This window comes from Kocuria atrinae (assembly GCF_039531425.1).
GTDB lineage: Bacteria > Actinomycetota > Actinomycetes > Actinomycetales > Micrococcaceae > Kocuria > Kocuria atrinae.
On record NZ_BAAAQA010000003.1, the window covers coordinates 180,893 to 238,563 of the forward strand.

Genomic DNA, 57,671 nt, shown 5'->3' on the forward strand with positions numbered 1-57,671 from the left:
ACTTCGGTACCGGGCGCCGTTGATTCAGCTGGTGCCCGAGATCTGAGTCATCCCCGAGCCATGTTCGCCCGCGCAAAGTGGCGTAGGGATGTCCAGAATGTCAGGTGGGAGAGCTACCGCCGGTCCTGCCCCGCCAGGCCCGCGCTGGAGATGATGTAGTCGACCAACGGGTTGTAAAGGTGCGGTGCCACGTTGTCATCCAGGGGAACGGTGACCTCCACGTCGCCCTGGGCCTCGGCCACGAAGATACCGGGGTCGTTGCAGTCGCCCATCGCGATGGTGCGCAGTTTGGCTTGAGACCCCGCGTAACCAGCCATACCGTGATCGGAAATCACCAGATCCGGCTGCTCTCGGCCCTCAGCCGCCAATTGCTCCAGCACCAACTTCATGGGCTCCGGGAAATGCGTGTGCCGCAGGCCGCCGTATTGTTCGACCATCACGACGTCTTCGATCTGGCGTACATCGCCGTCCTCGAACGGAATAGCACCGTCCACGCGGAGCACGCGCGCACCGGATTTGCGGGCGACGCGGGCGAGCCTGGCATAGACGGGGGCGAGTCCGGCGGGGTGACCGGTGGCGAACAGAAGGCGCTTGCGTCCCTTGACGGCCTCGCTGAAAATATCCGCGTACTTGTCCAGCGCGGCAATGCACAGCGCAGCGGAAATGGAGTCCTGGCCCTCTGTGTACTTGGGGTCCTCGTTGATGCCCACGCGGTCACGCATGAGCTTGAAGACGGACTTGTAGGTCCAGTCCTTGGTCTGTTCGACGCCCATGTGTTGGTGCTGGTCGCCGTCAAGGAATCCCTGGATATTGCGCAGGTTTGCTTCGCGGGGGGTTGCTACGGCTCCGGTGATCCGGGATCGATCCAGATACCTGGCCAACGATTCACGGCTGAGATACGCGGTGGTCACACTCTCGAGTCTAGGCGTTTACGCGCTCGCCCGCGCAGCGTGTGTAAGCCACCTCATGTTGGGCGGCCACGTGGTCCCACGTGAGCTTGCGTGCCCGCTCCGCCGCGGCTTGGGACATGGCCCGCCATTGTTCGGTATTCGACGCCGCTCGGTACAGTTCCTGGGCCCAGACCTCGGCAGTCCGCCCGGGCACCAGCCATCCGGTGTGATTGTCCTCTACGGCGTAGCGCAACCCATCCACATCCGTCGCGAGCACCGGGGTTCCGCAGGCCTGCGCTTCCAAAGCGACTAGCCCGAAGGTTTCCGATGAGGAAGGCATAGCCACGGCATCCACGGAGCGCATCAGATCCGCCAGGTCATGAGACGGCATGGACCCTTGGAAATCCACGGCATCAGCCACGTCGTACTCATCCACCAGCCGATGCAGCTCCGCCAGGAATTCGGGAGAACCCACTCCGGCCAGGATTAGTCGGATGGCGCAGTCCGGATGCTCTTGGCGCAGCAGCCGCATTGCGCCGACCAGAATTTGCGGGCCCTTGAGGGGCTGCATCCTGCCGGCGCAGAGCACCGTGAACGGAGGTGTCTCTGCATCTTCTGAGGATGAGGGGTCGGGAGTGGAATCTCTTGGAGACACCATTGAACCGCCGGGGGGTCGGTTCTTCAACGCCGGATAGAAGATCTCCGGATCCACCCCGGGAGGGATCACTCGGATCCGGTCCTGGGCCGCACCGTAGAGCTCCACCATGTGATCGGCCTCGGCCGGGGTGTTCACCACCAGAGTGCACGAGCTGGCTACGAGGTCCCGCTCGGCGCGTTCGCGGGACGCGGGTTCCGGGTTCTCGCCCGGACCGGCGCGGAGGTTTTTCGCTGCGGCGGAGGTGTGCAGAGTGAGCATCAGGGGGATCTTGAGCGCCTCACAAACTTCACGGGCCGCTACCCCGGACAGCCAGTAGTGGGCGTGTACCAGCAGGGGGGCGGCGTCGTCGTCATAAAAGGCGGCGAGCGCGCGGCCGAACTCGACCGCGAAGTCGGGAAGTTGTTCCTTGGGTGCGCTGGCCCCTGCCGGAACCGCGACGGACAGCAAGCGGAGACCCGGTGACAAGGAGGAAACGGTGACTCCTGCCGGCGACGAAAGGTCCCGGTCAAGGGTGGCCATGTCCACGGCCCAGCCACGCTGGGACAGTGATCGGGCCAGGTGCAGGACATACACATTCATGCCGCCGGCGTCGCCAGAGCCGGGCTGGTCCACTGGCGAGGTGTGCATGCTCACGAGCAGCACGCGCGGCGGGGTCTGTTGGGGCACGCGACCAGCCTAACGGGAAGCGGTGCGGCGCGGGGTGGTCGAGGATCGTCCAGAACGCCTCGGGCGCACGTAACAGGCACAATGGAGGGCGTGAGCGTAACAACGTCGTGGCAATCCGAAGAACCCAGCGAGCGCAGCGCGGTCATTGACCTCTCCGCGGTGTGGCACAACGTGGTCCGATTAACGCAGTTGGCGCGTGGACGAAAACTGATTGCCGTGGTCAAAGCGGATGGTTACGGTCATGGCGCGCCCGAGGTTGCTCGCACGGCGCTCTCCGCCGGTGCGGACATGCTGGGCACCGCGCACGTGAGCGAGGCACTCGCGCTGCGCTACGCGGGCATCACCGCCCCCGTGTTGTCGTGGCTGCACACGACGAGCACCGACTTCTTCGACGCGCTCGAACACCATGTTTCCTTGGGCATCAGTGGCTGGGAGCTCGACGCCGTTCTGAAGGCCGCCCAGGAGACCGGCAAGACTGCCACGTTGCACTTGAAGATCGACACCGGCCTGGGGCGCAACGGGTCCACCGCAGCCCAGTGGCCGGATCTCGTGGATCGCGTGGTCGCTGCTCAGAACGAAGGCCTGGTCCACGTGGAAGGCATCTTTACGCACCTTTCGGTGGCGGACGAACCCGCCCGCGGTGACGAGACCATGGAGCAACTCAACGCGTTGACGGACGCGGTGCGCATCGCACGCAAGGCCGGCCTGAAACCAACCATGATCCACGCGGCCAACACCCCGGCTCTGCTGTCCGCGGACCAGCTCGAGGACCCTGACTACATCCTGCGCGACGCCGTGCGTGTGGGCCTGGGCATCTACGGGCTGAGCCCCTTCGAGGACCGCACGCCCAAGGACTTCGGCCTGATCCCCGCCATGACTTTGCGCACCCGCGTGGCCAACGTCAAGGCCGTTCCCGCCGGTCAGGGCGTCTCCTACGGGCTGACCTACCACACGGAGAGCCCCACGCACCTAGCCCTCATTCCGTTGGGCTATGCCGACGGCGTTCCGCGCGTTGCGACCGGAGCTCCCGTGTACATCGGGGGCCGGGTTTACCCCGTGGTAGGCCGGATCGCCATGGACCAGTGCGTGATCGACCTGGCGCAAGGGAGGACCGTCACACCCGAGGGCGTCCCCGCCGGGACTCCCGTGGTGGATGAAGCGGTGGATCCCATGGTGCATATCGGGGACGAGGCAGTGCTCTTCGGCGCCGGTGACTACCCCTCCGCGACCGAATGGGCGGACGCCTCCGGCAGTATCAACTACGAGATCGTCACGCGAGTGTCTCCGCGTGTACCTCGTGAGTACACGAGCCACAGTCACCTGACCCTGGGGGACGTGACTGTCTCCCGCAGCGCGAGTGCGTTGGCCGCACACAGTCTGCCCCAGGACCCGCGGCCCACCCGCGATTCCTCGGGGGAGTCCTACACCCAGCCCAACTGGACACTGACCCGGTACCCCGCCTCCGCAGAAGAAACCCAGCTGATCGCGCAGAAACTTGCTTCGTATCTGAAGGCAGGGGATCTGCTCATGCTCAACGGCGAACTGGGCGCGGGCAAGACCACGTTCACCCAGGGTCTGGGTGCGGGCCTGGGTGTGCGCGAGGGGATCATCTCGCCCACGTTCGTGCTCTCCCGGCAGCACCCGAACCTGCCGGACGGGCCCAACCCCGGCGGGCCGGATCTGGTGCACGTGGATGCCTACCGTCTGGATACTGCCGCGGACATCGACAACATCGATCTGGAGGACACCGTGGAATCCAGCGTCACCGTGGTCGAGTGGGGCACGGGCAAGGTCGAGCACTTGAGTGAGTCCCGCCTGGTCATTGACATTGTGCGGCCGCGGGGGGCTGTGGGAGCACCGTCGGCGGCTTTCGCGCTGAACTACGAGATCAACCAGAGTGCGGGCGAAACCGAGCAGGCCGAGACGGCCGCCAAAGCATCGAGCGGGGACTCCGCGACTTCCGACGAACCCCAGTCCCTGTCGAGCGCGCTCGATGCCCTCAACGAGGAATGGGACGAGGACGAGCAGGAATCGGATGAACCGCGCACCATCATCATGCGCGGATACGGGCCCCGTTGGTTCGAGCGCCTGGACCTCTGAGCCGACGCGGAACACTGGCCGCCTCGACACTTGAGCGAAAACGCTCAGCTGGTCCGGGCAGTGCCACCCCCCACCGTGGCCGGTCGGCGACCAGCGGCGGGGCTTAGACTGTTCGGGTGCTTGTGCTGAGTCTGGATTCGTCGTCCATTGCGTCCGCGGCGCTGACCCGTAACGGGGAGGTGCTCGCGGAATTCGCCACCCAGGACACCCGTTCCCACGCGGAAGCTCTGGCTCCGGCCGTGTACAACCTGCTGGGTCAGGTGGACCTTGAACCGTCACAGTTGACGTCCATTCTGGTGGGCACGGGGCCCGGTCCGTTTACTGGTCTGCGCGCCGGTCTGGTGAGCGCGCGCACGTTCGGTTTCGTGTGGAACCTACCGGTGCATGGAATGTGCTCTTTGGACGCGCTGGCCCATCGCGCCGCCCAATCCACGGTGGACGGCACGGAGTTCCTGGTTGCCACCGATGCCCGCCGCAAAGAGCTGTACTGGGGCCGCTACGTGACGCACGAGGACGGCCACGGACGCTTCGCGGTATCCCTGAACGGACCGCAGGTCACCGCGCCCGAGGAACTACCCAAACTGCCGATCTACGGCTACGGGGCCGGGCTGTACTCCGATCATTTGCCCTATGCCGTGGCGGACTCTACCGACTGGCAGCCCACCGCCGCCGATCTCTCCCGCGCTGCTTGGGCGCTGCAGGAACGCGGCACGGAGCTGAGCACGGACACGTCTCCGCTCTACTTGCGCGAGTCGGACGCCAAGGTGCCCGTGCAACGTAAGAAGGCACTGCGGTGACCGGACACGAGGCGGCCGGGGCAGCGGCGTCGTCGTTGCAGGAGGGCTACGCCCTGCGACCCATGCAACCGGCGGACCTGGACGAGGTCTACGCGCTGGAGACCTCGCTGTTCCCTGAGGACGCGTGGCCACGCCGCATGTTCGACGAGGAACTGGCCCACCCCACCCGCCAGTATTGGGTGCTGGTCAGGGGCCGAGAGATCGTGGGTTACGCGGGAATGATGTGTATCCCTCCGGTCGCGGACGTCCAGACCATCGCCGTGGCCAGCGGGCACGAAGGCAAGGGCCTGGGCAGTGCCCTGCTACGCACCCTGCACGAGGCCGCGATCCACTCCCGCGGCACCGAAATCCTGCTGGAGGTGCGCTCGGACAATCACCGGGCGCAAGAGCTGTACAAGCGCTTCGGCTACGAACACATTCACACCCGCCCCGGCTACTACGGGGACGGACATGACGCGCTGATCATGCGCTGCGAACTGGTCCCGGCCGGGCCGCCGCAGCGCAGCGCGGACGGAAGGACCATTCATGGCAACCGCTGAACCGCTCGTGCTGGGCATCGAATCCTCGTGCGACGAAACGGGCGTGGGCATCGTGCGCGGCACCGACCTGCTGACCAACACCGTGTCCTCGTCCATGGACGAACACGTGCGTTTCGGCGGTGTGATCCCCGAAATCGCCTCCCGGGCGCACCTCGAGGCCTTCGTGCCCACGTTGCAGGCCGCCCTCGATGATGCCGGCGTGACACTCGACGAGATCGACGCGATCGCGGTGACCTCCGGGCCCGGCCTGGCCGGCGCGCTCATGGTGGGCGTGGCCGCAGCCAAGGCGCTCGCAGTCGCCACGGAAAAGCCGCTCTACGCGATCAACCACCTGGTCGCCCACGTGAGCGTGGGATTGCTCGACGACAACGACGAACTGCCCGACAACCTGGGTGCGCTGCTCGTCTCGGGCGGACACACCGAAATTCTCTCGGTTCCGGACATCACCGGCGACGTCCGCTTGCTGGGTGCGACGATCGACGACGCCGCCGGCGAGGCCTACGACAAGGTCGCCCGCTTGCTCGGGCTGGGCTACCCCGGGGGACCGGCTATCGACAAGGCCGCTCAGAACGGTGACCCCACCGCATTCCGCTTCCCGCGCGGGTTGACCGCGGGCAAGTACATGGGATCGGCCGAAAAGCCTGGATCGCACCGTTACGACATGTCCTTCTCCGGGCTCAAGACTGCGGTAGCCCGGGTGGTGGAGACCTACGAAGCGTCCGGCCAACCGGTTCCGGTCGCAGACGTCGCAGCGTCCTTCCAGGAATCCGTGGTGGACGTGATTTCCCGCAAGACCGTGCTCGCGTGCACCGAGAACTCGATCGACACGCTGCTCGTGGGAGGTGGCGTGGCCGCCAATTCACGGTTGCGTGCGCTCGTGACCGAACGCTGCAATGCGCAGGGGATCGAGGTGATTGTGCCGCCGCTGAGCTTATGCACCGACAACGGGGCCATGGTTGCTGCGTTGGGAGCGCGGTTGGTGGCCGAAGGCCGCTCGGCAACGGGCATCGTGTTCACCGCGGATCCGGGGTTGCCGGTGTCCACGGTGTCGATGGGCGCCGCGTAGGGCTTAGACCGTGCGGTTTTGAACGGCGGCTTGGTGGGCGAGCCCCGGGCATTGCCGGGACAGTGGCTCAGCCCACCGAGTCGCGGTTGCGCGCCACGATATCCAGGACGACGGCGCGCAGGTCACCGTTGTTCTCCGTGGCCACCCGCTGCTGGCGCTGGTACCCGGCACCGTGCTGGATGATGTCCTCCACGCGCGCCAGCTCGTCGCTGCAACTGAGGTCCGAGGCAATGGGCTCCAGCTTGTTGAGCAGTTCGGTGAGGTCCTCGGTGACCAGCCGCTCTTCACTCTGTGCGTTCTGAATGATGATGGCGTCCAGACCGTAACGGGCCGCGCGCCACTTGTTCTCCTGGTGGTGCCACGGCGGCATGGTGTGAATGGTTCCGCCATCGTTGAGGGTGCGGGAGAAGGACTCCACGAGGCACTGGGTCAGGGCGGTCAGCGCGCTCACATCGTGCAGGGTGGAGGGCCCATCGCACACGCGCATCTCCACGGTTCCGAAGCGGGGAACGGGTCGGATGTCCCAGCGGTTCTCGGAATCGTCCTCAATCACGCCGGTGGTCAGCAGATCTTGCACGTAGGACTCGTATTCGTCCCAGGTCTTGAATTGGAACGGCAGACCCGCGGTGGGCAGTTGCTGAAACACCTGGGAGCGGTGGGAGGCATAACCGGTGTCGTGACCGCACCAGTACGGAGAGTTGGCCGAAAGCGCCAGCAGATGCGGATAGTAATTCAAGAGGCCCTCGAGAATGGGCAGGGCCTTGTTCTTGTGATCCACCCCCACGTGCACGTGCAGACCGTAGATCACCATTTGGCGGCCCCAGTACTGCGCGCGGTCCACCACCTTGTAGTAGCGCTCCTTGTCCACCACGGCCTGATCCTGCCACTCCGAGAACGGGTGGGTTCCGGCAGCGAAGATTTCCAGGCCCTTGGGGTCGGCGACCTTGCGGATTTCGTCCGAGGTCAGCTTCAGTTGTGCGGTGGCCTCTTCCACGGAATGACAGACGCCCGTGACCATTTCCACGGTGTTCTGCAGGAACTCACCGGTGACGCGGGGGTGGTTGCCGTCCTCGCCCATTTCGGGATTTGAGGCCACGACCGCCTCGAGGACTTCCTGGCCGCGCGGTTCGAGCTCTCCGGTTTCACGGTCAACCAGGGCGATCTCCCATTCGACGCCCAACGAGGAGCGTTCGGAAGAGACGAAATCAATGTGCACGGCAGTGGTCCTCTCATGGGTGCACCGGGGATGTCCCGCGGTCCATGAGCGAGGCCGGGAATTCTTCACCGAATCTCGCACTGCTTAGCGGGTACTTCATTGTACGGGGTCAACCACTAAGGCCACGCGACGTTCTTTCCCATTTTCGTGTAAACGTGTCATCACCAGGGTGGCCTTTTCGGAACCGCGAGGGGCCAGCTGTTTCCTGAGTTGCTCCGGTGTCACGTCCGTGCCGCGCTTCTTGATGGTCAGCGTGCCCACGTTGTGATCCCGCACCCACTTCTTGAGCGTCTTCACATTGTGGGGGAGTACCTCGCGTACGCGGTACGCGGTGGCCAAGGCGCTTTCGTGGAGCTCATCGCCCGAAAGGTACGCAATAGTGGGATGGATCAGGCGCGCGTTCAAGTGTTGTGCCAGATCGGTGACCAGTCCGGCACGGATCACGGAGCCGTCGGGTTCGTAGAAGTACTCGCCGACCTCACCCAAGAGGTCGCCCTCGGGTGCCGGGGACTCCCAACTGTGGGAGGTCAGCTCCGCCGCGGTGGCCGTACCGTCAGCACGCGAACCCAGGACGAGAGCGGCCCGGGCCACATCCTGACGGCGAACCGCGTTGAACCACAGCACCACCTCCACCACATCACCGTGATCGGAGACCCACTGGGCCTCGGCTCCGGCGGGGACGTGGTCGTGCGGAATTCCGGGGCCCAGCTTGGCGCCAACGGCCAACCCTCGCTCGGCCAGGCCCGTAACAAAGGACAGGGGAGGGGAGAACGCCTCGGGGTCGAAGACGCGCTGGGTGCGCCCCGAACCCGTAAGGCGGCGCGCGGGATCCAGCCATACGCCGTCGGGCGCACCGTTCTCGAGGCCGGCCAGATCAAGGGTTTCGACGTCGCCGCAGATCACGTTCGCGTGGGGCCACCCGGTGAGGTTCACAGTGGCCACTGCCGCGGTCAGCTCGTCCTTCTCAACGGCGGTCACGGTGCGATCGAGGGCGGCCAAGGCCAGGGAATCCGCTCCAATACCGCAGCCCAGATCGGCCACGTGTGTGAGGTCTGCTTGTGCGAATCGACGTGCGTGCAGGGCTGCCACAGACCAGCGAGTGGCCTGTTCGAGCCCGTTGCGCGTGAACACCATGTGTTCGGCGAACTCACCGAATTTGGCCCGGGCCTGGGTGCGCAATTTGGCCTGCGTCAGAGCCGCGGAAACGAGCTCGGGGGAGTAACCCTCAGCGCGCAGCGTTTCCGAGAGCTTGAGCGAACGCTCGGGATCGTAGGTCCCGAGCGAATCCACCAGGTGCAGTCCCTGGGGCGTGAGGAGCTGGGCGAGGGCGTGCATCTCGGCATCTGCGGGGGAATTCACGGTTCCATCACATCACGAGTGCGCCCGCGGGTCACATGTAGTACATGCCCACGTGGTGGCCGTTGATGACCTCCACGCGGATGTCCATGTCGTAGATGTCGCGCAGGATATCGGGCTGCATGATGTCCCCGGGGGTGCCCTGACAGACCAGAGCGCCCTCCTTCATGGCCAGGATGCGATCCGAATAGCACGAGGCGAAGTTGATGTCGTGAATCACCAGGATCACGGTCTTGCCGAGTTCGTGGGTCATGCGCCGCAGGAGCTTCATCATTTCCACGGAGTGCTTCATGTCCAAGTTGTTGAGCGGCTCGTCCAGAAGCACGTAGTCGGTGTCCTGGGCAATCACCATGGCAATGAATACGCGCTGCCGCTGACCGCCGGAGAGCTCATCCACATAGCGATCCTCGAACTCGTTGAGATTGAGGTAGTCCAGGGCGCGGTCGATGTGCTCGGTGTCCTCCGGCCGGAGGCGACCCTTCGAATGCGGGAATCGGCCAAAGCCCACCAGGTCGCGCACGGTGAGTCGAACCGTCAGGGTGTTTTCCTGACGCAGGATGGACAGCTTCTTGGCCAGCTGGTCCGAGGGTGTGTTGAGCACGTCGTGTTCGTCCACGAACACGGACCCCTCGTCCATGGCGACCAGCCGGGCGATCATGGACAGGGCGGTGGACTTCCCCGCGCCGTTGGCTCCGATGATCGAGACCACCCCACCGGGTTCGATCTGCGCAGAGACATGATCCACCACGGTGGTCTCGCCATATTTCTTGGTGAGACCGGATAGCTCAATCACTTGATGGACCCTCTCAACAGCAGGAACAAGAACAACAACCCACCGCAGAACTCAATCACAATGGACAGCGCCGTATCGAATGCGAACACGCGCTCAAGGATCAATTGCCCGCCCACGAGTGCCACGATGCCGAGTAGCACCGAGATCGGCAGGATCCAGGCGTGGCGGAAGGTCCGGCACAGGGCGTAGGCCAGGTTGGCCACGATCAGGCCGAAGAACGTAATGGGACCCACCAGTGCGGTGCACACGCCCACGAAGATCGAGCAGACGATCAAGACGGTGGTCACGGTACGAGTGTGGTTGATACCCAGGCTGATCGAGGTATCACGGCCCAGGGACAGGACGTCGAAACGGCGCCGCATCACGATCAGGGGAATAGTGGCGACCGCAATGATGGCCACCGAGATTCGCAGCAGTCCCAGGTCCACGCCGGTGAACGAGGCGAACATGGAGTCCTGCAGCACCATGAACTCGCTGGGGTCCAGCAGTCGCTGCAGCAGCGAAGAAATACCGCGGAACAGTGTGCCGAACACAATGCCGATCAGCAGTACCAGGTGCAGTGACAGACCGGAGCCCGTGAACAACCACCGATACATGATGGCTGCGAAAAGGACCATGAGCCCCAGTTCCAGCAAGAACAGGGGATAGGTCCCCAGCTGGGTACGACCCACGGTGCCGATCACGAAGATCAACACGGTCTGAATCAACATGAACAAGGAATCGAAGCCCATGATGGAGGGCGTCAAAATCCTGTTGGACGTGACCGTCTGGAACAGCACGGTGGAGACGCCCACGCAGAAGGCGACCAGGACCATGGTGAAGACACGGTTGGCGCGGCGGGGGAGCACGTAGGCAGCGTTCGCATCCAGGCCGAGGAACAGGTACAGGCCGATGCACGCGAGTGCCAAGGCACCGACGAGGGCGGTGACCACGGCGGGTGAGACGGAGCGCACGACAAAGCGTTTGCGCTTCTGCTGGATGGCATTGGGCATCGGCAGAGCGGAGGATTTGGGGGTCATCAGGAACGAGCTCGCTTCCGCAGCAGCATGGCCAAGAAGATCGCGGCACCGACAACGGCCACCACGGTTCCCACGGGAATCTCGAACGGGTAGCGGATCACACGGCCCACGATGTCGCACACGAGCACGAAGCCCGCGCCGAAGACGCCGACCCAGGGAACCGACCGGCGCATGTTGTCACCGATCATGAGCGAGACAATATTGGGAACCACCAGGCCCAGGAACGGGATGGAGCCGATGGTCACAACCACCACGGCGGAAATCAGCGCCACGATGGTCATGCCCAGGGCCATGATGCGCTTGTAGTTCACGCCCAGGGTCGTGGAGACGTCCTGGCCCATCCCGGCGACAGTGAAGCGATCCGCCGCGATGTAGCCGATCAGCGTCAGCGCGGCCACGAGCCAGAGCAGTTCGTAGCGGCCCTTGATGACTCCGGAGAAGTCACCGATCATCCACGTGTTGAGCGTCTGCAGCAGGTTGAACCGGTAGGCGAAGAACGTGGTGATCGCGGCGATCACGTTGCCGAGCATGATGCCGACCAATGGGACCAGCAGCGCGTTGCGCAGGGGAATCTTCTGCAACACGGCAAGGAACAGTGCGGTGCCGCCCACGGCGAAGACCGCCGCAACGCCCATCTTCCCGAGCAGCGGTGCGCTCGGAACCAGGACGGTAACGGTCAACAGGCCAAGGGAGGCAGATTCCACGGTGCCGACCGTGGACGGTTCCACGAATTTATTGCGCGCCATCTGCTGCATGATCAGACCGGCCACAGCCATGGCCATGCCCGCGAGGACCACGGAGATGGTGCGGGGGAAACGTGAAACAGAGAGGAGGTGGAAGGACTCTTGGAGTCCAGCGGTGTCCCCGCCGGCCACCTGACGCATCAGTGTGGCCGGCGTGACGTCCGCAACGCCCACGAACGTTGAGATCACTGCCAGGATGAACACCGCGAAAACGGCGATCACCAGGGCACCGTTGGAACGCAGCAGTCGCCTGAAGGGTCCGGGCCTTCCGGCCTGGTCCGGGCGGTTACTTGCTCCGGGGTTTACAGCGGATTGAGGTTCGGGAGCCGAACCACCGCCGGTGTTCTCAGGTGCGCGAGCGATGGTGCTCACTTCAAGCTGTCCTGAACTTCAGTAATCATCTCGGGGAAGTTGTTCAGGCCGGGGCCCACGATGTACCAGGAGGAGGGATCCAGGTAGGTGATCTGGTCTTCCTTGGCGGCGGTGGTCTGGTTGACCAGGTCGTTGTCCAGGACCTGCTGCGCGGCCTGGCCGGACTCGCCCTGGCCCACGGCCACGTCGCGGTCGATCACGAACAAGCGGTCCGGGTTGGCCTCGGAGATGGCTTCGAAAGACAGGGACTCACCGTGGCTTCCCTCGGACTGCACGTCACCGGCGGGCTCGATTCCCAAGGTGTCGAAAATGATGTTGCCGAAACGCGAGCCGGGGCCGTAGGCGTTGACTTCACCGGCGTTGGTCATCAGGAACATTCCGGAACCGGCGTCAGCGGCCGCTTCCTTGGTGTCAGAGATCTGCTGGTCGACCTCCGAGAGCTTGTCCTCGACCTCGGATTCCTTACCCAAGATCTGACCAATGGTCTCCGACTGTTTCTTGAAGGAGTCGACCGGATCCTTCTGATCCATGGTCAGGTCAATGGTGGGGGCGATCTCAGAGAACTGGTCATAGAAGTCTGCGGTGCGCCCGGAAATGATGATCAGATCCGGGTTAGCGGCCGAGATGGCCTCCATGTCCGGTTCCTTCATGCCGCCGGCATTGACGTACTTCTCGTCCTGGTACTTCTCGAAATCGTCCGGCAGGGACGCGGGCTTGGGCAGGCCGTCAACCTCTTCACCCAGGGCCTCGAAGCTGTCGATGACACCCAGGTCCATAGAAATCACGGTCTCGGGGTTCTTAGGAACCTCGGTGGTGCCCTGAACGTGTTCCACGCTCACGGTTTCGTTCGAGGCGCTTTCTTCGGAGGATGAGTCGCCGGAGGCCTCAGTGGAGCAACCAGTGAGAGCGAGCAGGCCGCCTGCGGTGAGCAGTGCCATGGCCTTGGGGCTGATGCGGTTCATGTCGTTCCTCAAGTATTCAGGGAAGTTGCGGGTCGTGCGGCCGCGCAAACCCGGAACAATGCCGGAGAGGGTATGACGGCGCCGTCGTGCCCCAACCTGCGATTGCATCGTCTTAGGTTTGCCTTACCTGACAAACTATCGGGCGGAAACGCATGTGCGCAAGCTAATAGCGAAGGTATTTCTGACCTAATTTTTTCACCGCCCAGTGAACGCTTGGCACTCGTCTTGACCGACTGCCAGCCCAACCCTAGAGTGACTATTAGCACTCTCCGGGTGAGGGTGCTAAGGGCCAGGCGCTCAATCGGCACCGCGACGACGGTTGGCACGCCAACTGGCTCGTAGCGCATCCACGGTCATGGGACCCCATGAACCACCGTGGGCGCTCACCGTCTCATACGCCTAAAGAAAGGGAGAGATCGTGTCGGTCTCCATCAAGCCCCTCGAGGACCGCATTGTGGTCCAGCCGCTGGCCGCCGAGCAGACCACTGCTTCCGGTCTGGTCATCCCCGATACCGCCAAGGAGAAGCCCCAGGAGGGCACCGTCCTGGCTGTGGGTCCGGGCCGCGTTGACGACAAGGGCAACCGCATCCCCGTGGACGTCAAGGAAGGTGACCTGGTCATCTTCTCCAAGTACGGCGGAACCGAGGTCAAGTACAACGGCGAAGAGTACCTCGTGCTCCCGGCACGTGACGTGCTGGCTGTCATCGAGAAGTAAGTCTTCCAATACCTTTCTGCGCGGTGCCCGCTGCGCCTACTCGTGAGTGGGTGGCGCACGGGTACCGCGTTTTTCACCCTTAGTCTTCTCGCCCGATAAGGAGCACACATGCCCAAGCAGTTGGCGTTCAACGACGCCGCTCGCAAAGCCCTTGAGGCCGGTGTCAACCGGCTTGCCGATACCGTCAAGGTCACCCTCGGCCCGCGTGGGCGCAACGTTGTCCTGGACAAGAAGTGGGGCGCCCCCACGATCACCAACGACGGCGTCACGATTGCTCGTGAAGTAGAGCTCGAGGATCCGTACGAGAACCTCGGCGCTCAGCTGGCCAAGGAAGTTGCCACCAAGACCAACGATGTTGCCGGTGACGGCACCACCACTGCGACCGTGCTGGCTCAGGCCCTGGTCAAGGAAGGTCTGCGCAATGTGGCCGCCGGTGCGGCACCCAGTGAGATCAAGCGTGGAATCGAAGCAGCCGTTGAGGCCGTTTCCCAGCGTCTGCTGGACAATGCACGCCCGGTCGAGGGTCAGGACGTGGCCCACGTGGCCGCGATTTCTGCTCAGTCCCCGGAGATCGGTGAGCTGATTGCTCGCGCGTTCGAGACCGTGGGAACCGACGGCGTCATCACCATCGAAGACGGCTCCTCCACCGAGGTCGAGCTGGACGTGACCGAGGGTATGCAGTTCGACAAGGGCTACCTCTCGCCGTCCTTCATCACCGACCAGGAGCGCCAGGAAGCCGTCCTCGAAGACAGCTTGATCCTGCTCTACCAGGGCAAGATCTCCTCCGTGCAGGACCTCATGCCGGTGCTGGAGAAGGTGCTGCAGGCCAAGAAGCCGCTGACGATCATCGCGGAGGACGTGGAGGGCGAGGCCCTGTCCACCCTGGTGGTCAACAAGCTGCGCGGCACCCTGGATGTCGTCGCCCTGAAGGCACCCGGTTTCGGTGACCGCCGCAAGGCGATCATGCAGGACCTGGCCGTGCTGACCAACGGCACCGTGATCACTCCCGAGTTGGGCATCTCGCTGGACAGCGTGGACCTGACCCAGTTGGGCACCGCGCGTCGAGTGACGGTCACTAAGGGCCTCACGACCGTGGTCGACGGCGGCGGCTCGGCAGAGCAGATGGCCGACCGCGTAGCTGAGATCAAGGCCGAGGTTGAGCGCACCGATTCCGAGTGGGATCGCGAAAAGCTCCAGGAACGGCTTGCTCGCTTGGCCGGCGGCATTTCCGTGATCAAGGTTGGCGCTGCCACCGAGGTCGAGCAGAAGGAACGCAAGCACCGCATCGAGGACGCCGTTTCCTCCACCCGGGCCGCTCTCGAAGAGGGCATCGTGGCCGGTGGCGGTTCCGCACTGGTTCACGCGTCCAAGGCGCTCGACGGCGCCGAGCTCGGTCTCGAGGGCGACGCCGCCACCGCCGTGGGTATCGTTCGCCGCGCATTGGTTCAGCCCCTGCGCTGGATCGCCGAAAACGCTGGACAGGATGGCTACGTGGTGGCCTCCCGTGTCGCGGACCTCGAACCGGGCCACGGCTACAACGCTGTGACCGACGAGTACGAGAACCTGGTCTCGGCCGGCATCATCGACCCGGTCAAGGTCACCCGTTCCGCTCTGCAGAACGCGGCATCCATTGCCGCCCTGGTGCTCACCACCGAAACCCTGGTGGCCGAGAAGAAGAACGAGGATGAGGACCAGCACCAGCACTGACCTGCTGTGATGAAGTCCACGCTGACCGGCGGCTCGCCCCACATCACGGGGTGGGCCGCCGGTTTTTCTGTGCTTCCACCCGGAACCTGTCACCACAAGCGGTGACGACTCACGGGGTACCGATTCCGCGCGGTCACGCGCGAGGGTTAAGGTGGCAACCATGCCCGAAACCACTGCCACTCGGTCGAACGCGACCGACGTCCGACCCGACGTCGTCTCGCGCTACTCCGGTTTCCGAAAAGAAGTCCAGGGCCTGCGCGCCGTAGCGGTGTTGCTCGTGGTGATTTACCACGTGTTCCTGGGGCGGGTTTCGGGCGGTGTGGACATCTTCTTGCTGATTTCCGCGTTCTTCATGACGCTCTCCTTTGTCCGCAAGATCGAGAGCGGGCGTCCGCTGGCCATCGGCCGGTACTGGCTGCACACGTTCAAGCGGCTTCTCCCACTGGCCACCGTGGTGATCCTGGTGACCATCGGGCTGCTCACGGAGTTCCCCGAGTCATCGATCGCGCAGTTCCGCTGGGAAGCGCTGGCCTCCGTGTTCTACGTGGAGAACTGGGCGCTCGCGGCGGCGTCGGTGGATTATTACGCGGCAGACCATTCCACAGCCTCGCCCTTCCAACACTTCTGGTCGCTGTCGGTGCAGGGTCAGGTCTTCCTGTTGTGGCCGTTGATCTTCGGGTTCGCTTGGCTGGTTCGACGCCGCACGCGCATCAGTTCCGTGCCGATTCTGGCCGTGTGCTTCGCGCTGATTTTTGTCGCGTCCATGACGTATTCGGTGATCACCACCGAAACGCAGCAGGCCTTCGCCTACTTCGATACGCGCGCCCGATTGTGGGAGTTCGCGCTGGGCTCGTTGATCGCCTTGGCAATTCCCTACCTCAACCCGCCGCGTGTCATCCGCATCATCCTTGGCTGGGTCGGCATTGTGAGCATGGTGTTGGTGGGGGTCCTGGTGGACGTCCAGGGCGCATTCCCGGGGTGGATCGCGCTGTGGCCCCTCCTGTCCGCGGCCGCAATCATCGTGGCCGGTAACACCGAGTCCCCGTTCGGGTTTGACCGGTTCTTGTCCTGGTGGCCGACGGTCAAACTGGGCGACGCCGCCTACGCGCTGTACCTGGTGCACTGGCCGTTGCTGATCACGTACCTGGTCATGATGGATCGACCGTGGGCAGGGCCGCGTTCCGGCGTGGCCATCGTGATCGTGTCCATCATCTTGGCCCTGGTACTCACGGCGTTCATCGAGGACCCGATCAAGGCGTGGAAGTGGCCCGAAAGAGCCAAGCGTCGGCTCGCGATCGTCATCGTTACGTGTCTTGCATTGGTGTCGGCTGTCGTCCTTACCTGGACCGGCGTTGATTCCTATCGCACCGCACAGTTGGAGGCTGAAGCCGAACGTAACAATCCCGGTGCCATGTCGCTCATAGGTGACTACCAGCCGGACGCGGATCCGGAGGCCCCCACCTTGCCGCTGGCGTCGGACCTGGGGAACCAGTGGGTGGGCCTTCCCGAGGAATGCACGGGCATCTTCGAAGCGGACAACGCCACGGTGCAGGACTTCTGTCGTCAAACCGAAGACGTCCAGGACCCCACCAAGACCGTGGTGGTGGTCGGCAACTCTCACATGGAGCAGTACATGGGTGCGGTGATTCCCATTGCTGAGGAGGAGAACTGGCAAATGGTCTCCCTCCTGCAGCCGGGGTGCGGCCTGGGCCTTGAGGGCCAGTCCGATGTGTGCCGTGAAGGTAATCAGGCGGCTCTTGACTACGTGGAGAAGCTCAAGCCGGACGTCGTGCTGACCACGTCCACGCGCGGAGAACTCATGGACGGTAGCCAAGAGAACGTTATTGCCGGCTTGCCCGCCGTCATCGAGGATCTCACCGAGGAAGGCATTCGCGTGGTCGGCTTCCGTGATCATGCCCGCCTGGACTTCAACCCGTACACGTGTGTTGAGTCCAAGGGAGCCGACGATCCTTCGTGCACCGTGCCCGCGTCGCAGGTCCTCGCGCCCAGCAACCCGGCACAGGAACTGGAGTCGATCGAGAACTACCAGAACGTGGACCTCAACGATTTGATCTGCCCGGACGGCCAGTGCCGACCGGTCATCGGCAACGTGCACGTGTGGTTGGACTCCCACCACCTCACGTGGGATTACACGGAAACCATGACGCGTCCCGCTTACGACCGGCTCTACAACGCCATCGCTCAATAAGGCCGCAGTCCGGTTGAAGGTGGCCCATGGGCCGTACCACGAGTGACCGACGTTATGAGATGTCCTGACGGTCTTTGTCGATATACGGCGTTAGGGTGCTATCCGTGCTTGAGCAACGATCCCCCACCATGACCGCGCACACTCGAGAGGCCCAGCAGGCTGATCGGGTGGCGCTCTACTCGGGATACCGTCCCGAAGTCCAAGGTCTCAGGGCCGTAGCGGTGTTGCTCGTGGTGATCTACCACGTGTTCGTCGGTCGTGTTTCGGGTGGCGTGGACATCTTCCTGTTGATTTCCGCGTTCTTCATGACCCTCTCGTTCGTGCGCAAGATCGAGGGCGAGCGAAGACTCGATATTCCGCGATACTGGCTCCACACTTTCAGGCGATTGCTCCCATTGGCGTCAATCACCATCGTGGGAACGCTCATCCTGTTGGCCCTCTTCTATCCGGCCACAGCCATCAGTGATTTCCGATGGCAGGGACTCACCTCCGTGTTCTACGTGGAAAATTGGCAACTGGCGGCGGCGTCAGTGGATTACTACGCGACGGACCACTCCACGGCCTCACCGTTCCAGCATTTCTGGTCTCTGTCGGTGCAGGGGCAGGTCTTCCTGCTGTGGCCGTTGATTTTCGGCCTTGCTTGGCTGGTTCGACGTCGCACAGGCATCAGTTCGGTGCCGATCCTCGCGGCGTGTTTCGGGCTAATTTTTTCCGCGTCATTGGTGTTCTCCGTGATCACCACCGAGTCGCAGCAGGCTTTCGCTTACTTCGATACCCGAGCGCGGTTATGGGAGTTCGCCCTGGGGTCGTTGATCGCACTCGCGATCCCGTATCTCAACCCGCCGCAGGCCGTGCGCATCGTGCTCGGCTGGGTGGGCATCGTGAGCATGGTGTCCGTGGGCCTCCTGGTGGATGTGCAGGGGGCGTTCCCCGGCTGGATTGCCCTGTGGCCCCTTTTGTCCGCCGCAGCGATCGTGGTGGCTGGCAATACCGAGTCATCGGTGGGGTTAGACCGGCTTTTGTCCTGGGGGCCGATCGTCAAGCTCGGCGACTCTGCCTACGCCCTGTACCTCGTGCATTGGCCCCTGCTGATCACCTATCTCGTCATCCGGGACCGACCGGTGGCGGGGTGGCGCTCAGGAATCGCGCTGGTCGTGATTTCCGTGGTGTTGGCCATCATCATCACCCGCAAGGTGGAGGACCCCATTAGGCGGTGGCAATGGCCCCAGCTCAGCAGGTGGCGCTCGGGCATAGTCATTGCTTTGTGCGTGGTCCTGGTGGTGGTTCCCGTGATCTTCTGGATCCAGGCGGAAGCGGTACGCGCGCAGCGACTGGCGGACGAGTCCTGGGTCAACAATCCCGGCGCCGTCGCATTGGAACGGGGCTTCAGATATCAAGGCAACCCCGATGCGCCAGTGCTTCCGCTCGCGGAAGACCTGCCAACCAACGACGCGTGGATCGGTGAGAGCTGCCCGGATGACATTGGGCTGGACACCGCTTACGCGGAGGCCTGCCACGAAGTCGTGCCGAACGCTTCCCCGGAAAAGACTGTGCTTCTGATCGGTAACAGTCACACTCAGCACTGGCTTCCCGCATTGGAACCGATGGCCGAAGCAAACAACTGGCGGGTGATCATCTACAGCCAATTGGGTTGCTATTACACCGTGGAAGAGGAACAGCCCGCTGAATCGTGCAAGGGCTGGTTACGTGGTGCAGATCAGGCCGTGGACGTGATCGATCCGGATCTCATGTTCGTCCAGGGGAGCTTCACGAGCATCAACGATGAGCAGATGAAGCCTGGCTTCGAACAGCGCATGCGGCAGCTGGACGCCCGAGGCATCCCTGTGATGGGTATTCGCGATGTGCCTCGCTTCCCCGAACCGTTGGCGGACTGTGCCATAGAAAAGGGCCCGGACCAGCCTGAGTGCTACCGGAGCCACGCAATGCTGGGCACGCCGGACCCGCAGAAGACACTGGCCGAAGAGCTGCCGCATTTCGAATCGATCGACATGACGGACATGGTCTGCCCCGATGAGCAGTGCAGGCCCTCGGTGGGCAACGTCTTCGTGTACTTCGACGACGACCATCTCAGTGAGATGTACGCGCAGACCCTCGCACCGGAGTTCACCCGGCGGGCTGAGCAGGCGCTCTCCGCAGCCGGTGTTCGGTTGTGATGATCGGCGCACGGTCGCGGGTGGGGGAGTGTCAGAGCAGGGCCGTAGAATGACATGGAAACTACTTGGTGAAAGGGAGCTTTCGTGACCGATGCCGTGCCTACCGCACTCATGGACGACCCGTTCGGCTTGACCGGACTGACCTACGACGATGTCATGTTGCTACCCGGCAACACTGACGTGATTCCTTCCGAAGCTTCGACCAAGACCCGGCTTTCGCGCCGGATCAGCGTTGAAGCCCCCGTTCTTTCGGCTGCCATGGACACCGTGACCGAATCGGCCATGGCCATTTCATTGGCCCGGTTGGGCGGCATGGGTGTGATCCACCGCAACCTGTCCATTCAGGACCAGGCCGATCACGTGGATCGCGTCAAGCGCAGTGAGTCCGGGATGATCACCAAGCCCGTGACGGTGGGCCCTGAAGCCACACTGGCTGAGCTGGATCACCTGTGCGGCTACTACAAGGTCTCCGGTCTGCCCGTGGTGGACGAGAACCGGAAGCTGCTGGGTATCATCACCAACCGCGATACCCGCTACTTGCCGGAATCCGATTTTGCGACCCGCACGGTGCGCGAAGTCATGACCCCCATGCCGCTGGTGACCGGCAGCGTGGGGATGAGCAAGGACGAGGCCCACAAGCTGCTGGCCACCCACAAGATCGAGAAACTGCCCCTGGTGGATGAACAGGACCGGTTGACCGGCCTGATCACCGTCAAGGACTTCACCAAGGCGGAGCAGTACCCGCTGGCCACCAAGGACGACGAGGGCCGTTTGCGCGTGGGCGCGGCCGTTGGTTTCTTCGGCGACGGTTTTGAACGCGCCATGACTCTGGTCGACGCCGGCGTGGACGCGCTGTTCATCGACACGGCCAATGGACACTCGCAGGGCGTGCTGGACATGATTTCTCGTCTCAAGAACGAGTCCGCCGCCTCCCACGTGGACATCATCGGAGGCCAGGCCGCGACTCGCGCGGGTGCGCAGGCCATCGTGGACGCCGGTGCGGACGCCGTCAAGGTGGGCGTTGGGCCCGGTTCTATCTGTACTACCCGCGTGATTGCCGGTGTGGGTGTTCCGCAGATCACCGCGATCAACGAGGCCGCCAAGGCCACCATTCCGGCCGGGGTTCCGATGATCGCTGACGGCGGTCTGCAGTTCTCTGGTGACATCGGCAAAGCCCTGGTGGCCGGCGCAGACTCCGTGATGCTTGGCTCCTTGCTGGCCGGCTGTGACGAGTCCCCGGGAGAGCTCGTATTTGTGGCCGGCAAGCAGTACAAGGCCTACCGCGGAATGGGTTCGCTGGGTGCCATGCAGTCCCGGGGCAAGAACACCTCCTACTCCAAGGACCGCTACTTCCAGGCGGACGTCTCCGATGACGAGAAGCTGATCCCCGAGGGTATCGAGGGACAGGTGCCCTACCGCGGCCCGCTCGCCTCCGTGGTGCACCAGCTGGACGGCGGCCTGCGTCAGACCATGTTCTACGTGGGCGCTCACAACGTGGAGGAGCTCAAGATGAAGGGCCGGTTCGTGCGCATCACCCCGGCGGGGCTCAAAGAATCGCACCCGCACGACATCACCATGACCGTGGAATCGCCCAACTACAAGCGCTGATTCGCCCCTTCCGCTACTCGCGCACGGACGCGCGGGGAAAGGACTACCCGTGAGCTACGACATTGAGCTGGGCCGCTCCAAACGGGCCCGCCGCACGTTCAACCTGGATGAGATCGCCCTGGTCCCGTCGCGGCGCACCCGTGACCCGCAGGACGTGAGCACGCACTGGCAGATCGACGCGTACAAGTTCGACATTCCGGTGGTGGGTGCGCCCATGGACTCGGTGATGTCGCCCGAGACGGCGATTGCACTGGGTCAAGCCGGTGGCTTGGGCGTGCTGGATCTCGAAGGTCTGTGGACCCGTTACGAGGACCCGCAGCCGGTGCTGGACGAGATCGCCGATCTGTCCTCGGACAACGTTCCCGAAGCCACGCGACGCATGCAGGAGCTCTACAGCGCTCCCATTCAGCCGGAGTTGATCAAGGCCCGCCTGGCCGAGATCCGCGAGGCCGGGGTGATCGTGTCCGGTTCGCTGTCACCGCAGCGCGTGGTCGAGCACTACAAGACCGTGCTCGAGGCGGGCGTGGACCTGTTCGTCATCCGCGGCACCACGGTCTCCGCCGAGCACGTCTCGCAGAACCAGGAACCCCTGGACCTCAAAAAGTTCATTTACGATCTGGACGTCCCGGTTATCGTGGGCGGCGCGGCCGGCTACACCCCTGCGCTGCACCTCATGCGCACGGGTGCCGCAGGCGTCCTTGTGGGCTTCGGTGGTGGCGCTTCATTGCGCACCGAGTCCATCCTGGGCATCCACGCAGCCATGGCCACGGCGATTTCCGACGTCGCTGCGGCCCGTCGCGATTACCTGGACGAGTCCGGCGGGCGGTACGTTCACGTGATCGCCGACGGCGGTCTGAGCACCTCGGGAGACATTGTCAAGGCAATTGCCATGGGAGCGGATGCCGTCATGCTCGGCACCGTGCTGGCCCGCGCCGAAGAAGCCCCCGGTCAGGGTTGGTTGTGGGGTGCGGAATCCCACCACCAGCACTCACCGCGCGGTGAACGCACCAGCGTGGGCACCGTGGGTTCATTGGAAGAGGTGTTGAACGGTCCGGCTCGTCACGTGGATGGCTCGTCGAACATTATCGGTGCGCTGCGCAGGGCCATGGCCACGACCGGTTACTCGGACCTCAAGGAGTTCCAACGGGCAGAGGTCGTGATCCGCGGCTAACCACCGTCAGTCGAGTCCGAGTGGGCCGACCTGAGCGTTGTTCGAGCCCCGCGGGGATTTGGGAAACGCACAGGGCGGCCCACTACTCTTGTGTGGTGCTCAAGATCGCTCTCAGCCCCCGCTCGCTCGCCTTTCTGACGGTGAGTTTGATCATCGCGGCGCTGTTCGTGGTGTTGAGCATGTGGCAGCTGAGCAGCTCCGATCAGGCCGCCATCGTGGCAGACCCGGACAAGGACCGTGTAAAGCCCCTGTCCGAGGTGATCAAACCCGGTGAGGTGGCCACCGCAAGCACTGCGGATCATACGGTGGAGATCACCGGCCGCTACGACCCGGAGTCCACCGTTGTGATCCCCGGTCGTCTCCATGATGGTGCGGAGGGCTACTGGGCGGTCACGGAGCTCGTACTTCGGGATTCCGATGAGCTATGGGGCCCCGCCAACGGACCCATGTCCATTGCCGTGGCGCGTGGCTGGGTGGAAACCGCCGATCAGGTGCCCGCAGCGCCGTCGGACCCCGTGACCGTGGCCGGGCGATTCTTGCCGCCGGAGGCACCCTTGGGCGACAGCGAACTTCCGGAGGGGCAGCTGGCCTCCCTGTCGCCCGCGCAGCTGACCAACGAGTGGGATGCGCCGCTGTACTCCGGATACGTGGCGGCTGCCGCCGAGGTGCCTGCGAGCCAGCAACTACCGGTGACCGACCAGGGGACCCTGGACTCGAACGCCACCGTGATGAGCGGCGAACTGCGAGATCTTGACATTGATCAGCAGCCCACCGATACGTCTTTGAACATGCTGAACCTGTTCTACGCCCTGGAATGGATCGTCTTTGCAGGCTTCGCGGTGTTCCTGTGGTGGCGCTTCGTGCGTGACGAATATCTGCGCCAGCAGGATCCCCAGAAGTACTTCTACCTGGAGGGCGACTACTTCTGGGACGAGGACGCACAGTCCTTCTACTACTGGGACGAGCAGGATCAGTGCTACTACTACTTTGACGACCAACCGGCGGCGAACTCCTCATCCGACGGAGCATCGACCCGCGAGAACCGCACCCACCCCGAGCACGGAGCCACGTATGAGTGAACACACCCCTGATCCCCAGCACAACCTCAAGCCGGTTCGTCGGACGGACGGCGTGCGCGTGAACACTCCCGCTGATGCCACCCCGGAGCGCGCGACCGTGCCCGAGAACGTCAAGGCTCGTGCTGCGGCGCTGCAACCGCGGCGTCGTTTTGGCGGCACCGAAGCGCAGATTCGCGGGGCCCTCACGTTCTACAAGATCTGCGCGTGGGTTTCCGGTACGTTCCTGCTGCTGCTCGTGGCCGAGATGATCACCCGCTACGGACTGGGCTACGACCTGATCGCCGGCGGCACCGACAAGATCACGGGCGAGACCGTTGCCCTGGGCTGGCAGAACCTCGAGCTCGAGAACCTGGCCGGGGGAGTGAACATCTCCACGTGGATCCTGATCATCCACGGTTGGTTCTACGTGGTGTACCTGGCGGCGTGTTTCCGCATTTGGTCCCTGATGCGCTGGCCGTTCCCGCAGCTGATCGTCATGGCGCTGGGCGGGGTGGTGCCGTTCCTGTCCTTCATCGTGGAGCGCAAGATCCACCGTTCCACCGAGGCGGAGCTGGCCTCGAACCCCAAGGCCGCCAAGCGATACTGAGCGGGGGATAAAGGGCGCGCTGGTGTTCTAGACTTGAGCCCGTGACTGAAACCCCTGACAACCTCACCGAACTCGAGGACCGCCCGGTTCTTGTGGTCGATTACGGTGCGCAGTACGCGCAGCTGATCGCCCGCAGGGTCCGTGAAGCGAACGTCTACTCGGAAATCGTTCCGCACACCTGGTCCACCGAAAAAATCCTGCAGCGTAACCCCGCGGCGATCATCCTGTCGGGTGGTCCGTCCTCCGTGTACGCTCCCGGCGCCCCACAGCGCGATGCCGAGCTGTTCGAAGCCGGTGTGCCCGTACTGGGCATCTGCTACGGCTTCCAGGTCATGGCTAACGCCCTGGGCGGCTCGGTGGAACGCACCGGAGCCCGCGAATACGGGGCCACCATGGCCACCGCGTCCCAGGACCTCACGGGCACCCTGCTGGAGGGCGCCCCGGAAGTGCAAACCGTGTGGATGAGTCACGGAGACTCCGTCACCGGTGCCCCTGAGGGTTTCACCACGCTGGCGTCCAGCGATGGCGCCCCGGTTGCGGCTTTCGAGAACTCAGAACGCAAGCTCTACGGCGTGCAGTGGCACCCGGAGGTCAAGCACTCCGCGTACGGGCAGCAGGTACTCGAGAACTTCCTGTTCAACGGTGCCCAGATCACCCCGTCCTGGTCCACGGGCAACATCATCGAGGAACAGATCGAATTGATCCGCGCTCAGGTGGGCGACGGCAAGGCTTTGTGCGGTCTGTCCGGCGGTGTGGACTCGGCCGTGGCCGCGGCGCTCGTTCAGCGCGCGATCGGTGATCGCCTGACCTGCGTGCTGGTCGATCACGGGCTCATGCGCCAGGACGAGGTGGAGCAGGTCGAGAAGGATTACGTGGCCGCCACAGGCGTGAAACTGCACGTGGCCCGTGAATCCGATCGCTTCCTCTCTGCACTGGCGGGTGTGAGCGACCCGGAGGCCAAACGTAAGGCCATTGGTCGTGAGTTCATCCGTGCCTTCGAGGCCGCTGAGGAACACGTTTTACGTGCAGAGGCAGCAGACGGTAAGCCCGTGCAGTTCCTCGTCCAGGGCACCCTCTATCCGGACGTCGTGGAATCCGGCGGCGGTGAGGGCGCAGCCAACATCAAGAGCCACCACAACGTGGGTGGGCTGCCGGAGGACCTGCAGTTCGAGCTGGTCGAGCCGCTGCGTCAGCTGTTCAAGGACGAGGTCCGCGCGGTGGGCCGCGAGCTGGGCCTGCCGGAGAACATCGTGGGTCGCCAGCCCTTCCCCGGCCCCGGTTTGGGAATCCGCATCATCGGTGAGGTCACCGAGGAGCGTTTGGACATCTTGCGTCGTGCTGACGCTATTGCTCGCGAGGAACTGACTCGCGCCGGTCTCGACGACGACGTGTGGCAGATGCCCGTGGTGCTGCTCGCGGATGTCCGCTCGGTGGGCGTGCAGGGAGACGGCCGCACCTATGGCCACCCCATCGTGCTGCGCCCCGTCAGCAGTGAGGACGCCATGACCGCTGACTGGTCGCGCCTGCCCTCGGAATTGTTGGCCAAGATTTCCAACCGCATCACCAATGAGGTCGAAGAAATCAACCGCGTGGTTTTGGACGTCACGTCCAAGCCACCCGGAACCATCGAGTGGGAGTAATCCCACACTCGTTGTGAACGAACATCAGTGCCGGTGCGTCGGCCGCGCCACCCAGGAGCGGGTGGAGCGGTCGGCGCACTCGTGAGTAGGAGACTCATGTCTGCAGACGCGCCCCAAGAACGCCCCGAGAACAACACCGAGACCGGGACCGATTCCAGGGTGTCCTTGCGTGCCTGGACCCAGCAAATGGACGCCTACACCGGTCCGGACACGCTGCTGGAGTTCAACCGCGTGGACAACGTGTGCATCGACCTTGCGGAAGCCAATTCCTCGGGTCAGGCACAGTTGTTGATGGGGCGTCCCACCAGGCTGTCCACGATGATCCATCATCAGGACCCCGCCTACGAACGTGCGGCACGTTCGGCACGCGCATTGCGCACCAAGATTCATGAACTCTCGGTCATGCACAGGCTGGACGCCGCGTATTTGGCGGCCGGAACGGCGTCGTGGTTGACCAATCCGGCCGTGGACGGGCAGCGGCGCTTCATCGCCCCCGTGCTGTTGGCGCCCGTGACCGTGAAGCTGCGCCCGGACGGCAAGGATTTCGAGCTTCAGATCGTGGCTCCGGCGCGCCTGAACCCGGCACTGGTACGCCGGCTGCGCGAGGATTACAACGTGGAATTGGCCACGGGGGAGATGTCCCGGTTGGCGTACGGGACGCGCCGCCTGGACCCGGCTCCCGTGCTCGAAACGCTGCGGCAGTTGGCCGTGGACGTGCCCGGTATGCACGTGGCCCACCAACTGCTCGTCTCGACCTTCGCGGACCTGCGCGAGCGTCCCGCGGACGAGAACGTTGAGGCGCGCACGGAGTTCGTGCGCGGCCTGGCGCGACTGAAGAACCACGAGGTGGGCAAGCTCCCGGTGGTCACTCCGTTGGAGAACCGCGCGGAACCTCTCGACCAGCGCGATCCCGCTCATGAGCTGGCCCTGACGGATCTGGACCGGAGCCAGCAAGAAGTCGTTGATCTGGCCGAACAAGGCGAGAGCTTCGTGGTCAGCACGCCCGTGGGAACCCCGGCCATCGACACCGTGGTAGCCACCGTGGGATCACTGGTGTACAGCAACAAGAGTGTTCTGGTGCTGGGCGAATCCCGCACCACGCTCTCCGCCTTCACTCGGGCGTGGAACCGTCTGGGTCTGGACTCGCTGGTGTTGCCGCTCGGTTCACACCTCAACGATGACGACATTGCTGAGCGTCTCGTGCACGCCATCGCCCGCAACGAGCGCGCCGAAGAACCCGACCTGGAGCAGCTCCACGACGCGCTACGGCTCTCACGCGGACAGCTGCGCGTGCATGAGGAATCGCTGCACGCCGTGCGCCCGCGCTGGCAGGCCTCGCCGTACCAGGCGATGCAGGCCCTGGCGGAGTTGACAGCCCGCGAGCCCGGCCCGCAGACGGCCGTGCGTTTCCGTCGATCCGTGCTCGACGCTGTCTCCCACCGCGCCGAGGTCGAGAAGCAGCTGGAACGCGCCGCACGGTTGGGCGCTTTCGACGCCGAGACCCTTGCCGGCCCGTGGAACGGCGCCCGCCTGGTCAACGACGACGAGGCTCGTGAGGCCCACCGGCTCGCCAAATCCTTGCTGCTCGAATTGACCACACTGAAGACCGGGATCCGCAGTGTCCTGGGCGTGTCTGGGTTGCGCCCGGGAAGCAGTATCCAGGAGTGGGCCCAGCAGCTGTCGCTGGTCATCGAGGTGGGCGATTCACTCAAGCACTTCACACCGGATATTTACGACCGGCCCGTCACGGATCTGATCGCCGCCACCGCGTCCTCGGGATGGCGCCGCGACCACGGGATCGAAATGACCGGGCTGCAGCGTTCCCGGTTGCGCAAGGCCGCCAAGGAGTACATGCGCCCGGGCGTCCATATCTCGGATCTGCATGCCGCACTGGTTAAGGTGCAGTCCGAGCGCGATCGCTGGCGAACATGGGCGACGTCCCTCGAGCAACCAGCGGTCTCCGATCGCGCCAGCGAGGTTCGGGAGATCCAGCGTCGTTTCAGCGAAGACCTCGAGGGTCTCGCGATCGCCCTGGAGGGTTCGCCCACGGCGGCCACCTTGGAATCCGCGGACGTCGAGCAGCTGGAAACCACCCTCGACGAATTGATCAACGACGAAGCCCACCTGGCCACTTTGCCCGAGCGCACCATGCTCCTGGACGACCTGCGTTCGCGCGGGTTGGGTGAGTTCCTGCAGGACATGCAGGACCGCCGAGTGCCGGCGCACGAGGTGCGCGGAGAGCTGGAACTGGCCTGGTGGCAATCCGTGCTCGAGGCCATGATCAGCGGCGACGACTTCGTGGCCATGCCCCACGGCAACGAACTACGCCGCACCGAGTCCACGTTCCGTCGCGCGGATTCCGCACACGTGGCCTCCGCACCGAGCCGTTTGATGCACGAGCTCGCCACGCGCTGGAAGCACAGCATTCGGCGCGGACCAGTGGCCGCCCGGAACCTGCGGGACATGCTGCGCTCGGGGCGTGTGCGCCCGGATCAGTTGAGCGCGGAAGAACACCTGATCAAGCAGCTGGTCCCGGTGTGGACTGCCAGCCCGCTCGTGCTTTCGGCGACTCTGGCCGAGGACCAGCACATTGACACTGTCGTCATCCTGGACGCCGAGTCCACGCCTCTGGCGGCGACCTTGCCCGCGCTCGTGCGTGCGGATCAGGTCATTGCGTTCGGTGACGCACACGCGGGTAACCCCCACCCGTTCACGGTGGCCCCGCAGCAGAATTCGGGGGACGACCCCCAACCGGTGGCAGAGCTCGAGTCGGCCTTCGGCGCGCTGAGTCGCGTGGTCGACCAACGCGGTCTCACGTCAGTGCGCCGCGCCATGGACCCGCGCCTGTTCAACTACCTCAACTCCGCGTTCTACGACGGCGCTCTCGCGCGTCTCCCGCACGCCTCCGAGCTGGTCAGCCCCACGTCTGGGATGTCCGCGGAGTACGTGGAGGACGGGGTGGGTGTGCTGACCGCCGGCACGGAAGGTGTGCAGGCGCCGTCGGCGGAGGTCCAGCGCACCGTGGACCTCGTGTTTGCGCACGCCACCCGCCACCCCGAGCGCTCGCTGGCCGTAGTGACCGCGTCCGCGATGCACGCGACCCGCGTGGCGCAGGCCGTGCAGCGCAGGCTGCGCGAGAACGGTGAAGTAGCAGACTTCTTCGCGCCGGGCCGTGAGTCCTTCCGCGTAGTCGAACTCCACCGCGCGGCCGGAATCGAGCGCGACACCGTGATCTTCTCGCTGGGCTTCGGGCGGACCACCTCCGGTCGTTCGACACCCAACCTGGGCGCACTGTCCGAGAAGGACGGGCGGCAGGCGTTCGTGCGCGGCATGACACGCGCGCGTCGGCACACGCACATCGTCACGTCCATCCACCCCAAGGACACCGAGGAGCGGCGCCTGCAGTACGGTGCGCGGGACATGTACCGCATGCTTGAACTGCTCTTCGGCGAGTCGACCACGTCCGAAAAGGCGCAGGCACCGGCCTCGGTCGCCGACGACGCCGCGGACGCCCTGGTCGCAGACCTCGCCGATCGCTTGGGTCGCGCCGGTGCCACCGTGCACACGGACTACGCCGACATCATCGACGTGGTCGCGTACGCGGATACCGAGTCCCTGTCCGCCGGAGCCGTGGTGCAGCCAACCGAGAACGGCGAAGCCCCGCGGATCCCGGTGGCCATGGAGTCCGACGGATCAGACCGCAGCCGCGCACTGAGTGTGCGCGAGCGCTCCCGACTGATTCCGCAGCAGCTCGAACGCGCGGGGTGGAACTACGTGAGCCTGTGGTCCGTGGAGGTGTTCACCGATCCGCAGACCGTGGCCTCGCTGGTGCAGCGGTACCTGGGGCTGAACGCCAAGACGAAGACCTCGGGGCCCGAATCCCGTGAGCAGGGTGGCGCGGAACGGTCCGAGGGAACCGGGGACTCGTCGGCTGACACGGAGAACGGCTGAGCAGGCCCATGAACGAGGAAAACTCGGCACCGAAGGCCGGCCACGACGACCCCGTGGATCCCGTTCAGGGTTCTGACTCCGGTCAAGAAACCGGGTCACATCAGGTGACGGATTCGGGTAGGGACGCTGCTTCTGGAAGTGCTACCGAGCTTCCGAAACGCCGACGTCGGGGGCACCGACGTGTCAGTGGCGGTCGTGCGCCAGATCCGAATTTGGCCGTAACCGATCCGGCGCTGTCTGCCAGGCCGAACGACCCGGATCGCGCGGTGTCCGGGGCATCGGATGCTATGTCCGACCGGGAGCACGAGCAGTGGTTGAAGGAACAGCGTCCCCCGCACTGGGGCTGAAAACCTCGATTCCGCGCCTCCGGCCCGCGTTGGGGACCTAATCGGCTACCAGGACGAGCGAAGTCCGCCCGGAACCGTCCAGTGCCGCTAGCCCGGACGCGGTTTCCCGGGGTGCGGCCAGTACTACGAGACCCAGGTCGGTATCGGTTCCCGAGGCCGACAACAGTGACGAGTCCTGAGCAGCACCCACGGGTGCGCTCCACAGCACGGTCACCGATTCCGCCACGGTCTTCTGCCTGTCATTACCTGCGCTGTCCGGCTGGTGCACCACGTCCACGCTGTCCCCGGGCCGGATGTGACGCAACACGGCCGGGTCGCTGACACGGATGCTGGCGGCGGTCGTACCTTCCGGTTGGCTTTCCAGAAGACCTGGTCCGAGCACGGAGGATTCCGTCAGGAATTGCCCCGGCACGAGGGCTACGGTGGCCGGTTGACCCGTGACTACAGAAGGATCCGTGACGGCGCCATCCGGAACCCAATCAACCGGGACCTCCTGGACATGTACATCGGCCCCGCTCAGTGCCGTCCCCGCTGGGACTGGATTGACCACGGTCACCACGGGAGAGGACTGCGCGCTCGGGGGAGCGAACTGCAGGATCAGAAGTGTCAGCGCAACCGCACAGAGGGCAGCAGCCACCAATCGATGACGGCGGTTCACCGCCGTGCGGAAGCGCAGACTCAGCGGATATCTGGGGCGGACTCGTGGGCTCATGCCCGAACCCTACGAGTGCTTCGATACCGCCACCATTGACTTGTTGGACCCTGGGGACATCGTGGATCGGACGGTTGCGGGCGAGGTTCCTGTGGAGCGAGATCGGCGGGGAGCAATGGTGGCTCTCGAATGAACGAATTCCCGGCCGCACCGCGGTTCGATGGTGAAGCTGCGGACGTGAATTTACTCGGCGGAAGTTGAGGCAGCCTTCTCGGAGAAACCGGACGAAGACGAACTCGAATCCGAGGAAGACGAGCTGGATGCCGACGAATCCGAACCGTTCGAACCGGAGGTCTTCGCATCCGAACGAGAATCGTTGCGGTAGAAACCGGAACCCTTGAACACCACGCCCACGGTGTTGAACTTCTTACGCAGCTGACCGCCACATTCTGGGCACTCGGTCAGGGCGTCATCCGAGAAGGATTGGCGGATATCGAAGGCGTGGCCGCAGTCTTTGCAGCCGTAGGCATAAACGGGCACGGAATTCCTCGCAATTAGTTGGCACTGATGTGGACCGAGTGCTAATCCTACTCCGCTCGTGGCGGTGCCGGGGTGTGATCCTCGCTGCTCCCAAGGGCCACCACACCGCGCTCGGTCAGTGCCTTGGTCATCACGGCGTCGTGAGGCTCTCGCGGGATGCTTCCGGTGGCCAGGATCTCGTCGTGGAACACGCACACAAGCATCTCGGGTAGCGGCTGTGCGGCGGCGAGTCGTTCCAGAAAGCGATCGTAATAGCCGCCCCCGAAACCCAGCCGAACGCCGTCGGCTCCCACTGCAACGGCCGGAACGACCACAAGCCGCACGGCGCGGAAGATCTCGATGTCGTGCCGCGGTCCCACAGGCTCGAGCAAGCCGGGCAGGGAACCGGCCGCGAGCTGGGCGTCAGGCCGCCACCAGCACCATCGCATCGCGCGGTCCGCCTCGACCACGGGTACCCACACGCGATGACCCGCGCGATGTGCAGCCTCGAGCGCAGCCAGTAGCGGGGGTTCGGTGTTGAGGGGCAAGAATGCGGCGATGTCCCCGGCCGATGTCATGGCCAATTCGCGCATCAGGTGCTCGGTCAGCGCATGCGAGGCAGCTTTTCGCACCTCGGGTGAACGACGACGCCGCTCGGTCAGGATGCGCCGCCGCAGGTCCGCTTTGCTACTGGTCGGCAGATTCGATTCCGACGTCATGAGAGATGCATTCGAGTGTGTTTCACGGCGTGGTCATTGTCGGCAATGAGAGGTTCGGAGGGTGTCCCCTCATGAAGGGACGATGACAAAGTCTGCATATTTCGCCTCAATCAGCCGCACAGAAGGATCGTCCATTAACCTAAGTTTATGAGCCCTAATCAGACCAAGCGCGCACATAAGGCGGTCATCCCCGCGGCAGGACTGGGTACCCGGTTCCTCCCGGCGACCAAGGCCATGCCCAAGGAAATGCTGCCGGTGGTAGACCGGCCCGCCATTCAGTATGTCGTTCAGGAGGCTGTTGATGCAGGCCTGGATGACGTCCTGATGATCACGGGGCGCTCCAAGCGCGCTTTGGAAGATCACTTCGACCGCGTGCCCGCGCTCGAGGCATCCCTCAAGGAGTCCGGAAAGGACAAGCTGCTCACGGAAGTTGAGCACGCGTCCGATCTCGGTGAGATTCACTACCTGCGTCAGCAGGACCCCAAGGGCTTGGGCCACGCAGTGCTGCGTGCCAAGACCCATGTGGGCAATGACCCGTTCGCCGTGTTGCTCGGCGATGATCTCATCGATGCCAGCGAAGATCTGCTCGAGCGCATGATCGAGGTCCAGCAGGCCACCGGTGGTTCTGTCGTGGCTCTCATGGAAGTTCCCCAGGAGCAGATCAGCGCCTATGGTTGCGCCGACATCACCGCCGTCGACGGTGAAGAGTACGTCCAGGTCAACGGAATGGTCGAGAAGCCGGCTCCGGAGGATGCGCCGTCCAACCTGGCCATCATCGGCCGGTACGTACTGCACCCCGAGATCTTCGAGATCTTGGAGAACACCCCGCCGGGTCGCGGTGGCGAGATCCAGCTGACGGATGCCATGCAGACCATCGCCGACAAGGGTGACCAGGCGAATGGTATGTACGGCGTGGTGTTCAAGGGCCGCCGCTTCGATACCGGAGACAAGCTGTCCTACCTCAAGGCCAACATCGTGCTCGCGTGCGAGCGTGGCGACTTGGGCCCGGACCTGCGCGCGTGGGTCAAGGATTTCGCAAAGGACCTGCAGGACTGATAGTCAGTGTTCTGTGAACACTGATGTCGTGTGGCCCGTAAGTGTGCAGTGGGCGCAGCTGACGCTGCGCCCACTGTCCATGCGTGACCGCGCCGAATGGGACTGCGTGCGGTACCGGAACCGTGAGTGGTTGGAGCCGTGGGAGGCCAGTAACCCGCTACCCGGGGGAGAACCTCCCACGTACCGCCAGTTCGTGAAGCTCATGCGCGATCAGGCGAAGCAGGGCACCTCGTTGCCGTGGCTGATCACGGAAGTGAATCCGGACACCGGCCGCAATGAATTGGTGGGCCAGCTGAGTGTCTCGAGCATCACCGGTGGGTCCTTCAGGTCGGCGACGCTTGGGTATTGGGTGGATGCAGCACAAGCTGGCCGGGGGATTGCCCCCATGGCGGTCGCGATGGCCACCGATTACTGCTTCCAGCATTTGAATCTGCACCGAATGGAAATCAACATTCGTCCGGAGAACGTCAAATCTTTGCGAGTGGTGCAGAAACTTGGATTCCGTGATGAAGGTTTGCGGAAAGACTTTCTCCACATTTCGGGGCACTGGCGCGATCACCGCAGTTTTGCGCTCACGTCACCTGAAGTTCCCCGTGGGTTAGTGCACCGCTTCACCGGTTCCGATGAACTCATGGCTGTGCGAAAGGGTCGGTTCTGACCACTCCAGCAAGGGTATTCTGGAGTGAGCACCGCGTAGCAGACAACGAATCACACCGTTGTAAGCAACACGGTGCTGTGTGCCGCAGTTTTTGTCCTGCGCTCCCTTATGGTGGGGGTCGTGGGATTGACGTGGGTAAGCAGCTCGGCCGTTTTGGCCATCGTGTGCGTGTTGTGCGCGGTATGGCTGGCGCCTCGGATTCTGCGACGTGAAGACACCCCCGTGCTGGCCCAAGTCGATGCGCGCGACCTCCGGTTCGATGCGCCCCGCAGTGGCCCGCAGCACACTACAGTGAGTCTTGCGCCCAAGACATCAACCTACGAACGGGAGAGCACCATGGAGACGTCGGCAACGGAACCGTCCACCGCGGCATCCGCGCGCCGCCCCATGGCCGGCCTGCACATTCGATGGGACCGCACCCTGATTTTCCTGGCCGGTGCCATGCTGTTGCTCACCGCCTTGATCACCGGTGTCATGGCTCCTTTCACCGCCGTTACCTGGGCAGTGCCGACCGTCCTCACGCTGCTCGGCATCGGTTGCGTAGCCGGACTGCGCTACTTGGCCGTTGAAGAACAGAACGTTCGCCGCGCCCGCGGCTCCGTAAGCGCGCCCGTTGAGCAGCCGGAACAGAAGCTGTTCGACAACGAGGACGAGAACCGCCAGGAGGAGCAGGTTCGTGAGCGCCGCGCCATGGCCGCTCTGGATCTGCCCGAACAGGTGGAGCAGTCTGAACAGCAGGTCACCGCCAAGACCCACGAACCCGCCTACACGGTGGATGAACTTCGTGCGGAGGCTCTCAAGGTTGCCCGTTCCGCGGCCCCCAAGTTCGAGGGCAAGGCCACCTGGCAGCCGGTTCCAGTCCCCAAGCCGCTGTACACCCAGGCCCCGGTCGTGCCTCCGCGTGAACCCGAACCTCTCCAGGTTCCCCAGCGCCCCGCGGCAAAGTCGACCACTTTGAAGGACGCAGCTGAGGCCGGTGCGCGGGAATCCGCAGCACTCAACTTGGATGACGTTTTGAGGCGTCGCCGGGCCTAGCGGCAGCACCACAAAGATTTAACGAAACAGTTCGATTCCGCGCCGCGGCCGTACCCAACAGGGCAGGCCGCGGCGCGTGGCATATCTAGGGAGCGTCATGGCTGAGCAGCAATGGGAGATTGAACGCAAGTACGATGTGTCGCCCAAACAGGCGGCCAAGATCAAGCTGCACAAGGTGGAAGGATTCACGGTGGGGGAGCCGTCGATCTACGATCTGACAGCTGCCTACTTCGATACCGAGGACTACGCGCTGAGCGCCGCCAAGGTGGCCGTGCGACGTCGTGCGGGTGGCGGTGACGACGGATGGCACGTGAAGTACAAGGCCGGCAAGGTCCGTGGCGAGCTGCATTACGCACCGCTCAAAACCTCCGATCGCATGCCCGCCGCGCTGCGGAAGACCTTGGTCGGGATCACGTTGGACCGGCCACTCACACCCGTGGCGACCATCAATACCAAGCGCGCCGAGTACCCGATCACCGCCGATGATGGTCAGCAGCACGCGGTTCTGTGCGTGGACTTCGTCTGCGCGCGCGATGAGCGTGCCGGGGTGGACCGTGAGTGGAGCGAATGCGAGATCGAGCTGAGCTCTGACGAATTGTCCAAGAAGCAGACCAAGGCTGTCTTCAACGCAGTTGAGGACGTTCTGTTCGAGGCGGGTGCCGTGGCATCCAAGTCACCGGCCAAGATTGCTCGGGCGCTGGGTCAGGGCGGTGCTCCGGCCAAAGAACTGGCTTCGGACGACAAGAACAAGAAGAAGGACAAGGACGATTCCAAGAATTCGTCGAAGAAGTCCAAGAAATCGAAGAAGTCCACAAAGGACGCCGACAAGAAGCGGGCACCGGTTCCCACCAAGGATGTGCTGACCACCGGCCAGGACGTTCTGGTGGCTATGTGCGCAACCTTGACCCGCCAGTTGCAGCACTGGGATTTCGCGGTTCGGATCGGCGCGGATGATTCTGTGCATCAGATGCGGGTGCGCAGTCGAGCTCTTCGCAGTGTGTTGCACGCCGCGCGTGACTTCGTTCCGGAGCAGACCGGCACCGATCTCGAGGAGCGCCTCAAGACCTTGGCGCGTGCCCTCAGCGATGCTCGTGACGAGGAAGTCGCCGCTGAACAGTTGCACGCCCGTTTGGATGACGGATTCCAGGGCCAGATCACGGCCGCGGCCCGGCAGGACCTGTTCGCCGCCTCGGAGTCAGCTTCCGCCGACGCCGCTCGCGCCGTTCGTCGCATGCTGGACAGCGCCGAGCACATCCAATTGCTATCGGACCTAGGGGCACTGTTCCAGGATCCCTCGTTCGGGCAGCAGGCCGCGGAGCTGTCCGCCAAGAAGTTTGCCAAGTCCGTCATGAGCACCGCATTGACCGACGTGATCCGCGAGGCCACTGCCAAGCCGAGTGTGGATTCGGAATCCGGAGAGACCGAGGTCAGCGAACTCGGTGCAGAGCTGAGCGAACGGTTGGCCCGGGCCGAGGAGGACCCCGTGGCCCTGGCGGTCTACTTCGATCACCTGCATGACGCCCGCAAGGCCATCAAGTCCGTTCGGTACGTCAGCGATGCCCTGGACCGCGCGGATGTCGAGCCGGGCAAGAAACGCTCCAAAGCGGCGTCGTACGCCAAGGAATACCAGGACGAATTGGGGTCGCTCACGGACTGTGCGGTCATGGAGCACTGGCTCGCACGTGTGGCACGCAGCTTCCAGCGCACCGGCAAGGACCGTTACGCGGTGGGGCTGTTGCACGGGATTGAGATGGCCTCGCTGCGTGCGCGCCTGGACGATGCACCGGAGCTGATCGGTGATCTCGTGGAGGACATCCAGCGGGAGCTGCCGAGCGACGACTGAACGCCCCGGCCGCCGCGCGTGAGCTGACCGACATTAGGAGCCGGTGATTGCCGGGCCCCACACGACGATCGACGGTACGTCCCAAGAAATAAGAATTTCGGGACGTACCGTCGATCGTTTTGCAGCTATTCAGAGTGCGGGTCAGTTCTCGCTGATGAGCTGAATCAGGTTTCCGCACGTGTCGTCCAGGACCGTGATGCTCACCGGGCCGGCGTTCGTGGGTTCCATGGTGAACTCCACGCCCTTGGAACGCAGCTCGTCGTAGGCCTCCTGCACGCTGTCCACCTGGAACTGTGTGAAGGGGACACCGGCTGATTTGAGGGTGGACTTGAACTCGGGGGCGCCGTAGTTGGCATCTGGCTCAAGGAGCAGCTCAACGCCGTCCGGATCGCCGGGGGCGGTGAGCGTGAGCCAGCGGGCATCGCCGGCGGGAACATCGTGCTTGAGTTCGAAGCCGAGCTTGTCGGTGTAGAACTCAAGGGCTCTGGCCTGGTCGTCCACCAGGACACTGGTGATGTTGATACGAATGCGCACGGTGTACTCCTGCTCAGCGACGGGTGGAGACGGGCTCCTGGTCGGACTCTGGGTCAAGCGTAGCGGGGGACGGACCGGAGACGGCGGGGTCCGTCCCATGACGCTGCGCATCACTGGGGTCCGGCCGGTCGGCTGCGGCAATTTCGTCCGAGTCGGGGGTGATGACTTCGCGGTCGATCTGAGTGGCCAGCGGTTTCTCCACGACGAAGAAGAGCAGGACCAGGGCCATGACCGTCAACGGCACCATGAACAAGAAGATGGGCAGAAGCGCATCGTTGTAGGAATCGATCACGGGCAATCGCAGTGCATCCGGTAGCCCCTGAACCAGCCCGGGGGTCAGGGAATTGCCGCTGACCGGGGCACTCCCAGCCGCCGGAGGCATGCGTTCTGCCAACAGATCATGGAGCCGGGTCACGAAGACCGAGCCCACCACGGCCGAACCGACGGTTGCACCCACTTGGCGGAAGAAGTTGCTCGATGCCGTTGCGGTACCCACCATGCGGTTGGGGAACGAGTTCTGCACGATGAGCACCAGAATCTGCATGCTCAGGCCAATGCCGGCACCGAACACGGCGATGAACAGGCACAGCTTCCACATGGGATCGGAGGCGGTCATGGTGGACATCAGCCACAGCCCCAGCCCGGTGATCACCATGCCGATCAGCGGGAAGAATTTGTACCGGCCCGTCTTGGACACGATCTGCCCGGACAGGATGGAGGTCACCAGCAGGCTGCCCATCATGGGTGTCATCAGCAAACCAGCGGTGGTTGCATCCACACCCTTGGCCATCTGAATGTATGTGGGCATGTATCCCAGGGCACCGAACATGACCACGCCGACCATCAAGCCGGCCACGGTGGTGAGAGTGAAGTTCCGATCAGCGAACAGTGACAGCGGGATCACGGGATCCTTGACCTTGGACTCCGTCATCACGAAAGCAATGGCAGCGGCAACGGTGAGCAGGGACAAGCCGATAATGTGCGGGGAGCCCCAGTCGTACTGCTGACCACCCCACGTGCACACCAGGATGAGGGAGGTGGTGGCCACGGCCAGAAGCACCATGCCCAGGTAATCGATGTGCAGGGACTTGGCGCGTTCCGGGCGAGGAATCCGCAGAAAAACGCTCACCGCGATCAGGGCCAGGATTCCCAGGGGGATGTTGATGATGAAGGCCCAGCGCCAGCCGGGCCCCTCGGTCAGCCAACCGCCCAGCAGCGGACCTGCCACGGAAGACACCGCGAAGACCGCACCCATGATGCCCATGTACTTGCCTCGCTCGCGGGCCGGAACCACATCCGCAATGGCGGCCTGCGACAGTATCATCAGGCCACCGCCACCAAGCCCTTGCACCACACGTGCCGCGATGAGCAGTCCCATGGTCTGTGCCGCCGCACCGATCAATGAACCGGCGATGAACAACAGGACTGCGCCCAACAGGATGGGTTTGCGGCCCAGCAGATCGGACACGCGGCCGTACACCGGCATCATGACGGTGGAGGCCAGGATGTAGGCCGTGATGACCCAGCTCATGTGGTTAACCCCGCCCAGTTCTCCGACCATGGTCGGCAGGGCCGTGGAGAGGATTGTTTGGGAGAGAGCGGCCAGCAGCATGACCATCATGAGTGCAGCGAACAGCAGCGCCAACCGGGGTGCGGGTTCCGCCATGTGCTTGCCCGACCGGTGGGTCGGTGCAGATGACGTGCTGTGGCTCATGAAATCTCCTTGAATGCGGTGCGGAAAACGGACAGCGCTTGTTCTACCGCGCTGTCGACGACGTCCGGGTCAGAATTGCTGGTCAGGTCTTCGTTTTTTCGGTAGACGTATTTGAGAACCGCTCCGGCCATCAGCACGTACGCCTGAGACCTCTCACATGTCCCGGCACTGGCCGAATCTTCTGTGTGCTCGTCAATGGTGGCTGCCACCAAGGACTCGGCTGCCGTGATGTGGAGACCGATCTTTCGGGACAGGTCCGGGTTGGCCGTGAGCAATTCCTTGCGTTCTTTGCCGGTGGCGCTGAAACCCGCAGAGTGTCGGAGCACCTCGAGGAATAACCGCACGGTACGTGAGAACTCATCGCCGGTGGTGGTGTCCTGATAGTTCTCCAGAGCAGAGGGAGGCATGTGTACCGGTTTCAGGCCCAGGACCGCGTCTTCCTTCGACGGGAAGTAGTTGAAGAAAGTCCGGCGGGACACTCCGGCGCGTTCCACAATGGCGTCTACCGTGGTGGCGCCGTACCCGTTTCGTCGGGTCAGTTCCCAGGCGGCCTCGTGAATCTCGCGGGAAGTCTGGGCCCGATGCCGCTCCCGCAATGACAATTTCTCTTCTAGCACTGGTACATACTATGCACTCGTGCAATCTTGCACAAGTGCAAGTTTGGTGCGGGTCACTGTCGGGAGGGCGAGAGAGTGCGTGGACAACGTTCCGCCAGCACCCGGGTGGCCCTAGGGGCCGTCCAGGTAACAATCAGGAGGTTCGGTGTGGGCGCGCATGACCGGTTGTTACGGTAAGAACGTTCCAGCCGCGCATGATCCGAGTGGTTGAACATCCATCGAGACCGAGGACCCGCGTAGATCGTCAACAGGTTCCGGCATCGGAGGACGGTGAGATCACCGGCCCCGTCCGCAGAAAGAGCAACCTGATATCCAGATTTCAATGATTGACGATAGACCAGAAGTGGGGGCCCAGCGTGAAGAACAACAGCGCTCGAAAGCTTCTTAAATTCGCTGTCTCCCAGTTCACGTACCCGCGTGATCCGAAAGACTTCCTCCAGGTGTTTCACAACCTGAGCAGTGCCCGGTACACGCGAGGAATCGTATCCCGCGTGGTCCGTGAAACCGCAGACACCTCCACGATCTTTTTCAAGGCCGGGGACGGGTGGATTCCCCACGTGGCAGGCCAGTGGGCTCGCATCGGGGTGTCACTGAATGGCAAGCGGGTATGGCGTCCGTTCTCCATCAGTGCCGCCGAGGGGCACGACCCCTCCATCACGGTTAAGGCCAATGGTGCGGTGTCCACGTTCTTAGTTCACGACGCTCAACCCGGAACCCTCCTGTACCTGGAGGAGCCCTCCGGCCAATTCGTGCTGGAAGAGACTCCCGCGAGCATCCTGTTCATCGTGGCGGGCTCTGGCATCACACCGGTGATGTCCATGCTCCGCACACTCATGCCGCGGCGCCCCGACCACGATGTGGTGCTGCTGTACTCCTCCCGATCACGAGAGGACTGCATTTTTCACGATGAAATCCTTGAACTGGCCGATCAGTTCCCCGGCCTGAAACCCATTTTCTGGTTCAGCCGTGAAGACGGCCGCATCGACTTCTCGGACCAAGGGGACCTTCCCCGGCTGTGCCCGGATTATCAGGACCGTGAGATCTACTCATCCGGCCCTGATTCCTTCGTCAGCCAAGTGCAGGACATGGCCATCCTGTTCGGCGGCGAATCTCGCGTGGAACGCTTCGACCTGACCAAGCGCACCAGCGCCAGCGGCAACGGGGAAGTGTACTTCTCCGCCACGGAGGAAACCCTGGAAGTGACCGGCGCGGATTCCATTCTGGAAGCGGCAGAGAACTCCGGCCGACAGTTGCCGCACGGCTGCCGCATCGGTATTTGCCGTAGCTGCTTGGTGCCCATGACGGACGGCCAGGTAGCCGATATCCGAACGGGCGAGGTCACCCACGATCCCGGACTGATGCAAACCTGCATCACCCGACCAGCCCCTTGGGTGGCATTGGATGTCTAGCGACCCCGCCGCATTCTCGCCCACCCCGCAGATTTAGCCGACAGGCACCCCGATCCCCTTAGAAGGAGCAGCACATGGCAGCAACATTGGAAGAGCAGACACCCACGTTTGAAATAGAGCGGTCTCGCCCCACGCCCAATCCTTTGAACCTCACCGAAGAGCAGCTCATTGAGCTCGAGGTCAAGTTCGACGCGATCCGGGACGAGATCACGGCCAAGCGAGGAGCATCGGACGCGCGCTACATCAACCGCGTGATCAAGCTCCAGCGCAGTCTGGAAATGGTGGGACGCGCTTCCATGTTGTTCTCCAAGCACAAGCCCCTGTGGTTCTTGGGGGTGGGCTGCCTTGCGGGCGGCAAGATCCTGGAGAACATGGAGATCGGACACAACGTTCTGCACGGTCAGTGGGACTGGATGAACGACATGGAAATCCACTCCACCACGTGGGAATGGGACTTCGTGGCACCGGCCTCCGGCTGGCAGCGAACCCATAACGAAACCCACCACACTTGGACCAATGTGGTCGGTAAAGACCGGGACGTCGGATACAACGTGCTGCGCATGGATCCGTCGCAGCCGTGGCGCCCCGCCAACCTGCTCAACCCGGTCATCAACGCCGGCCTGGCACCCATGTTCGAGTGGGGCATTGCCATTTATGACATCGAGTTCGACCAGTACTTGGAGGGCAACAAGCCCAAGGCGGCCATGCTCAAGGACCTCAAGCGGGTCCTGAAGAAGTTCGGTCGTCAGAGCGCCAAGGACTTTGTGCTCTCGCCGCTGCTGGCCTCCCTGACCGGTTCCGCCAAGTCCTCGATCAAGGGCTACGTGGCCGCCAACGTGATTCGCAACCTGTGGGCCCACGCGGTGATCTTCTGCGGTCACTTCCCGGACGGCGCCGAAACGTTCACGGAAGAGGACATCGAGAACGAGTCCCGCGGTCACTGGTACTTGCGCCAGGCCATGGGCTCGGCCAATATCGACGGCTCCCCGTTCATGCACTTCATGACCGGCAACCTGTCGTTCCAGATCGAGCACCACTTGTTCCCGGATCTGCCCTCCAACCGCATGGCTGAGATTGCGCCGCGGGTCAAGGCGATTTGCGAGGAGTACGGCATTCCGTACACCTCCGGTCCGTTGCCCAAGCAGGTTTTCGAGGCGTGGCGTAAGGTTTTCCGGCTCGCTCTCCCGTGAGCCGTGAGCCGTGAGCCGTGAGCCGTGGCCCAGCGCCCTCGGGCGAGGGCAGTGGGCCGTCCGGTAGAGTTTCGGGGGTGAAAGTAACCACCCTTGCTATCGTCGGGCCCGCCCAGCACGGGGTCAGGATGCACGCGAGTGCCCTGGCCGATCTCACTCCGCAGGCCGCGCGTGTAGAGGGTGAGATCGCTGAGGTCCTGCCGCAGCTGTTGGTCGAAGACGGTCCCGTCCATCTCCATTTCACGGATCGGATTTTCGGTCGTGACGCGGACGATGCCGCCCACGTCCTGGAGCGCATCGCCGCTCACCGTCGCGTGTCAGTCACGCTTCACGACATCCCCCAACCCTCCGACGGTCACGCGTTCACGGCCCGCAGTGCCGGTTACGCCCGCGTGGTCACGGCCGCTCACATGGTCATCGTGAGCAGTGAGTACGAACGCGATCTCCTGCTCCGGCACACGGGCGTTCCTGCGGATACCGCGGTGCACGTGGATCCGTTGCCCATCGACCGCGTGTCCGCCACCATTTCGACCAGAGACCCTCTCGGCTTCCGGTCCAGCAGGCCGAGCGTGGGTCTGCTCGGATTCATCTACCCGGGCAAGGGCCACGCGCACGTGCTGGCCGCGTTGGCATCAAACACTCACGCTGCCGACGTCGTTGCGCTGGGCCGGCCATCGGACGGTCACCAGGACCTCGTCTCCGAATTCGAGCGCACCGCGAGCGCGCAGGGTCGACACTTCCACGTCACCGGCTTCCTGTCCGAGGATGAGCTCACTGCAGCCGCGCGTTCGGTCACGGTGCCGGTGGTGGCACCCGAGCACGTCTCCGCCTCGGGCTCGGTCGGTCGCTGGATTGCCAGTGGCCGCCGACCGATAGTCACACGGCACCCGTTCTTCGAAGAACTCCGCGACCGCGCACCCTGGTCGTTGACCCTCACCGAGGACCTTCCCGCTGCCTTGGACGCCGCACTCGAGAACCCCGCTTCCACATGGATCGAAGACGGGGATTGGAATGAGTCAGATGTTCCGTCCACCGCTCTCGCGGCGCAGACCCAGTGGTCCAGACTGTTGGCTTCGAATCCTGACACGAAGGCCAGTGAACCGACGAACGACCGCCCCGCGATGTCCACGGATTCGCGGGGGTCCGCCGAGTCGCAGGTGACACCATGAACGCGCCGGCTGGCGCCGTCGACGGCGAGCGACAGGACGGCGCTCCACGTGTCAGCGTGATCGTGCCCTACTACGAGAACCAACTCGGCCTGGACCGGTTGCTGCGGGCGTTGGAACGACAGGGCCTTCCGGCGCGGGAGTTCGAGGTGATCGTCAGCGACGACGGCTCGACCGAGGCGCCAGCGATCGGAGCGACGTCGTACCGGGTGCGCCTGACCCGGCAGGAGAACTTAGGGTTCCGTGCGGCCGCGGCCCGCAACGGGGGCGCGGCTCTCGCGCGGGCACCCCACCTCGTGTTCCTCGACGGCGACATGATGCCCGAGCCAGGTTTTCTCACGGCGATGCTCGCGGGTATGGAACGGCACGAGGACGGTCACGGTGTACTGGCCGTGGGTGCGCGCAAACACGTGGACGTTTCCGAGTGCACGCCGGACCAGATCGACCAGTGGCTCACCTCCGGGCATGCCCATGGTGCTCGCCGCCTTGAGGATCCGTCCTGGCTATCGGACGGCTACGCGCGCAGCAACGATCTAGCGGCTGCGAACGTCGAAGATTTCCGGCTCATCATCAGCGCGCTCATGAGCGTGGACCGTGAGCTCTTCGAATTCGTGGGAGGGTTCGACGAAACGCTCACCGGGTACGGGGGAGAGGACTGGGATCTCGCGTACCGGTGTTGGCAGGCGGGCGCGCGATTCACCCACGTTCGGAGTGCTATTGCGTGGCACGACGGCCCCGACCTGGGCGGACGGGCCGATACCCGGGACATCAAGGACGCCGAAACCATGGCGCTGGCTCAGCGCATCCCGCTGTCGAGCACACGGGGACAGGGTGTCGTCTTCGAACAACCGGCCGCGGTGGTTCGGGTGCGCGGTCACGATAACGACGGCGAGGCGTTCCTGACCGCGTTAAAGCTACTCCGGGACACGGACGCCGGCATCTGGTTCGTGGACCGCGACTCGATTCCCACCGCCCTCGCTCAGGATCCCCGAATCAGAGTGGGCGAACCGGAACCGCGTTACCGGGCCAGATCCCGCTACCTGGTGGACGTGACGGCCCCACTTACTCTGCATGAACCGCTGGGCGCACTGTGTGAGCGCGGTGAACAAAGCGCTCCCGGGCTTCTGGAACTGCGGGAGACACGTAATGTGAACCGTGGGGAATCGGACGTGTCAGTCGTATGCGATGCGGCTCGTCCGGCAGACACGCAGCAACGCATTGAAGGACGGGTGGCACATGGCTGAGGAACTGGGTTTCGATCCGCATGACCCCGGTCGGCGAGCGCACTACGGAGAGTTCTACGGACTGGCCGATCTGCCGGATGCCCCGATTTTCATGGTGCACGGCAACTGCCAGGCGGAGTCCCTGCGTGTGCTGCTGCATGCTGCGGGCGAGGGGCGCTGGCACGGTGTGCGGGTTCCTCCGGTCCATGAGTTGCTGGCCGAGGACCTTCCGCACCTCACCCGGTTGCTGAACCGGTGCAGCTTTGTGGCGACCCAACCGGTGGCCTCCGGGTATCGCGGATTACCGCTGGGATCGGACGAGATCCTGGCGCTGACTCCAGCAGACTCGCGCGCGGTGAAGTACCCCGTGATGCGGTGGACCGCGCTCATGCCCACGCTGGCGATCGTGCGGGCGCAGGGCGTGACGGACCCGCCTATCGCGCCGTACCACGACCTCCGAGTGCTCGTGGCGGCCGCGCAGGGAAAAAGTTCCGTGCATCTGGAACCCGTCTCGGACGAGGCCGTGCGCGCCTCCCGCGATGAATCGCTGCACCAACTGCGCATCCGGCAGCAGGCCCACGGAACAGTGGATGCGGCGTCGTTGTTCGAGGCGGCCGGACCCGACGCGGCCCATGTGATCAACCACCCCAGCAATCAAGTACTCATGGGCGTGGCGCGGGAAATCCTCGAGCGACTCGGTGAACCGGGGGAGGTCCAGGATCCGGGTCGTGTGCTGCTCGGCGGCATTCGCGCGCCCATTTACGCGTCCACCCTGCATGCGTTGGGGTACAGCGACGATGACCTCGAGGCTGGTCCGCGTGATCACTGGGTCATTGGTGGTGAGAAGGTTTCGGAGGACGACGTCGCCGCGGAGCACCTTGGTTGGTACGCGCATTTCCCGCAGGTGGTTGCCGCGGGGATGAAGCGGCACGAGCGGCTCATCGGCGCCATGAAATTGCTGGACTAGCGAGGTGGGTCTTTCGAAATGACGAGTGAGAACGGCTCCGAAACTCATGCACTGCGGGAGCAGGCAGCGGATTCTATTCGTGATCTGTTGCGGCAACGCAACGGGAAAACGATCTGCCCTTCCGAGACCGCACGCACGATCGGTGGCGATGACTGGCGGGACCTGATGCCCCTGGTGCGTGACGTTGCCAAGGCGCTAGTGGGCCAGGGTGAAGTGATCGTGCAGCAAAAGGGCGAAGAAGTGGACATCACTGCAGCTCGCGGCCCCATTCGACTGGCGCCGGGTCCGCGATTGAACGGGCAGGTTACAGGCGACTGACCACAATGTGACATAAAGCCCACGGATAGTGCGGCTAATCACTTTCCGGGCATACGGTGAATGAAGAATTTTTGAATTCTGATGTTCAACGCGCCGGTCGAGAAGTGGTGAGGTCATGTCATTCGTTGCAGCTGCCCAAGAAATATAGCCCGAGCTCGTGGAGTTGCGCAGAAGACTTCACGCACATCCCGAACTCGGCAATGATCTGCCGTGGACACAGCAGCAGGTACTCCAGGCGCTGGAGGGACTGGGTCTCGAGATCACTGTGGGCACGTCGGTCACGTCCGTTGTAGCGGTGCTGCGCGGTGGCCAGCCAGGGCCCACTGTGTTGCTGCGCGGTGACATGGACGGGCTGCCCGTCGCCGAACAAACCGGTCTGGAATACGCCTCCGAGAACGGCAACATGCACGCGTGCGGTCACGACCTCCACACGGCTGGCCTCGTGGGAGCGGCCAAGCTGCTGAGCGCTCGCAGGGACGAGCTTCAGGGCAACGTAATTTTCATGTTCCAGCCCGGTGAAGAAGGCCCCGGTGGGGCCAAACCGATGCTCGACGAGGGGCTGCTAGAGGCCGCCGGCGAGAAACCCGTGGCTGCCTACGCGATTCATGTGGCTCCCGGCGTTCCCGGTGTCTTCAACTATTGGACCACCACCGCGATGGCCGGAGCCAACAAACTGTCCGTGACGTTCCACGGCAAGGGCGGCCACGGATCACAACCGCACACGGCCCAGGACCCAGTGCCCGCGCTGTTGGAGTTCGGTACCGCGCTGCAGGTCATGGTGACCCGCCGCTTCAACGTGTTCGATCCCGTGGTGCTGTCGATCAGCCAACTGTCTGCTGGGAATGCAGTGAACGTGATCCCAGACAGCGCCAGACTGGGCGCGAGCGTCCGCACGTTGTCACGCGAGACCACCGAGGCGTTCCCGGTTGCGGTCAAGCAACTGGCCGACGGTATCGCCGCAGCTCACGGGGTGCGGGCCCACGTCGACTGGGAAGTCCTGTACCCGGTCACGATCAACGATCAGGACGAGGCGGCCTTCACCGCGGAAACACTGAGCGCAACCTTTGGTGAATCCCGGGTGGTCGAATATGCGAATCCGCTCATGGGTTCCGAGGACTTCTCCTTCGTCCTGGAGAACGTCCCCGGTTGCTTCGTTTTCTTGCAGTGCAGCCCGCCGGACGTTGATCCGGAGACCGCGGATTGGAATCACTCACCCAACGTGCTCTTCGACGACGCCGTCCTGGGGGACCAGGCCGCGGCCCTGGCCCAGTTAGCCTTCGACCGGCTGGCCTCCCACTAGGCGTTTCACGCACCGCCACTTCTCATCGGTACCTCACGGAAGGACCCACCATGTTTCCACTTCTGGCGGCCGCCATCATCCTGGCGTTCATAGCACTCGGTGAACTCGCGTCCATCTGGTCGAGAGCGCGCATCCCCTCCCTGCTCGTCGCGATGCTCGGCGTCTTCATTTTCGCGAAGCTCGGGATCATCCCGGAGGACTTGGTGGCAACCTCCACCATGGTGGTCGTGGGCGCGCTCATCCAGCCGCCCCTCATGGTGCACACGGGTCTCTGATTCCGCTGGCGACCATGAAGGCGCAGTGGAAAGCCGTGGTCATCGCGCTGGGCGGCATGCTCGTGGGAGTCGGTCTGGTGCTGGCCATTGTCACGCCGCTGTTCGGATTCGAGTACGCGGTGGGTGGTGCAGGCCCGTTGGCGGGTGGCATCATCTCCACCTCGCTCACCACCCAGGGCCTCACCGAGGCCGGTATCGCCGCCGCCGTGGTCGTGGTGCCCTCCCTGGTACTGATGCTCCAGTCATTGCCTTCGATGCCTCTGACCAACTACTTGTTGCGTTCCTACGCGTTCAAACTTCGCGACCGGGGTGACTTGAAGCAGTTGGGATCCTCCGCACCCTCCGATTCGACCGCATCCCTGTCATCCCGGACCGGGTTCTGGAGCGCAGCAACAGCTTTGGAATCGCCATGGCAGCCATCATTTGCATCGTGATTGCTCCCCTCATGACCGCGTCCATGGACGACGTGATCGCGTCGCTGCTGCCCGTTCTGGCGATCCTGGGATTCGGCATGCTGGGCATCCTGATCGGTGGTGCCATAGTCACCAAGCTGTTGGGCTGGCATCCCAAATTGGGCATGTCGGTGGCTCTGACCGCCATGTACGGATTCCCCGCCGATTATCTGATCGTGCAAGAAGTGGTGCGTTCGACCGCCCGCGGTGAAAAAGAAGCGGCCGCGCTGCGCAACCACCTCTTGCCACCCATGCTCATTGGTGGCTTCACGTCCGTGAGCGCCGGCTCAATCATCGTCGCAAGCGTGCTGGTGGGGATGCTGTAACCGATTGACCGAGCGAGAAACCCCGAGCGAATGATTCGCTCGGGGTTTCTCGCCTTTCCACAAGCTCACGCGCTGCCGTTGTGCGCCGGACTTTGTGCAATCACCTGCCGCGTCAGTGTTGGGGACCCACCTTCTTGTTGGGCACCAACGTGTGTCCTGCCGCGCGGGACGTTTTGGTGACCAGCCGCTCGAGGGGGCCGGAGCCGGCTGCGTGTTGCCACGCCGTGGCCACCAGCGCTGCCACCGCGATCTGCACGATCAACCAGAACACCGGGGTTTCGCTGATCGGCACGAATGCCAGGAACACCAAGTGAGCGCTGTAAAGGGTCAGCGTCATGGAGCCCATGGCCCCCAGGGGAGCCAGGAAGCGTCCGATCCACCGGCAGATCAACAGGAAAGCACCCAGCGCGACCATGGCCAGCCCCGCGCTCACCGCAATGGCGAACGGGGTGTTGGTGTGCGGGCCCGAGATCAGCAACCAGCTCAAGGTGGTGGTCGGAAGCTCGGGGTCAGGGCCGTAATTCTGGATGACCATGACATCTCTGCTCGTCAGCCACGGGGTGGACGCCACCAACGCTTCACGCACGTCGAAGCGCAACAGCATCAGCATGGACAGGCCCTTGGCCACGGCCGCGATGACCGCCCCAAAGATCACCAGAAGAATCTGGATTCGATCGCGGGTCAGCGGCATTCTGCCCAGCGCCAGACCCAGGCAAATGAAAGCCATCCACGGCAGCGCGGGATACGTGCCCGTCAGGAAAAGCTCAGCAAAAACTGTTCCGGGTTCAGAGACCAGGTTCACGAGATCGGCGTTGGCGTGCACGTGTGCCGGTAGGACATCCAGGGAGGCCTGCATGACCACGGGGGCCAACAGCATGAAGAGAGCCGAGCTGGTCAGTAGCCACCGCACCGACATCATGGTGAAGGGGACGGCCAGGAGGAACATCACCCCGTAGTAGGTGAGGATGTTGAATGCCGGGAAGTCCAAGAAGTTGAGCAATAACCCGATGGCGAACAGCAACAGTGCGCGCACCGCGATGCCCACTCGAGCGCGCTTACCCTCCAGGCCCTTGCGCGGGTTCCGTCCCCCGGTGAGGAACGCCAGACTGACACCGGCAAGCACTGCGAACAGCGCGGCGGAGTGTCCGCCGAACAGTACCCAGGCCAGCGACGGGTCGTCAGTGGTGCCCTGGGAAGCTGGAAGCGTGTGGACCGCGATCATGCCGATCAGCGCAAAGCCGCGAGCGGCGTCGACGCCCATGATGCGACGCTTGGTGCGCCGCCCGTCAGCACTGGCCACGTTGCGTGTTGCGGCTGCCTGCCGCGGTGTGGGTGCCGTGGCGCGGGGAGGTGCGGTAACGATCGGGGCGTTTTCGCTCCAATGCTCGTCCTCGGTGCTGGACCCGCGACCGTTGTCGGAGCCTCCGGTCCACACCTCACGCGGAGGACGCTGACCGGGGCGGGGACGTTCGCCCGGCATCAGGTCGCCCTCGGCTATTTCATCCACTAATTGTTCTTTCATCGGGTGGCCTCCTCGGGCGTTGCAGTCGAGACCGTCTGCGATGTGGTGGTGGGTGTCACGGACACGATGGGCTGATTGTGCTCGGCAACCGGCGGTCCTGGAATGACCTGGTTGCTGATGGCCTGGTCACCGGGTTCGAGGTGGCGGATAGGGTTACCGCCCCAGTTGCCGTTGGCCGGCACGGTTTCCTGACGCATGACCAGGGAGCCGGGGCCCACCGTGGAGCGCTCTTCGATCGTGGCGCCGGGCAGCACAAAGCTGTTGGGGCCCAACGTGGAACCGCGACGCATGGTCACCGGCTCCAACCGCATGATGCGGTCGTGGAACAGGTGGGTCTGCAGCACGGTGCCGCGGTTGACGGACACGCCTTCTTCCAAGGTGATCAGGTCGAACTCGGGCAGCCACCAGGTCTCGCACCACACACCGCGTTCCACGCGGGCGCCCATCAGACGGGACCAGGCGTTGAACAACGGGGAACCCACGCTGAGTCGAATCAGGGATGGTACGGCCAGGGACTCGGAGAACACGTCCGCCAACTCATTGCGCCACACGAACGAGCTGAACAGCGGGCGCTCGCCGGTGCGGAAGCGGCCCATGAGAGCCCACTTGACGATCACGGGGACCAAACACGCCAAAGTACTGGCGGCAAGCAGGACCACACCGGACCACAGAGCGGCGTAAAGCAGCCCCTGCATCCCCATTCCGTAACTCATGTAGATGCTGGTCAAGGCGTACACGATCATCAGATCGATCCATGCGGAGACCATGGCCGGAACCATGCGGAACGCTTCCACGAATCCGCGTGCTGCCTGGAGACGGCGGGGCGGGCGGAAGGTAGCTGACTCATCGGCCTCGGTGTGGGCACGTGCAATGGGTTGGGCCCGGCGGCCGAGCCACGACGAACCGATCGGAGCTTTGTGGGGCGCGGAGCTGAGCACGGCCACCAGGGCGTCCTCGGGGAGGTCGCGGTCCGGACCCACGATCGCGGAGTTACCCACGAATGTGCGTTCACCGATCACAGAAGTTCCCAGGTGGACCCAGCCGAAACCGGACCGGTGGGAGGCCACGAGTGAATGGTCCGCGAGGAACGCGCCGTCCTTCAGCGAGGTCAAGTGCGGGATGGTCTCCGCGGTGGAGATCTCCACCGATCGACCCACACGCGCACCCAGCAAACGCAAGAACAGCGGGGTGACGCACGAGGCGTAGATCGGGTAGGTGGAGATCAGCGTGCGCTGCATCAGGGTCTCGGTGAACCAGGTGGCCCAGCCGACCGAACCGTTCTGCGGGAAGTACCCCGGGTTGATGAGCCCGGCCACCAACCGCACGCATCCCACCACGAGCAGCAGCCAGACGGCCGCGGTCATAATGACGAATAGCGGCACCCACAGGGCGAGGATCGGGATCACGAGTTCGTAGAACTCAATGCCAATGACCTGCGGGAGAATCAGGAGCGCGCCGGGAATGATGGCCAGGATCGGCAATAGCCCAATGATGGCCGCGCCGCCGGTATAGGCGAGATGGGACTGGAATTTGGTCCAGGTGGGCAGCCCGGCCACGGTGTCCGGGGCGACGTCGGGCCAGGTCTGGGCGGCGGCGCCGCGGTGATACATGGGGGAACCACCCCACAGTTCGCCATCGGGAACGGTGCCGGTCACGTGTGAACCGGGCAGAACTTCTGCCCGGGCGCCCACGCGGGCTCCGGGATCGACGAGTGTGCGCGTGCCGACGCGCGAGTGCGCGCCGACGTCGATCGCGCCCACGTGGAACGTGTCCCCGTCGAGCCAGTAACCGGCGAGGTCCGCTTCGAACTCAACGGTCGCACCTTCACCGATCGAGACCAAACCGGTCACGGGCGGCATGTGATGCAGGTGCGCGTCGCGGCCCACCTTGTTGCCGAAAAGACGATGGAGAGTGCGGGCCATGGGAGTGCCCAGCAGGACCTCATACTTGTTGAACACGACCAGGCGCTCGGCAGCCCACACCCGCAGGTGATTCCACTTGCCGCGTGGATAGTGACCGGGTTTGAGCCCGGCGGTCAACAGTCGTACGAAGGCGGATCCCACGAGCACACGGCCGGGAAGTGAGAACATCACGAGCCAGCCGATAATCAGCGGCAGCAGCGGGGGAGTGGGCACCCAACCGGCACCCACGATCACCGCGAGGATCCACACGACGATGAGTGAACCCACCACGTAGCGCAGACCATTGGCCACGCACAGCGCAGCCAGGAATGCACCCTGAACCCAGCCGGTCCAGGCGGGCAACGGCGCGGGATCGCGTTTGGAGTCCTGGGAGGCCTCGAGTGTTTCCAGATAGTCGGCCATGCCTCGAAGGGTGGGATCTGCGTAGATCCGAGCGATCTCCGTATCCGGGTGACTCTGACGCAGCGCGGAGACCAAGCGAGCGACACCCACGGAGCTGCCGCCCATTGCGAAGAAGTCACTATCTGCCGTGAACGGAAGCGGGCCGAGTTGATCCGCCCACAGCTCCGCGAGCCATTCGAGATCGCGGTCCAGTGAGGGTTTTTGATCGACACCGTCCGTGGGCATCGGCCAGGGCAGGGCCTTGCGGTCCACCTTGCCCGAGGTCTTCAACGGCAGCTCGTCCATGAGGCACAGCGCGGGGACCATCTGGCCCGGTAGGCGCTCGGACAGCCATGCTCGCACGGCCACCAGATCAACGGCACCTTCGAATTCTGGTACCAGGTAGCCGGCGATGATGTTGTCACCACCCGGTGTGGGGTGCACTGCGCACGCACCAGCTCGAACGCCGGGTACGGCGGTCATATAGTCGTCGATTTCCCCCAGTTCCATGCGGCGACCGGAGATCTTCACCTGGTCATCCACGCGTCCGGCGAAGACGAGGCCCTCCTGGTCGGCCTTGACCATGTCGCCGGTGCGGTAGGCGCGTTCCCAGCCCAGGGAGGACAGGGGGGCGTACTTCTCTGCGTCCTTGGCGGGGTCCAGGTATCGTCCCAGGCCCACGCCGCCGATAATCAGTTCACCGGTCTCGCCCCAGGCCACGGGCTGACCTTCGGTATCGACCACGGCCAGTTGCCAACCGGGAACGGGCAGCCCGATCCGAATGGGCGCGTCACCGGTCAGGATGGAACCCGAACCGATCACGGTGGCCTCGGTGGGGCCGTAGGTGTTCCAGACTTCGCGACCGGGGCGGACCAAACGTTGCGTGAGTTCCAGCGGGCATGCTTCACCGCCGAAGATCAACAAGCGCACGGTGTCCAGGGCTTCGCTGGGCCACAGCGATGCCAGCGTGGGCACGGTGGAGACAGCGGTGATGCGGTGGTCGATGATCCACCGGCCAAGATCGGGGCCGGACCGAACGACGTCGCGCGGGGCCGGTACCAGCGTGGCGCCGTAACGCCATGCCAGCCACATCTCTTCGCAGGACGCGTCGAAGGCGACCGACAGGCCTGCCATGACGCGGTCTCCGGGCCCCATGGGACGCTTCTGCAGGTACATTTTTGCTTCCGCGTCGACGAGCGCCGCGGCGGAACGATGGGTGATCGCCACACCCTTGGGCTTTCCGGTGGAGCCCGAGGTGAAGATGATCCACGCATCGTCCTGGGTGCGCGGCGGCTCGGTGTCCCCGGTGGTCTCGATGCTCTCCACACGGGTCAGTTCCAGGTCTCGGCCGAAGATCGCGGCCACGCCGGCTTCTTCCCACACCGTGTTGGCACGCTCGTCCGGGTCGTCCCAATCGACCGGCACATAGGCGGCACCCGCGAACAGTGTGGCAAGGATGGCAACGTACAGGTCAGAGCCACCGGAGGGCACGCGAATGCCCACGCGGTCACCGCGTCCCACGCCGATGTCCCACAGCCGCTGAACGTGCGTTTCAATGCGCGCTTCCAGCTCGCCGTAGGGAACGCGTTCGTGCTCGTCCTCGAGAGCAATGGCATCCGGATACTGGGCAACCGTGTCCAGTACGATGTCCACCAGCGTGCGTGGTTTCGGCGGTGTCTCGACGGGATAAACAGCCCGGTCAGACGCTACTTCAGTAATATTTTCTAATTTTTGTGATGAATCTTTTTTATGAAGACGGTCCAACGAAAAGCTCCCCCATGTGTGAACCATGTGAGGCAGGGGAGTGCAAAACTACACACTGGAAAAGGTGGTAGTCCGGTGTCATGAAATTGCTCGATCAGGTCCCCCGACCGTACGAGCAGCGCGTCATGCTGTCGCGCACTATGGATCTCCAGCATCCCCCTGCTGGTTCATTTGTGTTCTAAGCGTAACTGCCCTAATCGGGCGTTTGCAATCGGAATATCTAACGATTTGATTAAGTTCCGGGTGACACTTGGGCCGTATTCCTGTCTCGACACGTCAATCCGGAAATTACTCATGAGTAGCTAGGTTAGCTAGCGTTGTGAACCTGCTCACTGTGTAGTGGGCCCTGCTCGGACTGTGGCCCAACCGGCTGCGGTGTCCGGCAGATGTTAACTGCGAGGGGGCAGCGTTGGCCCCCACGTCGCGTGGAATTCACCCGGGAGATGCCCTCGATTCCTAGACTGCAGCAGATTGCCGGCGCGTGGACGAGTGAGGGTTTGCTGTATGGGCGCTATGAGTCACCGATCATCCGGGGATGCCGCCCTGTTCCTTGACCAGGCGCGAGCGGAGGGTGATATTGAGGTCGGAGAACCCGACGAGGGCGCCAGCGGCGTCGATGATCGCGAGCAAGCGGGCGGCGTGGAAGCGCGTGGTATGTCGACGACGGAAGTGCTCCGTACAGACAGTGAAGACCCCTCTGAACTGCAGCCACCCGACGAGACACCGCCGCCGGTCAACGCACCCGTGAACTCGGTACACGTACCGCGGTTCCTGGCCATCACGGTGGGCATTGCGGGCCTGCTGATCCTGTTGGCGGGACTGCAGGGTGCGCAAGACATCGTGGCGCCGATCTTTCTGGGCCTGAATCTCCTGATCGTGGTGTACCCGCTGCAGCGATGGCTTTCGGCCAGGATGCCGCGCATTGCTGCGGCCGCGATAGCTCTCCTAGTGGTGCTCGGTGTGCTCGTGTTGTTCACGGCAATGGGCGCGTGGTCAGTGGCGGAGTTGGTGAATGAGCTACCTCATTACCAGGACGAATTTGCACGGTTGATCGACGAGTCCGTTGGTGCCTTGGCAACCCTCGGAATTTCCACTGACATGGTGGAATCCAGTCTTCAGGGTGTGACGGCCGGAAACATCATGAGCCTGGTGACACCGATCCTCAGCAACGTCTCCGCGATCATGGGTTTGCTGGCCACTCTTGTCATGGGCGTGTTTTTCCTCAGCATGGACTCCGCGACCACGGGTCGGAGACTGACCAGGTTGGCCGAGGATCGCCCACACATTGCCGGGGCCATGGTTGATTTCGCTCAGGGGGTGCGCCGGTACTGGGTGGTGACCACGGTGTTCGGCCTGATCGTGGCCCTCTTGGACGTCCTGGCTCTGCAGATCATCGGGGTGCAGCTGATCTGGGTCTGGGGCATCCTGGCCTTCATCACCAATTACATTCCGAACATCGGCTTGGTGCTGGGCATGATTCCGCCGGCCATCCTGGCGCTTCTCGACGACGGTTGGGTCGCCATGCTGGCCGTGGTGGCCGCTTACAGCGTGCTGAACTTCACCGTGCAGTCGGTGATCCAACCCAAGTTCACGGGCGAGTCCGTGGGCGTCACGCCCACCATGTCGTTCCTGTCGCTGATGTTCTGGTACATGATTCTCGGCTGGCTCGGTGCGCTCGTGGCGCTGCCGGCCACGTTGTTCCTGAAAGCCCTCCTGGTTGACGCAGACCCGAACGCGCGATGGATCAACGCGCTGATCTCATCCCGGAAGAAGGACTACCTGCCGCAGAAACCCGATCCTTCGGGGTCGACCCCCACGGACGATGCCGAGCCTGCCGCCGGCGGCGAGCATGTCAGACAGCGGGCCTGAGGAGTTCTGCCACCGCTTTGACACTGGCGGCCACCGCGTCCGTCAGCTGATCGATCGTCAAAATCGTTGACGACGACGACGCCGCGTCCGGGTCCGTTTCACGGCCCACCGTGGCGGATCCTTGCGATCGGACGGCCGGAACGTGGATGAACGTTCCGGGCAGGTTGGTTTCGTGCAGCAATGCCCGATATACCGCATTGCACAGGAAAGCCCCGGCATCGTCAGAAACCTCGGCGGGTACGCTCACGGATCTGATCGCTGCCACCAGTGATGCGGGGTCGATGCGGGACTCGAGGAATTCGGGGCCCTCGTCCAGGGGCGCGGCAGGCCGCGGGGCACCGTCGTTATCGGGAATGCGACCGTGACCAATGTTCCTGGCGCGTCGCTCGGGTGTTACTGCGGCGCGGCCGCCGGCCTCACCAAGGGCGAGAACGGCGTTGGGGCGGTGCGTTTCGATAGCCCGCAGAAGGGCGGGGGCCGAACCGGACCAGGTGACCGGGAGGATGCTGGTGACGACCTCGAGCCCCGGGTCCCACTCGAAGCCACGCAGCCTCTCTACCACCGCGCCGCTGGCGTTCTCGGTGTCTTGGCCGAAGGGCTCGAACCCGGTCACGAGGATTTTCATGGGTCCACGGTAACGGCAGGCGCGTGGGCCTCGAGTGATGACGACACACCAGCGAGCCTGCACCAATGTGTTAGGCACCTCACAGGTGTTTAGACTATGGGGGATTGCGTAAGCCGCTCGATCCTGCGGCCCGGCACATCTTCCCCATCAAACACACGACAGCCGGGACAGCGCCGTTCGTGCGAATCAGGTCCCTGCAGAAGGGCTTGCTGAGATGAACTCCATAGTTCTGACACTGATCGGCTTAGCCATCATCCTTGCCGGGTACCTTTTGTACTCCAAGTTCATTGGCGGGAAGCTCTACCGCCTCAACGACGCCAATGTCACTCCCGCCCATGAGTTCCAGGACGGAGTGGACTTTGTCCCAACCAATAAGTACGTGTTGTGGGGTCACCACTTCACCTCCGTGGCCGGTGCGGCACCCATTGTCGGTCCGGCCGTGGCCGTGATCTGGGGCTGGGCTCCGGCCTTCCTCTGGGTCACGCTCGGCACCGTGTTTTTCGCGGGTATGCATGACCTGGGTGCCCTGTGGGCCTCCATCCGGAACAAGGGGCAGTCGATCGGCACGCTGTCCGGTCGCTACATCGGTAACCGTGGTCGCAACCTGTTCCTGGTCGTGATCTTCCTGCTCCTGCTGATGGTCAACGCGGCCTTCGCCACGGTGATCTCCAATCTGCTGGTAAGCCAGCCGACCTCCGTGATCCCGGTGTGGGGCGCCATTGTGGTGGCGCTGCTCATCGGTCAGGCGATCTACAAGTTCAAGTGGAACCTGGTGGTCGTTTCGATCGTGGGAGTCGTAGCGCTGTACGCACTGATCCTGGTGGGCGATCGTTTCCCCATCTCGCTGCCGGACACCATCATGGGCATGTCCGCCGGGGCGTTCTGGGTCCTGATTCTCTTCGTGTACGCGGGCATTGCGTCCCTGCTGCCGGTGTGGATGCTGCTGCAGCCGCGTGACTACATCAACGGTCTGCAGCTGTTCATCGGTCTGGGACTGCTCTACGGAGCGATCTTGCTGTCCAACCCCACCATCGTGGCGCCGGCCTACAACAACAACCTTCCGCCGGACACCCCGAGCATCGTTCCCCTGCTGTTCGTGACCATTGCCTGTGGTGCGATCTCCGGCTTCCACGGCATGGTCGCCTCGGGCACTTCCTCCAAGCAATTGGACAAGGAAACCGACGCTCGATTTGTCGGCTACTTCGGTGCTGTGGGCGAAGGCTTGCTGGCACTCGGTACGATCATCGCCGT

General features: G+C 63.7%; 48 protein-coding genes (1 of these 48 cut by a window edge). 31 read left to right on the forward strand and 17 right to left on the reverse strand.

Features of this window, described 5'->3' with window-relative positions; genetic code table 11:
• Positions 1-113 precede the first annotated feature (113 nt).
• Both ABD283_RS02720 and ABD283_RS02725 read right to left on the reverse strand, forming a co-directional pair.
• The gene (locus ABD283_RS02720; RefSeq protein ID WP_344223514.1) at positions 114-911 is read right to left on the reverse strand and encodes a phosphatase; all 798 of its coding nucleotides are present in this window, start codon (positions 909-911) and stop codon (positions 114-116) included.
• A 10-nt stretch (positions 912-921) separates the two neighbouring features.
• The gene (locus tag ABD283_RS02725; RefSeq protein WP_344223515.1) at positions 922-2,214 is read right to left on the reverse strand and encodes a glycosyltransferase; all 1,293 of its coding nucleotides are present in this window, start codon (positions 2,212-2,214) and stop codon (positions 922-924) included.
• 81 nt (positions 2,215-2,295) lie between these two features.
• Between ABD283_RS02725 and alr the strand changes: the two genes are divergently transcribed.
• From alr to tsaD, 4 genes are all read left to right on the forward strand, one after another.
• Positions 2,296-4,314: an alanine racemase gene (gene alr / locus ABD283_RS02730; RefSeq protein ID WP_344223516.1), complete on the forward strand. Its 2,019-nt coding sequence runs from the start codon at positions 2,296-2,298 to the stop codon at positions 4,312-4,314.
• 116 nt (positions 4,315-4,430) lie between these two features.
• A complete protein-coding gene (gene tsaB / locus ABD283_RS02735) occupies positions 4,431-5,111 on the forward strand; it encodes a tRNA (adenosine(37)-N6)-threonylcarbamoyltransferase complex dimerization subunit type 1 TsaB (protein WP_259915350.1) in 681 nt (226 codons plus the stop codon).
• Between the two features lie 62 nt (positions 5,112-5,173).
• Positions 5,174-5,650: a ribosomal protein S18-alanine N-acetyltransferase gene (gene rimI, locus ABD283_RS02740; protein ID WP_425552791.1), complete on the forward strand. Its 477-nt coding sequence runs from the start codon at positions 5,174-5,176 to the stop codon at positions 5,648-5,650.
• Positions 5,637-6,716 (forward strand): tRNA (adenosine(37)-N6)-threonylcarbamoyltransferase complex transferase subunit TsaD, encoded by a 1,080-nt coding sequence (gene tsaD / locus ABD283_RS02745; protein ID WP_344223518.1) that lies wholly within the window; start codon positions 5,637-5,639, stop codon positions 6,714-6,716. The genes rimI and tsaD overlap by 14 nt, the downstream gene beginning before the upstream one ends.
• Before the next feature lie 67 nt (positions 6,717-6,783).
• Here the strand turns inward: tsaD and ABD283_RS02750 are convergent, their stop codons facing one another.
• The 6 genes from ABD283_RS02750 to ABD283_RS02775 all read right to left on the reverse strand — a co-directional run bounded on the left by ABD283_RS02750 (position 6,784) and on the right by ABD283_RS02775 (position 13,177).
• Positions 6,784-7,932, reverse strand: coding sequence for a glutamate--cysteine ligase (locus ABD283_RS02750; protein ID WP_344223519.1), 1,149 nt, complete (start codon positions 7,930-7,932; stop codon positions 6,784-6,786).
• A gap of 96 nt (positions 7,933-8,028) precedes the next feature.
• Complete coding sequence (locus ABD283_RS02755; protein WP_344223520.1) at positions 8,029-9,291, reverse strand: THUMP-like domain-containing protein; 1,263 nt, start codon at positions 9,289-9,291, stop codon at positions 8,029-8,031.
• A gap of 31 nt (positions 9,292-9,322) precedes the next feature.
• The gene (locus ABD283_RS02760) at positions 9,323-10,081 is read right to left on the reverse strand and encodes an iron ABC transporter ATP-binding protein (protein ID WP_259915347.1); all 759 of its coding nucleotides are present in this window, start codon (positions 10,079-10,081) and stop codon (positions 9,323-9,325) included.
• A complete protein-coding gene (locus tag ABD283_RS02765; RefSeq protein ID WP_259915346.1) occupies positions 10,078-11,100 on the reverse strand; it encodes an iron chelate uptake ABC transporter family permease subunit in 1,023 nt (340 codons plus the stop codon). Before ABD283_RS02765 ends, ABD283_RS02760 begins: the two co-directional genes overlap by 4 nt.
• Complete coding sequence (locus ABD283_RS02770; RefSeq protein ID WP_311198957.1) at positions 11,100-12,215, reverse strand: ABC transporter permease; 1,116 nt, start codon at positions 12,213-12,215, stop codon at positions 11,100-11,102. Before ABD283_RS02770 ends, ABD283_RS02765 begins: the two co-directional genes overlap by 1 nt.
• The gene (locus ABD283_RS02775) at positions 12,212-13,177 is read right to left on the reverse strand and encodes a siderophore ABC transporter substrate-binding protein (RefSeq protein ID WP_344223521.1); all 966 of its coding nucleotides are present in this window, start codon (positions 13,175-13,177) and stop codon (positions 12,212-12,214) included. The genes ABD283_RS02770 and ABD283_RS02775 overlap by 4 nt, the downstream gene beginning before the upstream one ends.
• A 418-nt stretch (positions 13,178-13,595) precedes the next feature.
• On the opposite strand from ABD283_RS02775, the gene groES reads away from it, so the two are divergent.
• The 10 genes from groES to ABD283_RS02825 all read left to right on the forward strand — a co-directional run bounded on the left by groES (position 13,596) and on the right by ABD283_RS02825 (position 30,017).
• A complete protein-coding gene (gene groES / locus ABD283_RS02780) occupies positions 13,596-13,892 on the forward strand; it encodes a co-chaperone GroES (protein WP_095798825.1) in 297 nt (98 codons plus the stop codon).
• Between the two features lie 108 nt (positions 13,893-14,000).
• On the forward strand, positions 14,001-15,599 hold the full coding sequence (groL, locus tag ABD283_RS02785) for a chaperonin GroEL (protein ID WP_344223522.1): 1,599 nt from the start codon (positions 14,001-14,003) through the stop codon (positions 15,597-15,599).
• A 160-nt stretch (positions 15,600-15,759) separates the two neighbouring features.
• Positions 15,760-17,808, forward strand: a complete 2,049-nt coding sequence (locus ABD283_RS02790; protein ID WP_344223523.1) for an acyltransferase family protein — start codon at positions 15,760-15,762, stop codon at positions 17,806-17,808.
• A gap of 104 nt (positions 17,809-17,912) precedes the next feature.
• The gene (locus ABD283_RS02795; protein ID WP_344223524.1) at positions 17,913-19,982 is read left to right on the forward strand and encodes an acyltransferase family protein; all 2,070 of its coding nucleotides are present in this window, start codon (positions 17,913-17,915) and stop codon (positions 19,980-19,982) included.
• Between the two features lie 111 nt (positions 19,983-20,093).
• Positions 20,094-21,590 (forward strand): IMP dehydrogenase, encoded by a 1,497-nt coding sequence (gene guaB / locus ABD283_RS02800; protein ID WP_344223563.1) that lies wholly within the window; start codon positions 20,094-20,096, stop codon positions 21,588-21,590.
• A 49-nt stretch (positions 21,591-21,639) separates the two neighbouring features.
• On the forward strand, positions 21,640-22,761 hold the full coding sequence (locus tag ABD283_RS02805; protein WP_344223525.1) for a GuaB3 family IMP dehydrogenase-related protein: 1,122 nt from the start codon (positions 21,640-21,642) through the stop codon (positions 22,759-22,761).
• 95 nt (positions 22,762-22,856) lie between these two features.
• The gene (locus tag ABD283_RS02810) at positions 22,857-23,840 is read left to right on the forward strand and encodes an SURF1 family protein (RefSeq protein ID WP_344223526.1); all 984 of its coding nucleotides are present in this window, start codon (positions 22,857-22,859) and stop codon (positions 23,838-23,840) included.
• The gene (locus ABD283_RS02815; RefSeq protein WP_344223527.1) at positions 23,833-24,426 is read left to right on the forward strand and encodes a DUF3817 domain-containing protein; all 594 of its coding nucleotides are present in this window, start codon (positions 23,833-23,835) and stop codon (positions 24,424-24,426) included. The genes ABD283_RS02810 and ABD283_RS02815 overlap by 8 nt, the downstream gene beginning before the upstream one ends.
• A 41-nt stretch (positions 24,427-24,467) precedes the next feature.
• The gene (guaA, locus tag ABD283_RS02820) at positions 24,468-26,066 is read left to right on the forward strand and encodes a glutamine-hydrolyzing GMP synthase (RefSeq protein ID WP_344223528.1); all 1,599 of its coding nucleotides are present in this window, start codon (positions 24,468-24,470) and stop codon (positions 26,064-26,066) included.
• Between the two features lie 96 nt (positions 26,067-26,162).
• Positions 26,163-30,017, forward strand: a complete 3,855-nt coding sequence (locus tag ABD283_RS02825) for a hypothetical protein (protein ID WP_344223529.1) — start codon at positions 26,163-26,165, stop codon at positions 30,015-30,017.
• Between the two features lie 384 nt (positions 30,018-30,401).
• Here ABD283_RS02825 and ABD283_RS02830 read toward each other — a convergent pair whose 3' ends face one another.
• Positions 30,402-31,076: an RcpC/CpaB family pilus assembly protein gene (locus ABD283_RS02830; protein ID WP_344223530.1), complete on the reverse strand. Its 675-nt coding sequence runs from the start codon at positions 31,074-31,076 to the stop codon at positions 30,402-30,404.
• Here ABD283_RS02830 and ABD283_RS02835 point away from each other — a divergent pair.
• Complete coding sequence (locus ABD283_RS02835; protein ID WP_344223531.1) at positions 31,075-31,209, forward strand: hypothetical protein; 135 nt, start codon at positions 31,075-31,077, stop codon at positions 31,207-31,209. The two genes, ABD283_RS02830 and ABD283_RS02835, sit on opposite strands and share 2 nt — an antisense overlap.
• Before the next feature lie 50 nt (positions 31,210-31,259).
• On the opposite strand, the gene ABD283_RS02840 is transcribed toward ABD283_RS02835, so the two are convergent.
• Positions 31,260-31,556, reverse strand: coding sequence for an FmdB family zinc ribbon protein (locus tag ABD283_RS02840; protein WP_344223532.1), 297 nt, complete (start codon positions 31,554-31,556; stop codon positions 31,260-31,262).
• 47 nt (positions 31,557-31,603) lie between these two features.
• A complete protein-coding gene (locus ABD283_RS02845; RefSeq protein WP_344223533.1) occupies positions 31,604-32,254 on the reverse strand; it encodes a 5-formyltetrahydrofolate cyclo-ligase in 651 nt (216 codons plus the stop codon).
• Positions 32,255-32,401: 147 nt separating this feature from the next.
• On the opposite strand from ABD283_RS02845, the gene galU reads away from it, so the two are divergent.
• The 4 genes from galU (at position 32,402) to ABD283_RS02865 (ending at position 36,846) form a co-directional block, all read left to right on the forward strand.
• Positions 32,402-33,310, forward strand: coding sequence for a UTP--glucose-1-phosphate uridylyltransferase GalU (galU, locus tag ABD283_RS02850; RefSeq protein WP_344223534.1), 909 nt, complete (start codon positions 32,402-32,404; stop codon positions 33,308-33,310).
• Between the two features lie 13 nt (positions 33,311-33,323).
• Positions 33,324-33,968 (forward strand): GNAT family N-acetyltransferase, encoded by a 645-nt coding sequence (locus ABD283_RS02855; RefSeq protein WP_344223535.1) that lies wholly within the window; start codon positions 33,324-33,326, stop codon positions 33,966-33,968.
• A gap of 336 nt (positions 33,969-34,304) precedes the next feature.
• A complete protein-coding gene (locus tag ABD283_RS02860; RefSeq protein ID WP_344223536.1) occupies positions 34,305-35,003 on the forward strand; it encodes a hypothetical protein in 699 nt (232 codons plus the stop codon).
• A 97-nt stretch (positions 35,004-35,100) separates the two neighbouring features.
• Complete coding sequence (locus ABD283_RS02865; RefSeq protein WP_344223537.1) at positions 35,101-36,846, forward strand: CYTH and CHAD domain-containing protein; 1,746 nt, start codon at positions 35,101-35,103, stop codon at positions 36,844-36,846.
• 141 nt (positions 36,847-36,987) lie between these two features.
• On the opposite strand, the gene ABD283_RS02870 is transcribed toward ABD283_RS02865, so the two are convergent.
• Genes ABD283_RS02870 through ABD283_RS02880 form a run of 3 tightly spaced genes read right to left on the reverse strand, consistent with a single transcriptional unit; the run spans position 36,988 to position 39,711 of the window.
• Positions 36,988-37,380: a VOC family protein gene (locus tag ABD283_RS02870; protein ID WP_344223538.1), complete on the reverse strand. Its 393-nt coding sequence runs from the start codon at positions 37,378-37,380 to the stop codon at positions 36,988-36,990.
• A gap of 13 nt (positions 37,381-37,393) precedes the next feature.
• Positions 37,394-39,094 carry an MDR family MFS transporter gene (locus tag ABD283_RS02875; protein WP_425552790.1) on the reverse strand — a complete coding sequence of 567 codons (1,701 nt, stop codon included), beginning with the start codon at positions 39,092-39,094 and terminating at the stop codon, positions 37,394-37,396.
• On the reverse strand, positions 39,091-39,711 hold the full coding sequence (locus tag ABD283_RS02880) for a TetR family transcriptional regulator (RefSeq protein WP_344223539.1): 621 nt from the start codon (positions 39,709-39,711) through the stop codon (positions 39,091-39,093). Before ABD283_RS02880 ends, ABD283_RS02875 begins: the two co-directional genes overlap by 4 nt.
• Positions 39,712-40,202: 491 nt before the next feature.
• On the opposite strand from ABD283_RS02880, the gene ABD283_RS02885 reads away from it, so the two are divergent.
• From ABD283_RS02885 to ABD283_RS02930, 10 genes are all read left to right on the forward strand, one after another.
• Positions 40,203-41,120, forward strand: coding sequence for a flavin reductase family protein (locus tag ABD283_RS02885; RefSeq protein ID WP_344223541.1), 918 nt, complete (start codon positions 40,203-40,205; stop codon positions 41,118-41,120).
• Positions 41,121-41,194: 74 nt separating this feature from the next.
• On the forward strand, positions 41,195-42,310 hold the full coding sequence (locus ABD283_RS02890) for a fatty acid desaturase family protein (protein ID WP_344223542.1): 1,116 nt from the start codon (positions 41,195-41,197) through the stop codon (positions 42,308-42,310).
• 77 nt (positions 42,311-42,387) lie between these two features.
• A complete protein-coding gene (locus ABD283_RS02895; protein WP_344223543.1) occupies positions 42,388-43,479 on the forward strand; it encodes a glycosyltransferase family protein in 1,092 nt (363 codons plus the stop codon).
• A complete protein-coding gene (locus ABD283_RS02900) occupies positions 43,476-44,720 on the forward strand; it encodes a glycosyltransferase family 2 protein (protein WP_344223544.1) in 1,245 nt (414 codons plus the stop codon). Before ABD283_RS02895 ends, ABD283_RS02900 begins: the two co-directional genes overlap by 4 nt.
• Positions 44,713-45,666 (forward strand): WcbI family polysaccharide biosynthesis putative acetyltransferase, encoded by a 954-nt coding sequence (locus ABD283_RS02905; protein ID WP_344223545.1) that lies wholly within the window; start codon positions 44,713-44,715, stop codon positions 45,664-45,666. The genes ABD283_RS02900 and ABD283_RS02905 overlap by 8 nt, the downstream gene beginning before the upstream one ends.
• Positions 45,667-45,684: 18 nt before the next feature.
• Positions 45,685-45,984: a DUF3253 domain-containing protein gene (locus ABD283_RS02910; RefSeq protein ID WP_344223546.1), complete on the forward strand. Its 300-nt coding sequence runs from the start codon at positions 45,685-45,687 to the stop codon at positions 45,982-45,984.
• Between the two features lie 157 nt (positions 45,985-46,141).
• Positions 46,142-47,284 (forward strand): M20 metallopeptidase family protein, encoded by a 1,143-nt coding sequence (locus tag ABD283_RS02915; protein ID WP_344223547.1) that lies wholly within the window; start codon positions 46,142-46,144, stop codon positions 47,282-47,284.
• Between the two features lie 50 nt (positions 47,285-47,334).
• Positions 47,335-47,559, forward strand: coding sequence for a hypothetical protein (locus ABD283_RS02920; RefSeq protein ID WP_344223548.1), 225 nt, complete (start codon positions 47,335-47,337; stop codon positions 47,557-47,559).
• 14 nt (positions 47,560-47,573) lie between these two features.
• Complete coding sequence (locus ABD283_RS02925) at positions 47,574-47,993, forward strand: hypothetical protein (protein WP_344223549.1); 420 nt, start codon at positions 47,574-47,576, stop codon at positions 47,991-47,993.
• Entirely contained in the window at positions 47,969-48,337 is a 369-nt protein-coding gene (locus tag ABD283_RS02930; RefSeq protein ID WP_344223550.1) for a hypothetical protein, read from the forward strand. Before ABD283_RS02925 ends, ABD283_RS02930 begins: the two co-directional genes overlap by 25 nt.
• A gap of 112 nt (positions 48,338-48,449) precedes the next feature.
• Here ABD283_RS02930 and ABD283_RS02935 read toward each other — a convergent pair whose 3' ends face one another.
• Together ABD283_RS02935 and ABD283_RS02940 are read right to left on the reverse strand one after the other, a co-directional pair.
• A complete protein-coding gene (locus ABD283_RS02935) occupies positions 48,450-49,859 on the reverse strand; it encodes a heparan-alpha-glucosaminide N-acetyltransferase domain-containing protein (protein WP_344223551.1) in 1,410 nt (469 codons plus the stop codon).
• Complete coding sequence (locus ABD283_RS02940) at positions 49,856-53,815, reverse strand: Pls/PosA family non-ribosomal peptide synthetase (RefSeq protein ID WP_344223552.1); 3,960 nt, start codon at positions 53,813-53,815, stop codon at positions 49,856-49,858. Before ABD283_RS02940 ends, ABD283_RS02935 begins: the two co-directional genes overlap by 4 nt.
• Before the next feature lie 624 nt (positions 53,816-54,439).
• Between ABD283_RS02940 and ABD283_RS02945 the strand changes: the two genes are divergently transcribed.
• On the forward strand, positions 54,440-55,795 hold the full coding sequence (locus ABD283_RS02945) for an AI-2E family transporter (protein WP_344223554.1): 1,356 nt from the start codon (positions 54,440-54,442) through the stop codon (positions 55,793-55,795).
• On the opposite strand, the gene ABD283_RS02950 is transcribed toward ABD283_RS02945, so the two are convergent.
• Complete coding sequence (locus ABD283_RS02950) at positions 55,779-56,420, reverse strand: pyroglutamyl-peptidase I (RefSeq protein ID WP_344223555.1); 642 nt, start codon at positions 56,418-56,420, stop codon at positions 55,779-55,781. The two genes, ABD283_RS02945 and ABD283_RS02950, sit on opposite strands and share 17 nt — an antisense overlap.
• 214 nt (positions 56,421-56,634) lie before the next feature.
• On the opposite strand from ABD283_RS02950, the gene ABD283_RS02955 reads away from it, so the two are divergent.
• A protein-coding gene (locus ABD283_RS02955) for a carbon starvation CstA family protein (protein WP_129702355.1) crosses the window boundary here: on the forward strand, positions 56,635-57,671 show its 5' portion. It continues 679 nt past the right edge of the window; only the first 1,037 of its 1,716 coding nucleotides appear in the window; its start codon is at positions 56,635-56,637; its stop codon lies beyond the right edge, outside the window.

Excerpts from the sequence above, each read along its gene's own strand:
- galU (WP_344223534.1), top strand. The coding sequence starts at position 32,402 with ATGAGCCCTAATCAGACCAAGCGCGCACATAAGGCGGTCATCCCCGCG.
- ABD283_RS02900 (WP_344223544.1), top strand. The coding sequence starts at position 43,476 with ATGAACGCGCCGGCTGGCGCCGTCGACGGCGAGCGACAGGACGGCGCT.
- groL (WP_344223522.1), top strand. The coding sequence starts at position 14,001 with ATGCCCAAGCAGTTGGCGTTCAACGACGCCGCTCGCAAAGCCCTTGAG.
- ABD283_RS02905 (WP_344223545.1), top strand. The coding sequence starts at position 44,713 with ATGGCTGAGGAACTGGGTTTCGATCCGCATGACCCCGGTCGGCGAGCG.
- ABD283_RS02865 (WP_344223537.1), top strand. The coding sequence starts at position 35,101 with ATGGCTGAGCAGCAATGGGAGATTGAACGCAAGTACGATGTGTCGCCC.
- ABD283_RS02830 (WP_344223530.1), bottom strand. The coding sequence starts at position 31,076 with ATGAGCCCACGAGTCCGCCCCAGATATCCGCTGAGTCTGCGCTTCCGC.
- ABD283_RS02890 (WP_344223542.1), top strand. The coding sequence starts at position 41,195 with ATGGCAGCAACATTGGAAGAGCAGACACCCACGTTTGAAATAGAGCGG.
- ABD283_RS02860 (WP_344223536.1), top strand. The coding sequence starts at position 34,305 with ATGGAGACGTCGGCAACGGAACCGTCCACCGCGGCATCCGCGCGCCGC.
- rimI (WP_425552791.1), top strand. The coding sequence starts at position 5,174 with ATGCAACCGGCGGACCTGGACGAGGTCTACGCGCTGGAGACCTCGCTG.
- ABD283_RS02845 (WP_344223533.1), bottom strand. The coding sequence starts at position 32,254 with ATGACGTCGGAATCGAATCTGCCGACCAGTAGCAAAGCGGACCTGCGG.
- ABD283_RS02765 (WP_259915346.1), bottom strand. The coding sequence starts at position 11,100 with ATGACCCCCAAATCCTCCGCTCTGCCGATGCCCAATGCCATCCAGCAG.
- ABD283_RS02825 (WP_344223529.1), top strand. The coding sequence starts at position 26,163 with ATGTCTGCAGACGCGCCCCAAGAACGCCCCGAGAACAACACCGAGACC.
- tsaD (WP_344223518.1), top strand. The coding sequence starts at position 5,637 with ATGGCAACCGCTGAACCGCTCGTGCTGGGCATCGAATCCTCGTGCGAC.
- alr (WP_344223516.1), top strand. The coding sequence starts at position 2,296 with ATGGAGGGCGTGAGCGTAACAACGTCGTGGCAATCCGAAGAACCCAGC.
- ABD283_RS02875 (WP_425552790.1), bottom strand. The coding sequence starts at position 39,094 with ATGAGCCACAGCACGTCATCTGCACCGACCCACCGGTCGGGCAAGCAC.
- ABD283_RS02930 (WP_344223550.1), top strand. The coding sequence starts at position 47,969 with ATGGCAGCCATCATTTGCATCGTGATTGCTCCCCTCATGACCGCGTCC.
- ABD283_RS02925 (WP_344223549.1), top strand. The coding sequence starts at position 47,574 with ATGAAGGCGCAGTGGAAAGCCGTGGTCATCGCGCTGGGCGGCATGCTC.
- guaB (WP_344223563.1), top strand. The coding sequence starts at position 20,094 with ATGGACGACCCGTTCGGCTTGACCGGACTGACCTACGACGATGTCATG.
- ABD283_RS02935 (WP_344223551.1), bottom strand. The coding sequence starts at position 49,859 with ATGAAAGAACAATTAGTGGATGAAATAGCCGAGGGCGACCTGATGCCG.
- ABD283_RS02835 (WP_344223531.1), top strand. The coding sequence starts at position 31,075 with ATGCCCGAACCCTACGAGTGCTTCGATACCGCCACCATTGACTTGTTG.
- ABD283_RS02945 (WP_344223554.1), top strand. The coding sequence starts at position 54,440 with ATGAGTCACCGATCATCCGGGGATGCCGCCCTGTTCCTTGACCAGGCG.
- ABD283_RS02910 (WP_344223546.1), top strand. The coding sequence starts at position 45,685 with ATGACGAGTGAGAACGGCTCCGAAACTCATGCACTGCGGGAGCAGGCA.
- ABD283_RS02815 (WP_344223527.1), top strand. The coding sequence starts at position 23,833 with ATGAGTGAACACACCCCTGATCCCCAGCACAACCTCAAGCCGGTTCGT.
- ABD283_RS02950 (WP_344223555.1), bottom strand. The coding sequence starts at position 56,420 with ATGAAAATCCTCGTGACCGGGTTCGAGCCCTTCGGCCAAGACACCGAG.
- ABD283_RS02790 (WP_344223523.1), top strand. The coding sequence starts at position 15,760 with ATGCCCGAAACCACTGCCACTCGGTCGAACGCGACCGACGTCCGACCC.
- ABD283_RS02775 (WP_344223521.1), bottom strand. The coding sequence starts at position 13,177 with ATGAACCGCATCAGCCCCAAGGCCATGGCACTGCTCACCGCAGGCGGC.
- ABD283_RS02920 (WP_344223548.1), top strand. The coding sequence starts at position 47,335 with ATGTTTCCACTTCTGGCGGCCGCCATCATCCTGGCGTTCATAGCACTC.